The sequence below is a fragment of the Pseudoalteromonas sp. McH1-42 genome, assembly GCF_022347845.1.
Lineage (GTDB): Bacteria > Pseudomonadota > Gammaproteobacteria > Enterobacterales > Alteromonadaceae > Pseudoalteromonas > Pseudoalteromonas rubra_D.
Genome location: NZ_JAKRFU010000023.1, coordinates 1 through 57671, shown reverse-complemented (window position 1 = coordinate 57671; position 57671 = coordinate 1). Strand labels below are relative to the sequence as shown.

Annotated in this window: 51 protein-coding genes and 1 tRNA gene (1 of these 52 running past the window's edge); 41 read left to right on the top strand and 11 right to left on the bottom strand. The window is 47.3% G+C overall.

Annotation, left to right across the window (positions count from 1 at the left end; genetic code table 11):
• Window positions 1-2776, bottom strand: the 5' portion of a protein-coding gene (gene barA / locus MHN31_RS19295) for a two-component sensor histidine kinase BarA (RefSeq protein WP_010386741.1). The gene continues 2 nt to the left of window position 1, outside the view; only the first 2776 of its 2778 coding nucleotides appear in the window; it begins with the start codon at window positions 2774-2776; the stop codon is cut by the window's left edge — 1 of its three bases falls inside, at window position 1.
• 82 nt (window positions 2777-2858) lie between these two features.
• On the opposite strand from barA, the gene rlmD reads away from it, so the two are divergent.
• The 7 genes from rlmD to MHN31_RS19260 all read left to right on the top strand — a co-directional run bounded on the left by rlmD (window position 2859) and on the right by MHN31_RS19260 (window position 11481).
• On the top strand, window positions 2859-4184 hold the full coding sequence (gene rlmD, locus MHN31_RS19290) for a 23S rRNA (uracil(1939)-C(5))-methyltransferase RlmD (protein ID WP_239445086.1): 1326 nt from the start codon (window positions 2859-2861) through the stop codon (window positions 4182-4184).
• Between the two features lie 4 nt (window positions 4185-4188).
• On the top strand, window positions 4189-6345 hold the full coding sequence (gene relA, locus MHN31_RS19285) for a GTP diphosphokinase (RefSeq protein ID WP_125562161.1): 2157 nt from the start codon (window positions 4189-4191) through the stop codon (window positions 6343-6345).
• A gap of 2 nt (window positions 6346-6347) precedes the next feature.
• Window positions 6348-7148 carry a nucleoside triphosphate pyrophosphohydrolase gene (gene mazG, locus MHN31_RS19280; RefSeq protein WP_125562159.1) on the top strand — a complete coding sequence of 267 codons (801 nt, stop codon included), beginning with the start codon at window positions 6348-6350 and terminating at the stop codon, window positions 7146-7148.
• Between the two features lie 103 nt (window positions 7149-7251).
• Complete coding sequence (locus tag MHN31_RS19275; RefSeq protein ID WP_125562157.1) at window positions 7252-8886, top strand: CTP synthase; 1635 nt, start codon at window positions 7252-7254, stop codon at window positions 8884-8886.
• Between the two features lie 185 nt (window positions 8887-9071).
• Window positions 9072-10364 (top strand): phosphopyruvate hydratase, encoded by a 1293-nt coding sequence (eno, locus tag MHN31_RS19270; RefSeq protein WP_125562155.1) that lies wholly within the window; start codon window positions 9072-9074, stop codon window positions 10362-10364.
• Window positions 10365-10573: 209 nt separating this feature from the next.
• A complete protein-coding gene (locus MHN31_RS19265) occupies window positions 10574-10936 on the top strand; it encodes a hypothetical protein (protein WP_125562153.1) in 363 nt (120 codons plus the stop codon).
• Window positions 10937-11130: 194 nt separating this feature from the next.
• Entirely contained in the window at window positions 11131-11481 is a 351-nt protein-coding gene (locus MHN31_RS19260) for a hypothetical protein (protein WP_125562150.1), read from the top strand.
• 37 nt (window positions 11482-11518) lie between these two features.
• Here the strand turns inward: MHN31_RS19260 and mutH are convergent, their stop codons facing one another.
• The gene (gene mutH / locus MHN31_RS19255) at window positions 11519-12193 is read right to left on the bottom strand and encodes a DNA mismatch repair endonuclease MutH (protein ID WP_343224709.1); all 675 of its coding nucleotides are present in this window, start codon (window positions 12191-12193) and stop codon (window positions 11519-11521) included.
• A 431-nt stretch (window positions 12194-12624) separates the two neighbouring features.
• On the opposite strand from mutH, the gene rppH reads away from it, so the two are divergent.
• The 15 genes from rppH (at window position 12625) to MHN31_RS19180 (ending at window position 26930) form a co-directional block, all read left to right on the top strand.
• A complete protein-coding gene (rppH, locus tag MHN31_RS19250) occupies window positions 12625-13143 on the top strand; it encodes an RNA pyrophosphohydrolase (protein WP_010386751.1) in 519 nt (172 codons plus the stop codon).
• Between the two features lie 93 nt (window positions 13144-13236).
• Entirely contained in the window at window positions 13237-15516 is a 2280-nt protein-coding gene (gene ptsP, locus MHN31_RS19245; protein ID WP_239445085.1) for a phosphoenolpyruvate--protein phosphotransferase, read from the top strand.
• 66 nt (window positions 15517-15582) lie between these two features.
• A complete protein-coding gene (locus MHN31_RS19240) occupies window positions 15583-16395 on the top strand; it encodes a sulfite exporter TauE/SafE family protein (RefSeq protein ID WP_125562144.1) in 813 nt (270 codons plus the stop codon).
• A 9-nt stretch (window positions 16396-16404) separates the two neighbouring features.
• Window positions 16405-17199 carry a prolipoprotein diacylglyceryl transferase gene (lgt, locus tag MHN31_RS19235; RefSeq protein ID WP_239445084.1) on the top strand — a complete coding sequence of 265 codons (795 nt, stop codon included), beginning with the start codon at window positions 16405-16407 and terminating at the stop codon, window positions 17197-17199.
• 152 nt (window positions 17200-17351) lie between these two features.
• Window positions 17352-18185: a thymidylate synthase gene (locus MHN31_RS19230; RefSeq protein ID WP_125562140.1), complete on the top strand. Its 834-nt coding sequence runs from the start codon at window positions 17352-17354 to the stop codon at window positions 18183-18185.
• 69 nt (window positions 18186-18254) lie between these two features.
• On the top strand, window positions 18255-18869 hold the full coding sequence (locus tag MHN31_RS19225; protein WP_239445083.1) for a hypothetical protein: 615 nt from the start codon (window positions 18255-18257) through the stop codon (window positions 18867-18869).
• A 237-nt stretch (window positions 18870-19106) separates the two neighbouring features.
• Window positions 19107-19679, top strand: a complete 573-nt coding sequence (locus MHN31_RS19220) for a DUF4402 domain-containing protein (protein WP_228553458.1) — start codon at window positions 19107-19109, stop codon at window positions 19677-19679.
• 35 nt (window positions 19680-19714) lie between these two features.
• Window positions 19715-20170, top strand: a complete 456-nt coding sequence (locus tag MHN31_RS19215) for a DUF4402 domain-containing protein (protein ID WP_239445082.1) — start codon at window positions 19715-19717, stop codon at window positions 20168-20170.
• A gap of 63 nt (window positions 20171-20233) precedes the next feature.
• Complete coding sequence (locus MHN31_RS19210; protein ID WP_194868436.1) at window positions 20234-21046, top strand: fimbria/pilus periplasmic chaperone; 813 nt, start codon at window positions 20234-20236, stop codon at window positions 21044-21046.
• Window positions 21047-21060: 14 nt separating this feature from the next.
• Window positions 21061-24036: a carboxypeptidase regulatory-like domain-containing protein gene (locus MHN31_RS19205; RefSeq protein WP_239445081.1), complete on the top strand. Its 2976-nt coding sequence runs from the start codon at window positions 21061-21063 to the stop codon at window positions 24034-24036.
• A gap of 12 nt (window positions 24037-24048) precedes the next feature.
• Window positions 24049-24735, top strand: coding sequence for an SPOR domain-containing protein (locus MHN31_RS19200; RefSeq protein WP_239445080.1), 687 nt, complete (start codon window positions 24049-24051; stop codon window positions 24733-24735).
• Window positions 24736-24803: 68 nt separating this feature from the next.
• On the top strand, window positions 24804-25400 hold the full coding sequence (locus tag MHN31_RS19195) for a FlgO family outer membrane protein (RefSeq protein ID WP_125562125.1): 597 nt from the start codon (window positions 24804-24806) through the stop codon (window positions 25398-25400).
• A gap of 11 nt (window positions 25401-25411) precedes the next feature.
• On the top strand, window positions 25412-26065 hold the full coding sequence (locus MHN31_RS19190; RefSeq protein ID WP_125562123.1) for a FlgO family outer membrane protein: 654 nt from the start codon (window positions 25412-25414) through the stop codon (window positions 26063-26065).
• Between the two features lie 2 nt (window positions 26066-26067).
• Window positions 26068-26727: a FlgO family outer membrane protein gene (locus MHN31_RS19185; protein ID WP_125562121.1), complete on the top strand. Its 660-nt coding sequence runs from the start codon at window positions 26068-26070 to the stop codon at window positions 26725-26727.
• Window positions 26728-26855: 128 nt separating this feature from the next.
• A tRNA-Arg gene (locus MHN31_RS19180) sits at window positions 26856-26930 on the top strand.
• Window positions 26931-27061: 131 nt separating this feature from the next.
• Here the strand turns inward: MHN31_RS19180 and MHN31_RS19175 are convergent.
• A complete protein-coding gene (locus tag MHN31_RS19175) occupies window positions 27062-28252 on the bottom strand; it encodes a flagellar assembly protein T N-terminal domain-containing protein (RefSeq protein ID WP_239445079.1) in 1191 nt (396 codons plus the stop codon).
• Window positions 28253-28386: 134 nt separating this feature from the next.
• Between MHN31_RS19175 and MHN31_RS19170 the strand changes: the two genes are divergently transcribed.
• From MHN31_RS19170 to MHN31_RS19160, 3 genes are all read left to right on the top strand, one after another.
• Window positions 28387-28881 carry an LPP20 family lipoprotein gene (locus tag MHN31_RS19170; protein WP_239445078.1) on the top strand — a complete coding sequence of 165 codons (495 nt, stop codon included), beginning with the start codon at window positions 28387-28389 and terminating at the stop codon, window positions 28879-28881.
• Between the two features lie 131 nt (window positions 28882-29012).
• On the top strand, window positions 29013-29504 hold the full coding sequence (locus tag MHN31_RS19165) for an ImmA/IrrE family metallo-endopeptidase (protein WP_239445077.1): 492 nt from the start codon (window positions 29013-29015) through the stop codon (window positions 29502-29504).
• Window positions 29504-29845 (top strand): hypothetical protein, encoded by a 342-nt coding sequence (locus tag MHN31_RS19160; RefSeq protein ID WP_194868433.1) that lies wholly within the window; start codon window positions 29504-29506, stop codon window positions 29843-29845. Before MHN31_RS19165 ends, MHN31_RS19160 begins: the two co-directional genes overlap by 1 nt.
• A 23-nt stretch (window positions 29846-29868) precedes the next feature.
• Here MHN31_RS19160 and MHN31_RS19155 read toward each other — a convergent pair whose 3' ends face one another.
• The 3 genes from MHN31_RS19155 to flgA form a co-directional block, all read right to left on the bottom strand.
• Complete coding sequence (locus tag MHN31_RS19155) at window positions 29869-30297, bottom strand: flagellar protein FlgN (protein ID WP_125562110.1); 429 nt, start codon at window positions 30295-30297, stop codon at window positions 29869-29871.
• A 7-nt stretch (window positions 30298-30304) separates the two neighbouring features.
• Window positions 30305-30628 (bottom strand): flagellar biosynthesis anti-sigma factor FlgM, encoded by a 324-nt coding sequence (gene flgM, locus MHN31_RS19150; protein WP_049864732.1) that lies wholly within the window; start codon window positions 30626-30628, stop codon window positions 30305-30307.
• A gap of 71 nt (window positions 30629-30699) precedes the next feature.
• The gene (gene flgA, locus MHN31_RS19145; RefSeq protein WP_239445076.1) at window positions 30700-31413 is read right to left on the bottom strand and encodes a flagellar basal body P-ring formation chaperone FlgA; all 714 of its coding nucleotides are present in this window, start codon (window positions 31411-31413) and stop codon (window positions 30700-30702) included.
• Between the two features lie 139 nt (window positions 31414-31552).
• Between flgA and MHN31_RS19140 the strand changes: the two genes are divergently transcribed.
• The 5 genes from MHN31_RS19140 to MHN31_RS19120 all read left to right on the top strand — a co-directional run bounded on the left by MHN31_RS19140 (window position 31553) and on the right by MHN31_RS19120 (window position 36325).
• Window positions 31553-32485 carry a chemotaxis protein CheV gene (locus tag MHN31_RS19140; protein WP_010386777.1) on the top strand — a complete coding sequence of 311 codons (933 nt, stop codon included), beginning with the start codon at window positions 31553-31555 and terminating at the stop codon, window positions 32483-32485.
• Between the two features lie 17 nt (window positions 32486-32502).
• Window positions 32503-33336: a protein-glutamate O-methyltransferase CheR gene (locus tag MHN31_RS19135; RefSeq protein ID WP_049864740.1), complete on the top strand. Its 834-nt coding sequence runs from the start codon at window positions 32503-32505 to the stop codon at window positions 33334-33336.
• Window positions 33337-33530: 194 nt separating this feature from the next.
• Complete coding sequence (locus MHN31_RS19130; RefSeq protein WP_010386779.1) at window positions 33531-33782, top strand: hypothetical protein; 252 nt, start codon at window positions 33531-33533, stop codon at window positions 33780-33782.
• Between the two features lie 197 nt (window positions 33783-33979).
• Complete coding sequence (locus tag MHN31_RS24420; protein ID WP_343224708.1) at window positions 33980-34852, top strand: AraC family transcriptional regulator; 873 nt, start codon at window positions 33980-33982, stop codon at window positions 34850-34852.
• Window positions 34853-34930: 78 nt separating this feature from the next.
• Window positions 34931-36325, top strand: coding sequence for a S41 family peptidase (locus MHN31_RS19120; protein WP_239445074.1), 1395 nt, complete (start codon window positions 34931-34933; stop codon window positions 36323-36325).
• 69 nt (window positions 36326-36394) lie between these two features.
• On the opposite strand, the gene MHN31_RS19115 is transcribed toward MHN31_RS19120, so the two are convergent.
• Entirely contained in the window at window positions 36395-37390 is a 996-nt protein-coding gene (locus MHN31_RS19115; RefSeq protein WP_125562102.1) for an ABC transporter substrate-binding protein, read from the bottom strand.
• Between the two features lie 241 nt (window positions 37391-37631).
• Window positions 37632-38594 carry an aspartyl/asparaginyl beta-hydroxylase domain-containing protein gene (locus tag MHN31_RS19110; RefSeq protein ID WP_239445073.1) on the bottom strand — a complete coding sequence of 321 codons (963 nt, stop codon included), beginning with the start codon at window positions 38592-38594 and terminating at the stop codon, window positions 37632-37634.
• Between the two features lie 138 nt (window positions 38595-38732).
• On the opposite strand from MHN31_RS19110, the gene MHN31_RS19105 reads away from it, so the two are divergent.
• From MHN31_RS19105 to MHN31_RS19095, 3 genes are read left to right on the top strand one after another with little or no spacing between them, the layout of a single operon-like run.
• Window positions 38733-39569, top strand: a complete 837-nt coding sequence (locus tag MHN31_RS19105) for a MipA/OmpV family protein (protein ID WP_125562098.1) — start codon at window positions 38733-38735, stop codon at window positions 39567-39569.
• Between the two features lie 22 nt (window positions 39570-39591).
• Window positions 39592-40266 (top strand): response regulator transcription factor, encoded by a 675-nt coding sequence (locus tag MHN31_RS19100; RefSeq protein ID WP_138538928.1) that lies wholly within the window; start codon window positions 39592-39594, stop codon window positions 40264-40266.
• Window positions 40253-41542, top strand: coding sequence for a HAMP domain-containing sensor histidine kinase (locus MHN31_RS19095; protein WP_239445072.1), 1290 nt, complete (start codon window positions 40253-40255; stop codon window positions 41540-41542). The genes MHN31_RS19100 and MHN31_RS19095 overlap by 14 nt, the downstream gene beginning before the upstream one ends.
• A 35-nt stretch (window positions 41543-41577) precedes the next feature.
• Here MHN31_RS19095 and MHN31_RS19090 read toward each other — a convergent pair whose 3' ends face one another.
• Window positions 41578-41832, bottom strand: coding sequence for a hypothetical protein (locus tag MHN31_RS19090; RefSeq protein ID WP_125562092.1), 255 nt, complete (start codon window positions 41830-41832; stop codon window positions 41578-41580).
• A gap of 124 nt (window positions 41833-41956) precedes the next feature.
• A complete protein-coding gene (locus tag MHN31_RS19085) occupies window positions 41957-42412 on the bottom strand; it encodes a hypothetical protein (protein ID WP_138538926.1) in 456 nt (151 codons plus the stop codon).
• A gap of 705 nt (window positions 42413-43117) precedes the next feature.
• Here MHN31_RS19085 and MHN31_RS19080 point away from each other — a divergent pair.
• Both MHN31_RS19080 and MHN31_RS19075 read left to right on the top strand, forming a co-directional pair.
• Window positions 43118-44695 carry a S8 family serine peptidase gene (locus tag MHN31_RS19080; protein WP_194868425.1) on the top strand — a complete coding sequence of 526 codons (1578 nt, stop codon included), beginning with the start codon at window positions 43118-43120 and terminating at the stop codon, window positions 44693-44695.
• Between the two features lie 728 nt (window positions 44696-45423).
• A complete protein-coding gene (locus MHN31_RS19075) occupies window positions 45424-46236 on the top strand; it encodes an arylamine N-acetyltransferase (RefSeq protein ID WP_171045103.1) in 813 nt (270 codons plus the stop codon).
• Window positions 46237-46421: 185 nt separating this feature from the next.
• Here MHN31_RS19075 and MHN31_RS19070 read toward each other — a convergent pair whose 3' ends face one another.
• Entirely contained in the window at window positions 46422-46916 is a 495-nt protein-coding gene (locus MHN31_RS19070) for a MarR family transcriptional regulator (RefSeq protein ID WP_125562084.1), read from the bottom strand.
• Between the two features lie 251 nt (window positions 46917-47167).
• Here MHN31_RS19070 and MHN31_RS19065 point away from each other — a divergent pair, with 251 nt between their 5' ends.
• From MHN31_RS19065 to MHN31_RS19040, 6 genes are all read left to right on the top strand, one after another.
• Entirely contained in the window at window positions 47168-51043 is a 3876-nt protein-coding gene (locus tag MHN31_RS19065; RefSeq protein WP_194868424.1) for an amino acid adenylation domain-containing protein, read from the top strand.
• Window positions 51044-51063: 20 nt separating this feature from the next.
• Window positions 51064-51288: an indigoidine synthase IndC gene (locus tag MHN31_RS19060; protein WP_010386797.1), complete on the top strand. Its 225-nt coding sequence runs from the start codon at window positions 51064-51066 to the stop codon at window positions 51286-51288.
• A gap of 28 nt (window positions 51289-51316) precedes the next feature.
• Complete coding sequence (locus tag MHN31_RS19055; RefSeq protein WP_010386798.1) at window positions 51317-52264, top strand: pseudouridine-5'-phosphate glycosidase; 948 nt, start codon at window positions 51317-51319, stop codon at window positions 52262-52264.
• 144 nt (window positions 52265-52408) lie between these two features.
• On the top strand, window positions 52409-53530 hold the full coding sequence (locus tag MHN31_RS19050) for an efflux RND transporter periplasmic adaptor subunit (protein ID WP_049864447.1): 1122 nt from the start codon (window positions 52409-52411) through the stop codon (window positions 53528-53530).
• A complete protein-coding gene (locus MHN31_RS19045; RefSeq protein WP_239445071.1) occupies window positions 53527-56616 on the top strand; it encodes an efflux RND transporter permease subunit in 3090 nt (1029 codons plus the stop codon). The genes MHN31_RS19050 and MHN31_RS19045 overlap by 4 nt, the downstream gene beginning before the upstream one ends.
• Before the next feature lie 479 nt (window positions 56617-57095).
• Window positions 57096-57485 carry a hypothetical protein gene (locus MHN31_RS19040; RefSeq protein WP_239445070.1) on the top strand — a complete coding sequence of 130 codons (390 nt, stop codon included), beginning with the start codon at window positions 57096-57098 and terminating at the stop codon, window positions 57483-57485.
• Window positions 57486-57671: the final 186 nt, after the last annotated feature.

The window sequence follows — 57671 nt, the reverse complement described above, 5'->3', positions numbered from 1 at the left end:
AATGCGTGAGTGTCGGTCCCGATACTGTTTGTGAATCCCGCTCTAAATGTTCCAGTTCATCAATCAGCTCTAGTAGTTCTGGTTCAATGTAATCAAAATCGCGTGATTGTTTTAATGCCGTTTCCAGCGTTTCGGCCAGGTTCTTGAGCGTGGGGACGCCGGTATAACAGCAGGCACCATGAAATTTGTGGATCACGGTCAGCAAAGTTTGGGTGTCTTCCTGTTGTGCAGAGCCATTCAGCTGCTCTAAGGTTTCGGGAACACTCTGCAACAGCATATCCAGCATCTCCAGCGCCAGCTCAGGTTTATTGCCTGCACGTTGCAACGCCAGCTCCCAGTCCAGCAAATGGCTTTCAAACGGGGCAATACTGGCAACCTGAGGCTGTTGTGTTTTTTGTTTTTCCGGTGGCAGCGAGGGGCTGTGATCACAAATGATCTGACGTAACATGTCTTCGTCTATGGGCTTTGTCATATAGCCGTTGAAGCCGTCTTTGATCAATTGCTCTTTTTCACCGGTCAACGCATGGGCCGTTACTGCAATGATCGGGGTATCGTCATTGAGTGAGGATTCTTTGATTGTTCGGCATGCCGTGATGCCATCCATAATCGGCATCTGAATATCCATAAATATCAGGTCATACTTTTGTGATTTACATAAGCTGACGGCCTGTGCGCCGTTGTGGGCGGTGTCTATGGTGTCTACTTGTTCTTCCAGCAAAGTATAAAGCAGCTTTAAATTGGCATCATTGTCATCGGCTATCATGACTTTGAGCGGTAAGTGCGCCAAATCCGTATCGTCAATCGACACACTGGGGTGATCTAAGCGGTAAGGTGCAGCGAGCATATCGCACAGTTTACGGTGATGCATGGGTTTGCTAATACAGGCGTCTGCACCACTGCCAATTAACGACTCGCGCATGTTGTGAGAGATGGTATTCACCATCAAATACAGGTAATCCGCCATCTCTCTGGCCTGAGTGATATAGGCCTTTACGGTTTGCATGTCGTCTACCGTTGCCATATTGCCTATCAGGCAGATGTCATACCTAAACTCTTGCTCTAATGCGGCGAAGAAAGTGTCTTCATTTTTACAGCAGGTGACCTGCATTGCCCAGTCTTCCAGCTGAGCCTGAACGGCATTGCGGGTATGCTCTTGTGGTTCAAAATACAACACGCGCTTGTTCTCAAGCGGCTTAGTCGGCAGGTCATCGTCGAACAAGCGGCTTGGCAGGTTAAAAATGGCATTAAAGGTAAAGCAGGAGCCATTGCCCGGGGCAGAGTTCAGCGTGATTCGACCACTCATGGCTTCAACAATGTGTTTAGTGATGATTAAGCCAAGCCCCGTGCCGCCGAACTTGCGGGTAATGCTGGAGTCGGCTTGCGCAAACGGGGTAAAGAGTGTGTCTTGTTTCTCCTGAGCAATGCCTAAACCGGTATCACTAACAGAAATCAGGAGTGATGTCTGACTATCCCCTTTGAGGCGATGGCTGATGTCGACTTTGACTGAGCCTTTTTCGGTAAACTTCACGGCATTGCTGATCAGGTTGATCAGCACCTGTTTAAAGCGCGTAGGGTCGCCGACCAGGTTGTCCGGTACCTGGCGATTAATGGCAATCGACAGTTCCAGTTGCTTTTCATAGGCACTGGGTGCAAGCAGCGTCATGACCTCATTGACCGCATCCCTGAGCTGGAATTGGATACTTTCAAGCTCCATCGCGCCGGCTTCGAGTTTAGAGAAATCCAGAATGTCACTGATGATGGTCAACAGGCTATTGGCAGACAACTCTATGGTATCCAGATAGTCTTTTTGGTGTTTGTTGAGTGGGGTTTTATACAGTTGGCGGGTAAAGCCGATAACGCCGTTAAGCGGGGTTCTTAATTCATGACTCATTTTGGCCAGGAAGTCAGATTTAACCCGGTTGGCAACCTGTGCTTCTTTTTTGGCAATGTTCAGCTGAATGTTCTGAGTTTCATACTGTTCCAGTGTTTCCCGATAATCGCAGGTCGCCTGATCTATGTGCTTTTGCATCTCATCGCGTTGCAACACCATTTTTTCACTAATGGTGATCAGCCCTTCTCGGAGTAAGTCAAACTCGCCCTGCATCGGTTGTTCTACACCGATTTTGGTTTTGCCTTCAAGGAGTTTATCTGTGGCCAGGAGTAAATGGGACAGGGGCGTTGAGAACATCCGGCTCAGCCTGGTTGAGACAAAGGCACTGAGCAACAAGGCCACCATAATGATGGCACCACTGAACAGCAGGGCCTGTTGCTGGCCAATGATGGCTTGATCTTTACTGAGTTCTATCATCAGCACGGCGGTGGTGCGGGTATGGGCATTTTGCCAGTCGGAGGCGGGCTGTTGCTGTAACTTCACCGGCGCAAAAATAATGTACCTGTTGAGATACTGGACGATTTCGGTTGCATGTAACTCAGTCACATTGCCACGATAATGCAGCTGATTAAAATCATTGTGATAGTTACTGGTCAAAAGCAATTGATTGTCTTCATTGAACAGCGCGATGCTATTGACGAAATTGCCATGCTGATTGTGCGTAGTGGTGATCACCCGATGCAATCTGGCTTTATCTTTGTCGGCCAGCGGTTGCTCCACGGTCATTGCCAGTGTATTGGCCAGGCTGGTGCCTTGTTGCTTGAGGATTTGTTCAAGCTCAACGTAACGATTTATAGTAAAATAGCCGCCAAGTACCAGGCCGATTAACACCGTTGGGATCAGGGTCAACACTAATACGCTGTCGCGCAAACTCAATTTAGACATAAATTGGATGTAAAACAGTAAGTAGTCTGAGTCCTAGAGTATCGAGTTAACGGGTGTTTAGCAATCTTATAGGGGCGGCAATATGGCACAAATATTTCGTGCTGGAAAATCTTCTAAACAACGTAGTAAGCAAGTCGAGACAGTGGAACTGCAGATCGACTCATTAGATCACCAGGGACGAGGTGTATGTAGACACCAGGGCAAAGTTGGCTTTGTCGATGGCGCACTGAGTTCTGAGCGGGTTAAAGCGCGCATTCACACCCAGAAAAGTCGTGTTTTCGAAGCGCGCACCGTCAAAGTGCTTACGCCAAGTGAGCAGCGGGTTACGCCATTTTGTGAGTACTATCAACAGTGTGGTGGCTGCTCGTTGCAACACCTGGACGCCAGTGCGCAACTGGTACACAAACAGCAAGCGGTGAGTGCGTTGTTTGACAAATTTGCCGGTGCAACTGAGCTGCCCTGGATGTCACCTTTGACAGGTCAGACACGTCATTATCGTCGTGCAGCGCGCATCGCCTGTATTTATGATAAACAAAACGATCAGATTAAACTGGGTTTTCGGGCAGCAGGGTCGAAGAAGATCATCGAAATTAACCACTGTTCGGTGATGGTCGATGCCTTTGCTGGTGGCTTTGACGCGTTACGGCAAGTGTTAAATAGTCATCCGGAGCTACGCAGCGTCAGCCATATTCAGCTGTGTGCGGCTGACAACGGCGCATTTGTGCTGTTTCGTCATATTCGCGCAGTCAGTGATCAGGCTAAAATGCATGTCGCTGAGCGCCTTGCGGCGCATAACTGGCAGCTGATCTGGGATGATGGCAAGACGGAGCCGAGTTATGACAGATTGCCAGCTTATCAAAGTGCCGGTGTGACGTTTGAATTTAAACTGAGTAACTTTATTCAGGTTAATCGGGACATTAACGAGTTGATGCTAAAACAGGCGCTGGACTGGCTGGCTTTGACAGGCCAGGAGCGTCTGTTGGATCTGTTTTGTGGGATTGGTAACTTCTCGCTATTGCTGGCAAAACAAGCGAACGAAGTGGTTGCTGTCGAAGGGGTAGCTGAGTCGGTTGCAATGGCACGACAAAATGCGCACACTAACCACATCGACACAGTCAGTTTTCATCAGTTTGATCTGACTCAGCCACTGACAGAAGCAACTTGGTTTCATGAGTCGCTGGACGTACTGGTGTTAGACCCTTCACGCACAGGTGCGTATGAAGTACTACGCCAGTTGCCGTTGACGCAATTTAAACAGGTTTTGTATGTGTCCTGCGATCCGGTGACTATGGCCAGAGATGCGGCACTGTTACTGGAAGCTGGCTTTGTGGTTGATAAAATAGGCTTAATGAATATGTTCCCACACACAGGACATATAGAAACCATGGCGTTGTTCCAAAGGAGGTAGTTATATGGTTGCGACTCGCCAGTCTCATCAATCCGGTCTGCCAGCTGATTTTCATGCTCGGCTTGCGTTACTGAACTTAGCGCAGGAAAAACGAGACCGACTGGATCAGGTTTATGCTCTGTGTCCACAAGATGATTCAACCACCACCCTGGCCAAAGCCATTGAAATGGTTGAGATACTGGCAGAGCTGAATTTTGATTCAGAGTCGCTGGCTGGCGCATTTTTGACCCCTTACTTCCTATCCGGGCAAGTTGAGCTTGATGCCATTGAGCAGGCACAAGGTGAAAATGTTGCCTTGTTGCTCAAAGGCGTTGAACAAATGGCGTCGATCAGCACTTTGGCACACCAGGGGAAAGGCAGTCTGCAAATCGACAAAATTCGTCGCATGTTATTGGCCATGGTGGAAGATGTGCGTGCTGTGGTGATCAAGCTGGCCGAGCAGATCTGCTACCTGCGCGCCGTAAAAAATGCTTCTGAAGAAGAACGAGTGGTGGCCGCAAAGGCCACGGCTAATATCTTTGCGCCGTTGGCAAACCGGTTGGGAATAGGGCAACTCAAGTGGGAGCTCGAAGATCTCTCATTTCGCTATTTGCATCCAACAACTTATAAAAACATTGCCAAGCAGCTGTCAGACAAACGCCTTGATCGTGAAGCCTACATGGCCAGTATGGTGGAGTTAGTCCAGAATAAGCTTAAAGACGCCGGTATAGAGGCAGAAGTGTACGGCCGTCCTAAGCATATTTACAGCATCTACAAGAAAATGATGCAAAAGAATTATGAGTTTGATCAGCTGTTTGATATCCGCGCCATGCGGGTGGTGGTCAATGAAATTCAGGATTGTTATGGTGCGCTGGGCATAGTGCATACCAATTGGCGACATCTGCACAAAGAATTTGATGACTATGTTGCGACGCCTAAACAGAATGGTTATCAGTCAATTCACACGGTGGTTTTTGGCCCTGAAGGTAAAACCGTTGAGATCCAGATCCGTACCCAGGCCATGCATCAGGATGCAGAACTGGGCGTAGCGGCGCACTGGATGTACAAAGAAGGTGCTTTGCCGGGTCGTGGCTCGGGGTACGAGCAAAAAATCAGCTGGCTGAGAAAACTGCTGCAATGGCAAGAAGAAGTAGTTGATGGCAGTGAACTGGCGGAAGAGTTAAAAAATCAGGTTGTGGAAGACCGAGTGTATGTCTTTACACCCAAAGGCGATATTTTTGATCTGCCACTGGGCGCCACGCCATTGGATTTTGCCTACTATATTCACTCCAATGTTGGCCATCGCTGCATTGGTGCTAAGGTATTTGGCAAGATAGTGCCGTTTACCCATAAGTTATCGACTGGCGATCAGGTCGAGATACTGACTCAGAAAAACCCCTCGCCAAGTCGGGATTGGCTTAGTCCGTCTTTGGGATATGTTCATTCATCCAGAGCGCGCAGCAAGATACATCACTGGTTTAAGCAACAAGACAGAGATAAAAACCTTCAGGCTGGTAAAGAGATCCTCGATGGGCACCTGCAAAAGCTGGATTTGACTTACAAGGATCTAGACTCAGCCATTGAACGGTTTAATTTTAAAGAGCTCGACGATTTGATGGTGGCCATTGGGGCCGGTGATATTCGTATTAATCAGTTCCTGAACTACGTGCAGGACAAACCTGAGCCTATGCCTAAGCTCAAAATGAGCGCGCCGAAAAAACACAAGGGCGATAGTAATGGCATTGTGGTGGAGGGCGTTGGTAATCTGATGAGCCATGTTGCAAAGTGCTGTCAGCCCGTACCCGGTGATGAAATCGTGGGTTATATCACCCAGGGGCGGGGCATTGCGGTGCATCGCGCCGATTGTGATTCTTTTGCCCATATTTGTGAGCAGCACCCAGAACGGGAAATCGCTGTCAGCTGGGCGGACGAAGTCCGTTCCAGTTATGCCGTTACTCTACATATTGAAGCTAATGACCGCCATGGCCTGATCCGCGACATCAGTTCGGTGCTGGCCAACGAAAAACTCAATGTGATGAATATGAACGTCAATACCCTGGATGACAAAGATGTCGCGATTTTCACGATGAAACTGGAAGTGGGCGACCTAGGTGCAATGAATCGCCTACTTACTAAACTGATGCAGATTGAAGGCGTGTTTGAAGCCAGGAGACAACACTGAGTATGAGTGCCCCGTTACAGCAGTTGCTGGATATCATGGCGACCCTGCGCGATCCACAAAAGGGTTGCGCCTGGGATCAACAACAGACCTTCGAAAGCATAGTGCCACATACACTGGAAGAAGCGTACGAAGTGGCCGATAGCATAGAAAAGCAAGATTTTGCCGGGCTCAAAGATGAGTTGGGGGATTTACTGTTTCAGGTGATATTTTATGCCCAGTTGGGTAAAGAAGCCGGGTTGTTTGAGTTTGAAGACATAGTGAAGGGGCTAAACGATAAGCTGGTACGCCGTCACCCGCATGTTTTTGATACACCGGATGCGACATTGAGTGACGCCGAATTACAGGCGCAGTGGCAGGCAATCAAAGACACTGAGCGTGGTGCTCAGTCTACGGGCTTTGGTGACGATGTGCCACTAAACCTGCCCGCTCTTTCGCGGGCGGCGAAAATTCAAAGGCGCGCGGCTTCTTTGGGGTTCGACTGGCCTACTTATCAGGGCGCGCTGGATAAAGTGGCTGAAGAGGTCACTGAGGTGAATGAAGCACTGAGTCAGGACCCGCTGTCTGAGCACAGTGCTGAGGAGCTGGGAGATTTGTTGTTTGCCACCGTGAATGTAGTGCGACATGTAAAACGTGACCCGGAACAGCTACTACGTCGCGCGAGTGACAAATTTATTGGCCGTTTTAGCGCCATTGAAGGTATTCTGGCGGAACAACAGATAGCCTTATCTGACGCCAGTTTGGCGCAAATGGATGATGCCTGGGAAGAGGTCAAGCGACGTCAGCGTTCAGGTGAGAATAATTAAAGGGGGTGATTTTTCGCTGGATTGCCCCTAGCGTTTTTGCTATACTATTGCCCCGTCTTGATTCTTATTTAAATTCCATTTTTCCTGATATTCTAGGGTTCGCATGAGTACAAAATTTATCTTCGTAACGGGCGGAGTTGTTTCCTCCTTGGGTAAAGGTATTGCTGCTGCTTCATTAGCTGCAATATTAGAAGCGCGTGGTTTAAACGTCACTATCCTTAAGCTGGATCCTTATATCAATGTTGACCCTGGCACAATGAGCCCGATCCAACATGGTGAAGTCTTCGTGACAGAAGACGGCGCAGAAACTGACCTGGATTTAGGTCACTACGAGCGTTTCATTCGCACCAAAATGACCAGCCGTAACAACTTCACACAAGGTCGTGTTTTTGAAGATGTGCTGCGTCGCGAGCGTAAAGGTGAATACCTAGGCGCGACTATCCAGGTGATCCCACACATCACCAACGACATTAAACGTCGTGTACTTGAAGGGGCTGAAGGCCACGATATCGCCATTGTTGAAATTGGTGGTACTGTGGGTGACATCGAGTCACAACCTTTTCTTGAAGCGATCCGTCAGCTCGGTACTGAGCTGGGCCGTGAGCATGCTTTATTTATGCATTTGACCTTAGTGCCTTTCCTGGGCGCTGCGGGCGAAGTGAAAACTAAACCAACTCAGCATTCTGTTAAAGAACTACGTTCAATTGGTATTCAGCCGGATATTTTGGTTTGTCGTTCAAACTGCAAATTACCAGCCAATGAGCGCGCTAAGATCGCATTGTTCACGAACGTAGAAGAAAAAGCCGTTATTTCATTGCAGGACGTAGATAGCATCTACAAAATCCCTGCGCTGCTTAAATCTCAGGAATTGGATAACCTGGTATGTCGTCGTTTCTATCTGGATGTACCGGAAGCGGACCTGTCAGAGTGGGAACAAGTGTTATATCAGGAGTCAAACCCGACTGGTGAAGTGACCATTGGTATGGTCGGCAAATACATTGAATTGCCAGACGCATACAAGTCAGTCAATGAAGCACTTAAGCACGCGGGACTTAAGAATCGAGTGACCGTAAACATCGAGTATGTTGATTCACAGGACATCGAGAGCAAAGGCACTGAACTGCTCGAGCATCTGGATGCGATTTTGGTACCGGGTGGTTTCGGTAACCGTGGTGTTGAAGGTAAGATCCTGGCGGCCAAATATGCTCGTGAAAACAAGGTACCTTACCTGGGCATTTGTTTGGGAATGCAGGTTGCACTGATTGAATACGCACGCAATGTAGCGGGTTTGGAAGGTGCTAACTCGACTGAGTTCGATACCAAATCACCTCATCCGGTAGTTGGTCTGATCACTGAATGGTTAGATGCTGATGGTAAGGTTGAAACCCGTACCGAAGAGTCGGATCTGGGCGGCACAATGCGCTTGGGTGCTCAGCTGTGTCACCTGAAAGAAGGTTCAAAAGTACGCGACGTATATGGCAATGCGGAGATCACAGAGCGTCACCGCCACCGCTACGAGGTGAACAACCATTATGTTGAGCGCCTTGAGCAGGCTGGTCTGGCATTCACTGGCCTGTCGGAAGACAAAAAGCTGGTTGAGATCATCGAAAATAAAGATCATCCTTGGTTTATTGCCGCTCAGTTCCACCCTGAGTTTACTTCTACGCCACGCGACGGCCACCCGTTATTTGAGGGTTTCGTTGCAGCTGCGTTCAGCTACCAAAAAGCTGACTCTTAATAATAAAAAGCCGTGCCTCAGTGCACGGCTTTTTTAATTACCGAATGCGTTAAATAATCCAGCGCATTGCTATGTAACTGTCAGGCGCCGCTTTTCATGGGCCATCAATAAACCCAGCGCGGTTATATAGCAATGCGAAAGCAGACACACAACACACTCACCACTTTGGGAAAAGAGGAATCAAGATGTCAAAAATCGTAAAAGTGATTGGCCGTGAAGTTATGGACTCACGTGGTAACCCTACCGTTGAAGCCGATGTTCATTTAGAGTCGGGCGCATGGGGCCGCGCATGTGCACCATCAGGTGCATCAACAGGAACTCGCGAAGCACTTGAATTACGTGACGGAGATAAAGCTCGTTACCTGGGTAAAGGTGTACTGACTGCGGTAAACTATGTGAACAATGAAATTGCAGCAGCCCTGAACGGACACAATGCCCTGGAACAACGTGCAATCGATCAGCTGATGCTGGATTTAGACGGCACTGAAAACAAAGAAAAGCTGGGTGCAAACGCGATTCTGGCAGTGTCTTTGGCAACCGCTAAGGCTGCTGCTCAGGAAAAAGGTGTTGCACTGTACGAACACATTGCAGACATCAATGGCACTGCTGGTCAGTACTCTATGCCTGTACCTATGATGAACATTCTGAACGGCGGTGAGCACGCAGACAACAACGTTGATATTCAGGAGTTCATGGTTCAGCCGGTTGGTGCGAAAAGCTTCCGTGAAGCACTGCGCATGGGTGCAGAAATCTTCCATAGCCTGAAAAAAGTACTTAAGTCACGTGGCCTGAATACCGCTGTAGGTGATGAAGGTGGCTTTGCACCAGATCTTAAATCAAATGAAGAAGCTCTGGAAGTGATCGTTGAAGCGGTTGCCGCAGCAGGTTATGAAATGAACCAGGATGTGACGCTGGCGCTGGATTGTGCAGCTTCTGAGTTCTACAGAGACGGCAAATATGACCTGCAGGGTGAAGGCAAAGCATTCGATTCTGAAGGCTTCGCAGGCTTCCTGGCTGATCTGGCAGCACGTTACCCAATCGTTTCTATCGAAGATGGCCTGGACGAAAGTGATTGGGCTGGCTGGAAGATCCTGACAGATAAGATCGGTGATAAAGTACAGCTGGTCGGTGACGATTTGTTCGTTACCAACACGAAGATCCTTAAGCGTGGTATCGATGAGCAGATCGGTAACTCTATCCTGATTAAGTTCAACCAAATTGGTTCACTGTCTGAAACACTGGATGCAATCAAGATGGCGCAGGATGCAGGCTTCACAGCGGTTATTTCTCACCGTTCAGGCGAAACAGAAGACGCAACGATTGCAGACTTAGCTGTGGGTACAGCAGCTGGCCAGATCAAGACAGGTTCACTGTGTCGTTCTGACCGCGTTGCTAAGTACAACCAGCTATTACGTATCGAAGAAGCGCTTGGCGATAAGGCTGTCTACAAAGGTCGTAGCGAGATCAAAGGTCAGTAATTTCTGTTATCTGATCCGTCCTAAATTAGATAGAAAAGGCCAGCATTTTTTGCTGGCCTTTTCTATTATGCAGTTAGCTCATCCACAGCATTTGAACTTCATTCCGCTCTACAAAATCAATATAATGTCCCTCAATTTTATTGTGAAGCTTAGTAGTCTGAACTCGTCAACAGGCTTTCACTCGGAACTGATAGGAACCATCAAAAATTATGAAGTATTTAAGCTCTTGCCTTATGCTCGGCGCACTCGCATTTGGATATTCAGCTAACGTAAATGCGGCTGAAGCTGTGTGTACGGCAAAAGTAAGCAACGTTCAGCTGGACCCGGGTAGTCGATTACTGGTTACAATGACCAACTGGAATGGATCTAGTGGCAGAGCACACGATGCAGGTATTTGCCATTTGAATGGCAGCCAAAGTGAATACTGTCAGGGTATCTATAGCGCTTTATTGGTGGCTTTGACAACTCAGCAGGAGGTCACTTTTTGGTTTAAAGACACCACAACCTGTCCAACAGGAAGATGGATTTCGTTAGATAAACTGGGCATGAAAAAATTTGCTCTGAAGAAATAACCATTGAAGCGGCTGTGGGAATGATGCGTTCTGCCATTAACCCACAAGTTGTTTAGCTAATATGCCTTGGTTTAAAAGTCAGTAATCAATCTGACCAGATAAAAAGCCGCGTAATTTAACGCGGCTTTTTTGTGCAATTCACTTTATGTTCCTGTATCATACCCGGCCAGATAATAACTAATAAAGGACTAATTATGAAATTCAAAAAACTTATTGCGTCTATTTCTTTGGTTGCAGCCAGCATTAGTGCACCTGCATTTGCAAACTACTCATGCAAAGGTAAAGTGAGTTCAGTATCACTGGGAGCGAATAGTCGATTGTATGCTTCTATAGATGGTGTAGTAAGTAATGGTGGGATCTGTTTTTTAAACGATTCGGAAAAAGGCAAGTTCTGTAACGCGGTATACAGTAGCTTATTGGTTGCACTTGGTGCACAAAAAGAGGTGGTAGTATACTTCAGCAAAGGGACTGCAGCGGACTGTAACAAAGGAAGCTGGGTTACTTTTGAAGATCATGGCTTTTACCATATCAGTTTGAAAAAATAGTTATTTGATACAGGGAGCCTGACGTACTCAATCAGGCTCAACCAGCATACTGTTGCGACAAAATCCCCTGTGTAAACTGCATTTTCAGATAAAACCCGCGTGGCAGGGTTCTTATCAGTTTACCTTGTGGACCAATGGCGTCTGTCAGCGCTTTACTATTGGCGGCTTTTGGCCGGATCTGCATTACTTCACCAAGTTTGCCACTAATTTCATCTACACGCCCAAGTGCAATTAATTCAATTTGTTCTTCCCAGTCTCGTTGTAGCTGATGCTCCTGAATCGCAGTTGGTTGCCATAAAAAGCCAGTCCCTATGGTGCGATCAACCGGGGCGATGTCTCGTTCTGCTAAAATCGGCAGCCACAATACATGAGTGAGCTTTTTCTTTACGGTACTGTCTTGCCAGCGTAAACCGGTCAGATTGGTGAGGGGAACCACTGACACATAGGTGGTTTCGAGTGGTTTGCCGTTATAGCCTATGGGCAGGGTTTTTAGTTCGACACCGATAAACTCAAAGTCAGGCACTGGTTTAGAGCCTGCACTGGCTCCCAACACATATTCAATGAGCTGGCCAGGCCAGCCTTTTTCCCGGGTCAGATCTTGTGGGGTTTTAAAATGAAACTGGGCAGCCAGTTCCCCCAGGGTCTGCCCGGCAATGGCATCTACACGGGTCATGAGTTCAGCAATGGATTGGGGTGGGGTTGGCTTTTGCACAGTCTGGCTCGTCACTATCTGATTGGCCTGGTATGGTAACAAAAATAATTAGGAAATGTGGATTAATACAGATTTGTGTGTTTTTTGAACGCCTTCTCTGTGGGTTATTCTTTAAGCTGTGACTTTCTCACTATCTAGATTTAATTTTCTGATTTATATGGCTTTTTTAAATTTCATCCAACATCATTCAGAGTCAAAAATGGCCATCCATTGGATAAATACAAGTATATAAACATAATTATCCACAGATTCTGTGGAGAAAATGCAAATTTGACTAGGTTATTGTGGATTTGTTTGTAAAATCATCATGATTAGTCAAACTTATGCACAAGTTGTGGGTAAGTTGCGTAAAAGCAGGAATTAAATTTGCCCAGTGCTCTGAGTTGTGGAACAATCAAAATCATATCAAACAAATATACGAGGCACTTAAGGTGATTGATGCCGAAGGATTTCGTGCCAATGTAGGAATTGTTATTTGTAACAATCAGGGGCAGGTATTTTGGGCGCGGCGCTATGGCCAGCATTCATGGCAGTTTCCGCAAGGGGGTGTGGATGAAGGTGAAACGCCCGAGCAGACCATGTACCGTGAACTGCATGAAGAGGTTGGGCTACGACCGGAAGATGTGGAAATCGTTGCCAGCTCAAAACATTGGTTACGTTATAAATTACCAAAGCGACTGATCCGTAAAGACTCAAGTCCAGTGTGTATTGGCCAGAAGCAAAAATGGTTTTTGCTGAAACTCAAGTGCAAAGATGAAGATGTAGACTTAATGCGCACACATCACCCTGAATTTGATGATTGGCGTTGGGTCAGTTATTGGTATCCTGTGCGCCAGGTTGTGTCGTTTAAACGCGATGTATACCGCAGGGTGATGAAAGAGTTTGCCCCCTTTGCGATGCCTTTTAATCGTAAAGAACATGCACATAAAGACCACTGGCGACGTCGTTAGATAGCATAGCGTATCGTCACCAGTCTTGGTTATGCTTAACAGAAAGAGTAAATGAGCAGTACAGAGCGATTTCTACCAATTTAGGAGTCAGGTGTGTTAGCAACATTACGAACCATCGCGGAGGTAGTCTCACAGCAGGATAACCTCGAAACGGCCTTATCTCGCTTTGTGATGATGGTTAAGGAAGCAATGCACACTGAGTGTTGTTCCGTTTACTTTGCCGATTATAGTCAGGACAACTTTGTACTGATGGCCAGTGACGGCCTCAATCCGGACGCCGTTGGCCAATTTCGGGTCGGCTTCACAGAGGGTCTGGTTGGGTTGGTTGCCCAGCGTGAAGAGCCCATCAATATCGCCCATGCCCAGAGTCACCCCAGATTCAAATTACACGCCGAGGTGCACGAAGAGGGCTACAATGCCTTTTTGTCTGTACCTGTTGTGCATCAACGAAAAGTGCTGGGCGTGATTGTGGTTCAGCAACGAGAAGAGCGCGTCTTCAGCCATGATGAGGAGTCCTTCTTAATTACACTGTCTGCCCAGCTGGCCTCACAACTTGCGCAGGTGGAATTACAATCTGTCCTGAAGCAGGATGCATCCAGTCATAAAACATCGGTGCTTAAAGGGGTTGCAAGTGCGCCTGGTATTGCCCTGGGTGAAGCCTTTGTCGTTATCCCTAAACTCGACTTTGCCAGTATTGAATCTCAGCAGTGTGAGCAGATACATCAGCAGCGACAATTATTCCAGCAGGCGGTTGCTGCGACCCGACAAGAGTTTCATGTGCTGAAAAATACTCTCAGCGATTCGTTACCCAAAGAAGCTCTTGCTGTGTTTGAAGTGTATCAGCAACTGCTGGATGCCCGCAGTCTGGGGCAGCGTGTTGAACAGCAACTGGAGCAGGGGTGGAATGCTAAATCTGCGCTAAAGCATGTGATTATTGAGCTGGTGACGCAGTTTGAAGCCATGTCTGATCCATACATACGAGAGCGGGCGGTCGATGTTCGAGATCTGGGGCTCAGAGTTCTGCATCACCTGGTCAGCACCGAGAGCATGGTTAAGAGCTACCCGGATAACACCATTTTAATTGCCAACGAACTGACACCCGCGATGCTGGCCGAGGTCCCTAAAAACAAACTCAAAGGGGTCATCAGTGTGCACGGTTCGGCAAACTCACATGCCTCCATTTTGACTCGGGCAATGGGGATCCCTGCTATTTGGGGGATTGAAGACATACCCTTGTTGCAGTTCGATGGCAAAGATATGATCCTCGATGCTTACGCAGGGCGTGTTTACATTTCGCCTTCCGACGTGTTACGTAATGAGTACTCCGCACTCAAGCTCAAAGAGGGCCAGCTACACGACAAATTTGAAGCTGAACACCATTTATCCTCTGTCACTGCGGATGGTGAACGGATCAGCCTGTTGCTCAATGCCGGCCTGGACTTATCGACCGAGCATCTCAGTGCTAAGTACTGTGATGGTGTGGGCTTGTATCGTACCGAAGCCTGGTTTATGCAGCGTGGACAATTCCCTTCTCAGGCTGAGCAGGAGAGCTGGTATCGCGATGTGCTGGCTCGTTATCATCCTGAGCCTGTCATTATGCGTACGCTGGATATAGGGGGCGATAAGGTACTGGACTACTTTAATATCAGTGAAGATAACCCCTTTCTTGGCTGGCGAGGGATCCGGGTTACGCTTGATCATCCAGAGCTGTTTTTAGATCAACTCAAGGCCATGCTTAAAGCCAATGCGGGCCTGGGCAATTTACGTATTATGCTGCCTATGGTTAGCCATACCGAGGAAGTTGATGAAGCTCTGGGTCTGCTGGAACAGGCCTACTTTGAACTACAAGAAGAATGGGCCGACCAATTTTATACCATAGATAAACCCGACATCGGCGTGATGCTTGAAGTGCCATCGAGTATCTTTTTATTGCCTGAATGGGCTGAAAAAGTCGATTTTTGCTCGGTGGGTAGCAATGATTTAACGCAATACCTGCTGGCGGTAGACAGGGCCAATGCACAGGTGGCTGAGTTGTTTGAGCCTTATCATCCCAGTGTGCTGCGGGTACTGAAAAAAATTGCCGATGACTGTCAGCAGCTAGAGCTACCATTTAGTTTGTGTGGTGAGCTGGGTGGTGAGCCGGAAGGTGCCATCTTACTTGTGGCAATGGGATTTCGTCGTCTTAGTATGAATATTTCCTCCCTGAATAAGATAAAGTGGACACTGCGCCGGCTTGCGGTAAAAGATATGGAAGCCTTGCTCACTCAGTGCCTTATGGCATCCAGTGCCAAACAGGTTCACCGTCTATTACGTGAATTTCTGATAGCGCATGGGCTAAGTGAGTTACTTTATACCAAAAGTGATACTGTCTGAACCGCGACTGGAGGCGTTCGCTCAGATACGTTACTATAACGCGCCCATAATAATAAGAGCGTCTTTATGACAATCAGTGTGTTACTCATTTTGAGCTGCGCCTTGCTTGGCTGTGTGGTTGGTTTCCTTGCAGGGTTATTAGGCATTGGCGGCGGTTTGATCATCGTCCCGGTACTGTCGGCAATTTTATTGTATTTCGAGGTGCTGGCTAATGAACATGTGATTGTTGTGGCCATTGCGACGTCTTTGGCGTCAATATTATTTACGTCAACCTCCTCCGCGTTGGCGCACCACCGAAATCACAATGTGCCCTGGGAGATTGCGCCCTGGGTGATGACGGGCGTGGCTCTGGGCGCTTTAGTCAGTGGCTTTATGGTTTCACTGATCCCGGTGCACTGGGTAAAGTGGACGTTTGTCATTTCAGTGTTGCTTATTGCCGTTAAAATGGTCTTCAGTTCTCAATCATCAGCCCCTGAAAAGCCGCGCGACTTGCCGCCTGGCCCGGTTTTAACCGCTATCACCACCCTGATGGGCGCTTTGTCCGCGATGATAGGGATTGGCGGTGGCGTATTGATTGTGCCACTGTTGAGCTACTTTTCTGTGGATATGCGCAGAGCGATAGGCTGCGGGGCAGTCAGTGGGATTGTGATTGCCTTATTTGGCTCTGTTGGCTATGTCGTGTCGGGTGGACAGGCATTGAAATTAACAGACGGGTTTGCCGGTTTTGTGTATTTGCCGGCATTATTTGGTATTGTGCTGACATCCTGGTTTGTCGCGCCAATGGGCGCCAAAGCAACGCACTATCTGCCGGTGCCAGTGATTAAGAAAGTGTTCGCGTTACTGCTCGTGGTGATTGCGGGAAAAATGTTATTTTATTGAGGGAAAGCGATGGCTTTGCAGTTTCCAGAAATCGATCCAATTATCTTTTCGATTGGACCCCTGAGTGTGCGCTGGTATGGCGTGATGTATTTAATCGGTTTTGCGTTTGCCATGTGGTGGGCGAATAAAGAAGCCGATAAGCCCAATTCGGGTTGGACTAAAGATGAAGTTAGTGACTTGCTATTTTATGGCATGTTGGGGGTTATCCTGGGTGGACGAATTGGCTACGTATTTTTCTACCAGTTCAACCTCTTCCTTGAAAACCCGATGTACCTGCTGCGCATCGATCAGGGTGGCATGTCCTTCCATGGCGGCGCATTGGGTGTCATTGCAGGTATATTTATCTTTGCATGGCGATTTAAGAAGTCACCGTTGGCCGTGGGCGACTTTGTAGTACCTATGGTCCCTGTGGGCCTGTTGGCGGGGCGTATTGGTAACTTCATCAATGGTGAGTTGTGGGGTCGCCCCACAGATGTGCCCTGGGCGGTGGTTTTCCCGACAGGCGGCCCGCTTGCTCGTCACCCGTCGCAACTCTACGAAGCCTTTTTGGAAGGCTTCGTGTTATTCATCATGCTGATCTGGTATCGCAAGCAGCCGCGTCCGGCTGGCAGTATTGCTGGTTTGTTCCTGGTTGGCTACGGTACATTCCGCTTTATCGTTGAGTACTTCCGTGAACCGGATGCGCATATTGGCTTGTATGCTGGCATGATTTCTCAAGGTCAAATTTTATCCTTACCTATGATGATTGGTGGCCTTGGCTTGATGCTTTGGAGCCACAAGCGCACCTCGACAGCGAGCGCTTAAGCTACTTCGGGACCCCGAGCCCGGGGTCCCTGTCTGCCTTGCAATAAATCCCATCGTGAATTAGTTACCCCGGCGTGCGAACGTAGTATACTTTTGTACCAGACAAATCCCTTGTGTAGGGTCAATAGAGAGATCATTTTGAGGAGTAAAGCATGAAAGTGTATTTGGAGTTGTTGCGAGATGTATTAGAAAACGGCACCCAGAAAGGGGACCGAACTGGTACAGGTACGCGCTCCGTATTTGGCCGTCAGATCCGTCATAACCTCCAGGATGGTTTTCCGTTGCTGACCACCAAAAAGTTGCACTTTAAGAGTATTGCCAATGAGTTGATCTGGTTCTTAAAAGGGGATACCAATAAAACCTGGTTGAATGAAAACGGCGTTAAAATCTGGGATGAATGGGCGCTGGAAAACGGAGATCTGGGCCCGATTTATGGTAAGCAGTGGACGGCGTGGCCGACCAAAGAAGGTGGTGAGATTAACCAGATTGACTATGTTGTTGATACATTGAAAAACAACCCGAATAGCCGCCGTATTTTATTTCATGGCTGGAATGTTGAGTATCTGCCTGATGAGTCTATGAGTCCACAGGAAAACGTAGAGGCTGGTCGTATGGCGTTGCCACCTTGCCACTTGCTTTATCAGTTCTATGTGGCAGATGGCAAATTATCCGGCCAACTTTACATCCGCAGCTCAGATATCTTCCTGGGACTGCCGTATAACATCGCCAGTTTGTCTCTGCTGGTGCATATGCTGGCGCAGCAATGCGACCTAGAGCCTGGAGAAGTGATTGTGAGCTTTGGTGATTTGCATGCCTACTCAAACCATATGGCGCAGATTGAGCAACAGTTACAGCGAGAGCCGAAAGGCCTGCCGACGCTAAATATCCTGCGTAAGCCAGACTCTATCTATGATTACCGTTTCGAAGATTTTGCAATAGAGGGGTATGATGCTGACCCTAACATTAAAGCGCCTGTTGCAATTTAAGGTACTCAAGACGTAATATGTTGTAGGCGGCCAGTGAAGGCCGCTTGTTTTAAAAGGAGCACGACATCGATGTTGATCCATTCCGGCATGTGTCATCGACGCACCACAACGCGTGCGATAATGTATGCGATATTACTTGCAGTCACTGTGCTCTTATCTGCTTGCAGTTCAAACCCATCACCGGATGAAGAGGCCGAGGCGCTAGCCCGGGCTGAATTAATCAAAACCTACAATCAGCACAAAGCTAGTATTGAACGAGTGGCTAAGATGGAGCAGGACCTGACTCAGCTGCTGACTTTGTTATCTGATTCCAGTGGGATTAAGCCAATTGAAGAAAAGCTGACTCAGTCAGAAAAGTCTGTTACTACCCACCGGGCGGAGCCGACAGCGGTCACGAATACCTTTGCTACATCGGGACATAGTCAGTATGTGGTGCAATTTGGTCGTCATCTGCTAGATACGCGTGCACAGGCACAGAATCAACGGATTAAGATATCTCTTTCACTCATACAAAGTTATTATCCTGAGATATTTAATGCTGTTACAGTTTATTCACAAACACCTGCGCAAAATGGCTCCCAGTTCTTCCTTACACAGGCTTCGGGGTTTGGGTCAGAGCAGGAAAGTATCTTGTTTTGTCGTTTAATTAAGGCCAGTGGTCAACCCTGTAAATTAGTTAACTAACTAAAAACACTTGAAATAAAGTTGGAAGTTTTATATTTAGTCACGATATATTAGACATCTGAGTAGTGTTTTTATTCAAATTGAGCGCCTTTCTACCCAAGGGCGTTCGATTAATGATAAATAATCACTATAAAGTTGTAGTTTTACGTGTTTGGTGACCATGCACTGTGCACGAAATTTGTTGGCCGATTACGGATACGGCTATTTGATAAAAAGGACCTACTGATGGAAAAGTTAATGAAAAAGTACTCTCTACTCTCAATCCTGGCTGCAATGCCGGTACTGACTACTGCACAGCCTGCGGAGTTTAAAGCGTCAGTAACAGTAAAAAATGTTTTCACTTTTGAAAATACTGAGCCGCTGAGCTTTGGTACGATCCGTGCCAGTGGTGATGTGGGTGGTGTAGAAACGGCTACTTTGATTATTTCTGCCAATCCCAATACGGCACCACGAGCCGCTTCAACTGATGTGTCAAAAGCCGAAATTGCGATTCTGGAGCCAGGTACTCCTGCTAAGTTTACTGTTGATGGTGTCGCACCCTATGCCTCTTTGACCATTACCAACCCGACTGAGACGGATGTGTTGCCACAAAGTTTGCCACCAGGTACACCAAGCTTCAAGTTGAGCGCTTTTACTTATTATGTAACTTCTGGCACCACCCCCGCTGCTGCAACGACTACGCTTCAGGCTGATGCCGATGGTAAAATCGCCTTTAATGTGGGCGCGACGCTTACGACAGAAAGCGCGGATAAGGGCAATTACCTTGATGGTCAATATGAAGGCACTTTTAACGTAGAGCTAAGCTACTAGTGTGTATAGGCGGACAAGGTGTCCGCTGGTCTCCCATGAAAATGCTGGCTGTGCTTTTGGGCTTGTTCTGCAGCTGGAGCAGTCAGGCCAATATTGTACGTAATGCGGATCTGAGTTTTGGCACTATAATCGTGGCAGACCCCAGTGTTGCGAGCAGTGTTGTGGTGTCACCAGGCGGTGGCACAAGCTCATCGGGCAGCATTCATGTGATCAAAAAAGGACACCCGGCTGAACTTCTGCTGGAATCGTTTCCTGCGGGTGTTTATCTGAATATATCGACTGATTTGCTCAATGATCAGTTAGCGCATAGTAACCTCATCACCGAGGGAAAACTGAGTGTGACTAAATTACATCATCCTGCCAGGGTATTCACTGACCGGGATGGCCGCGCCCGCCTGTTAATTGGCGGTACGTTACAAAGTCAGGGGTCAGCAGCGCTTTATGTCGATGGTCAATATGCAACTACAGTCAGTATCGAAGTAAGCTATTGACTTAGCTAATAGCCGGGAAACACCGATACTCGCCTCTATGAGCAGTAAAATAGGCAAAATTCAATGAAGTATATTACCCACGTCGTGTTGTTCGCAATACTGTCTTGGACAGCACAAGTTTACGCGAATTTATTGATTTCACCCACTCGGGTTGTCTTTGATGAGCGTCAGCGCAGTGCTAAGGTGTTTCTGATCAACAGTAGTCAGGAATATAAAACCTATCGTTTGAGTTTTAAAGAAAAAATGGCGTTGCCACAAGGTGGCTACACAGATGTGTCTGAGCAGGAAAATCCCATGCGCCTGAGTGGGTTGCTCAGAATGACACCGAAACAAGTTCGTCTTGCGCCAGGTGAGCGTCAGGTCGTTAAGCTGGCGTTGCGCCGCCAAAGAGACATGGCTGTGGGAGAGTATCGCTCGCACCTGTTCTTTCAGGCATTACCAGAGAAAAAAGATCTGGATCAGGAAGGGGTAGGGATCAGGCTTAATATGATCATGAGTTACAGCATTCCGCTGCTTTACCGTCAGTCCGCATCCACACCTCAAGTGTCTATTGATGAAGCCACTCTGAGCCGTGGCCAGACGGGCCAATTAGAAACGGTCAATCTGACTTTGTCACGCAAGGGAGATGCGAGTCCCTTTGGCGGAGTGCGCGTTTTCTGGCGTGCCCAAAGTGGAGCAAACTGGGAGGAGGCTGCACTGGTTAACAGCTTCAGTATTTACCCGGAACTTAGTCAGGCACAATTGCAGCTGAAACTGCTGGAACCGAGCATGTTCCAGGGAGTGCGCTCCGGGCAGTTAAAAGTGGTTTATACAGGCAGTGATGAATATCAAGGACAGTCATTTGCTGAGCGCATTTTCTCTATTACTGTGCCCTGAATACAGGCTGGTTAATGGCTAGAATCGTACCATGCGTGGTATTCGCTTTGATTTGCGCAAGTACAATGCCAGCACATGGGACCTCACAACAGGATTTCTCTGAGGTTCTCAATACGCTGCAACGCATACAGGCAAAACTGTCGCAGTCACAGGCCAGTCTGACGGTGAGTAATCAGCCTGAGCAGGCCGGGATCCCGGAAGGGGAAGACCTGTTCTTGTCTGTTTATGCTGACGGGGTGTATCTGGGTGAGGTGTTTGCGGTCAAAAGTAAGCGCGATGCGCAAGTCGAATTACGCAGCTTGTTTGCCGTGCTGGACTTTGCCATCAGCGATGACAATCAGCCTGACTATTTTACCGGCTGGTACCTTAGCCCTGAGCGTACTTTTTTACTTGATAGTGCGCAAAAACGAGCCAGGGTCAACGAGCAGGAATATCGGCTTTCGGAGCAGGATATTTCCCATGTACAGGGCGAAGTCTTCGTTGAGCCTGCGCTGATTGCAGACTGGTTTGGGTTGCACCTTCAGTTCAACTATAGCGACCAAAGATTGTTGGTACAGTCTCCTTTGCCGTTGCCTGCTTTGGAGCGTCAGGCACGAGCTAATCGCAAGGTTGCACAGTATAACGTCGACTCAGCTTCTAGACTCGCCTGGAAACCTAACCCTTACCAAATATTATCTTCTCCCCTAATGGACACGCAGTTCGGGTATCGTCGCGACAATGATGAAGATGCTTTTTATTATTCGGTGTTGGGCGCACATGACCTGGCATTCTGGAATGTAGAGTACTTTATTGCAGGCACAGAGGGAGATGCGCTGGATCAGGGTCGCTTTAAGGGGAAGAGGGAGGATGCCCAGGGGCGGTTGTTAGGTCAGGTGCAGGCCACACAGTTAGAGGTTGGTGATATTCAGGCAACCCATATTGGTACCGGGCAGTCCACCGGACAAGGTATTGGGGTGCGAGTGTCCGACAAGCCGCTGAATTCTGAAATACAGGAGCAAAGTGTCCAGATCAGTGGCTCGGTGCAGGCTGGCTGGGACGTCGAGTTGTATCACAATGATTTGTTGGTTGCGCAGCAACTCCAGATCCAAACAGGTCGTTATGATTTTGACCGTATCCCGTTGTACTTTGGTAGTAATCAATTTGAACTGGTTAAATATGGGCCACAAGGACAGGTAGAGCGTGAGCAGCGCAGCTATTTTGTTGAAGGCACCGGACTGAAAAGTGGTCAGGGCTACTTTGATGTGTCCGTCACTGACAACGGCAGTTCAATATTAAATAATGATTTTGCCCTGACTACGCAATCAGGTCTGCATTTTCACGGTCGTTACGACCTGGGTCTGTCTGACTCCATGTCGGTCTATGCCGGTATTGCTCAGGCGCTGTCGAATGAAGCGCTTATTGAGCGCACAGCCACGACGGGTGGTACGCTAAGTCTGTGGAAAAAAATGCTCCTCAATCTGGACTTATCCCACGACAGCGAGTCGCAGCACCGTGCCAGACTCAGTGCCAGAACTGAATGGGCCGGGCAGGCCATTAGTGCGGGCTGGCAGACACAGCGTCGATTGCTCAACACGTCAAAAGTGAATAATGACCATCGTGAAACTCGAGGGCTGTATATGCGTATGTCGGGCATGTTAAATGTCCTGAATAAGCAGCTATCTTATCAAAATCAGGTGCAATGGAATCGCTCCGATCAGGATACTGAATATACTTTGCTGACCAATCGAGTAAGTCTCTCTTTAGGTCGGGTGAATGTCAGCAATCAGTTGCAATGGCAATCTAGTAATGCAGCTGGCGACCACGCAACGTCGGGTCAGTTGAGATTTCAGACCCGCTTGGGGCGTATATTTGGTCGCCTGATTTTTGATTATGATTTGCACCCACACACTGAGTTGATAGCCTATGAAACGCGTTTTTATCGCAGTTTAAATGAGCAATTTAACGTTGAGTTGAGTTTCAGAGAGACGCTTGAAACTGATTATCAAAAAGGCGAACTGGGTTTGAACTGGCTGGGCGACAAAATTCGTTTGAACAGCCAGCTCAGTTATGACAGTTACGATGAATGGGAAGTGGGGATAAATGGGCAGTTTAGCTTTGGTTATCACCCTCAAAGCGAACGGCTGTTGTTCAGTCAGCGACGATTGGCCAGCAATGGCGCGGTGTTGGTCAAGGTTTATCTGGACCACAATGCCAATGGGGTGTTTGACGAGTTAGATGAAGTGGTACCCGAAGTCAGAGTGCGGGCATTACAAAACTATATGCAGGGCACCACCGACGAGCAGGGGCTGGTGTTACTCAGTGGTATGCCTGTTAATCAAAAAACCGATATGGTGATTGATACTGACAGCCTTGCGATGCCTTTTGTTACCCCTGCGATTGAAGGGATGGCGATAACACCACGGCGAGGTTATGTTGAGTATTTGGAGCTCCCTTTGGTCAACACCAGTGAAATAGAGGGGGTCGTGTATCAACAAACCGATACTGAAAACGCCCCTGTGCCCTACGCCGATGTAACTTTGCTTGATGAACAAGGAGCTCAGATTGCACGCACCCAGGCGGCGTATGACGGATATTATGTATTCACAGACATTAAGCCGGGTCGCTATCGGGCACAGGTTGCCAATGCGACCAAGCGCGGGCTGACGCACAGCGAGCAAGTAGAAGTGGCGTTATCACAACAGGGGGATGTGCTGGTGGAAGTTGACTTGCAGCTGGCACCTCTGTCAACTCAGGCTATCACGGTGCTCTCTGTCGGGCGCTTTGCCTCTCTGCCGGTATTAAAAACCTACGCCATGTTACTGCGTCAGCGACACCGTCAATTGATCACTGCTCCCCCATTTTATCTCTTTGACGACAAGACAGAGACTTACATGCTGGGGATTGCATTCACGCAAAATGATGTTGATACAGCGCAACTGCAACTACGTTGTAATGCATTGCAAACAGCTGGTGTGCCTTGTCAGCTTGAACAAACAGAAATAAAACAATAAAGGGAGCGAGCTATGAAGTTATTACCTTATCTGGTATGGCCTTTGCTGGGCTTGGTCAGTGGGTGCGCCAGTAATGGTCAGGATGACCAGCGACTGGCCGAATTAGAGCTGCAAATCACGCAACTGAATGCAGAAGTGCAGCAGATGAAGCACAGTATTGCGCTGTGGCAACAGGTGGCGCCGCAAGTGAATGAGTTACTGGCCATTGAGCAGGATCTTGACTTGTTAAGCACACAGTTGCAGTTAGCGCTAAATCCACAACGGACAAAATCTGAGGTGATGGTCGCCCAAGAGAGTAAGTCGCCAGGCATCGTCGAGCAGCGCTTGACTGCGCCGACGCCACTTGTTGAAGTACCTGAAGTCTCTGTACCCGAACAAGCACCTGTCAAGGAAGCGTTCGTTGAAAAGAGGCCTACAGTGGCTGGTAAAAAAAAGGCTGAGTTTGCAGTACAACTGGCTTCTACCAGAAAGCAAAGCCAGCTAAAAACCGTGCACCAACGTCTGGTAAAAGACTATCCACCACTGCGGCAGCATCCGGTTAATGTCGAGCAAGTGGAGGTCCGTGGTCAACGGTATTTCCGGCTAAAACTTGGCGCGTTTGAAAATAAGGCGCAGGGGCAGGCATTGTGCGCTGAGCTCAGACCGTTTCACCCACAGTGTTTGTTAAGTCACTACACGGACAATCCGACCACGTTATAACATGCCCGTAAACCGCATAATGGATCGCTTCTTGCATTTGTCTCGTCAAATAGAAAGAGGTGATCATTATGCAACTTCCTGCCGTGATAGTCGCACTGGCCCTGTCGGTGCTGCTCAGTGGCTGCGCTGGAATAATGAAAGCGCAGGAACAAGACAAGGTGGAGCAAGCGCCCCCCTTGCCGACATTACATCAGTATATGGGGCAACTTGCTGCCGCTTTGGGGGAGCACAGTCGCCCGCTTAAGCCCGGCGCCACTGTCGCAGTGACGAGCTTTTACCTTGCTGACCAGCTGGGTAATGCTGTCGCGAGCAACCAGGGCAGTGGCTTAAGCACTCAGGTTCAGGAAAGTCTGATCAGCTATGTAACGCAAATGGGGCTGGAAGTGGTAGAGTTTCGGTTACAACGCACTTTAACTTTGTCGGAAAGTGCCGATAACCTATTAAACCGTGATATAACGCTGTTGCGTGAACGTCATAAATTTGACCTCGCGCTAACGGGCACCATCAGTGAAAGCCATGACCATTACACGATCAATGCGCGATTGATCACTATGCTTGACAGCCGCACTGCATCCGCTGCGACCATATCTGTGCCCAAAGCGGTATTGTGGGGAAATGAAAAAGCCCAAATGCGAGACGGTAAGTTACATCGCGGCCAGTATTAGTGGAGACAAAGATGAAAAAATCTGTGATAGCGCTTGTGTTACCTGCCCTTGCCTTGGTTGGGTGTGCACAACTGGGCATGACAAAGCACCAGGAAACAACAGCGGCGCCTGGCAAGTTTAGTGCTGCGGAGCAGTTTCAGGCGCACCCCAGAGGGGTGCAACAAATGACAGTATCACAACGTATGGCGGCCAAAAACGTGACGCATTACGTACAAAAGCTGATGCAAGACATGGTCAGTAATGTGAAATACATTAATGATCAGACACCAGTAGCGGTATCGAGCTTTGTCTTTTTAGATGAAGACTTTAATCATGCTACTTTGCTGGGTAATCAGATTGCTGAAAGTTTCATACACGAGCTGCATAATTTTGGCGTGCCGGTCATCGACTTTAAAACAACGGATTTTATGCGAGTCACCAAACATGGTGATTTCATTTTCAGCCGTGACTTTTTAGAGCTGTCTGACGAGTTACCGTTTAAATACGTGCTGGCAGGCACATTGTCGCATCACCAGGGCGGGATCTTAGTCAACGCTCGGATAGTGGGCATGCAAAGCAAAATGGTGGTCGGTACAGCACAAGGGTTTTTACCTCAATCGGTGGTGAATGCACTGAGAGACGGTGCGATCCACGACGGGATCCGGTTACAAAGAGCGGGTGAGTGATCATGAAAACACGCATTTTGAGTGGCTTAACGCTGTCGGTCGTGATGTTGAGCGGCTGTCAGATGATGGGCAATCAACCTGCTTCGTCAACAGTGACGACTACTGCTATGACGCCTAAAGTGGCTAAATTTCGTGAAATAGAAGTGTTGTACGAGGCTTTGGAAGAACAGGCGCCTGAGGCCGAGTATCCCGTTGACCCTGGGTTTGTAAGCGAGCGACATCGTAAACAGGTCGCCAACTATGCATCTCAGATAGCGCTGGAGTTATCCGACTCTTTGCTGGGCGTACATCCACATTCGGTGGCGGTGACGAGCTTTGTGAGCTTTGACGATACGCTGCGAAGCAGCAACCAGTTGGGTAATCAGCTGTCTGAGAACCTGATCCATGCTTTTCAGAAGCTCGGCTATGCGGCCCTGGATTTTAAGTCGCAGCAACAGATCCAGGTCACACGTAGCGGTGATTTTGTTTTTTCTCGGGATAGCAGAGCCTTGCCGGGTAAACCCGACCCCAGTCATGTGCTCTCTGGCACGATGATTTATCGTGATAGGGGTGTTGAGGTCAATGCGCGCTTGCTAGACTTTGAGAGCCGTCTCGTAGTTGCCAGTTGCATGGTGACGATCCCTTATTTTGTGTTGGATTCAGGCGCAACCGCGGCCAGATAGCTATTTAGCGGCAAAGCGCTGATTTTGCCTTTGCCGCGGCCCACCCATCGTAAAAAATCATTTATTGTATTAATAATCAAATGGTTGACCAATTAAGCGAAAACGCTTAGTATTTTTCGCAGCGACACGGCCCCTTAGTTAAATGGATATAACAGTCCCCTCCTAAGGGATAGTTGCAGGTTCGATTCCTGCAGGGGCCGCCAGCGTTTTTCTTTTATAAATCAACTCTGATATAGCAATCACACTTCAGTAGAAACGGCTTTAAATGGGATAGGTAATCCAAATTATCGGTGGGTTATTAACCCTCACTGTGTGTTCTATCTGAGTATCGCGCTTACAGCGCAAAGTCTTCCTGTTTTTGTACCATGACTTCCACCAAATCATTGATCTGAATATTATTCAGCGGGCGCTTTGAAATGTTTTCGGCGATCGCATTTTGAGCATTCACCTGAGTGACACGGACTTGATTGAGTGTTTTGATACTTTGTGCAAAAAACTGGTTGGTTGCGCTTTGCATATCCCGACGATGAGAGATCGTCAGCAATTGGCCGATCTCAATACCATGGTTGCTGCCCAGATTGATGACCAGCTTGCCCTGCTCGCGATGTAAAATTTTGCCTCTGCTGGGCAAACAGGACAGGGCTGAGTCCAGATCCTGTGCCACGCTGTTAAAAACGCTCTGGATCTGTTTGGCATAATTGGTACGCCAAAAGGTGTCGCTATAGACGTCAACAATCTTGGTCTTTTCGTAAGGCCAGACGCCACTGACGGCATAGTGCTTTTGCCACACTTTATCCCGGGTAAGGGCATCGAATGCGACAAAATCGATTTTAAAGCTGCGCACGTATTCCTCATCCTGCCAGAATGCGTAATCATCATTCATTTGTTCCCCGGCAGCGACGTCTGTGATCTGACTCATCAACACATACTGACTATTGCTTAACGTGGTCAAAGAGTCGATCAGTTGTTCATCATATTCAAACCGTTGAGTGAAAAAGGGCCGGGCGTTGATCGCATGATCCAGATAAGGAATGGGCTTCACCGTCAGTTTGCGTTGTGCCAGGGTATGATACAGTCGTTCACTGGTGGCCTTGGCAATGTCAAAAATTTGACCCAGGCGTGCCTGATGTGGCTGAATGAGCTGGCTTTGCGTGATGGTTATTTGCTTTGCAACAGCGGCCTGAGTGCATTGTTCCAGCTTGGGGAAAATATCTAAGTGCAACGTTACACTGACGATACCATCTTGTTTTTGCTCAGATACCAGGTTGATCTGCTGGATCTCGCCATGACTTTTAATCTTGATCTGATCTTGTGTTAACACTCCGTCAGCCAGTGTCTGGACACTGGATACGGTCGCACCGGAGAAGATCAGCGCCTGCGTAATGGCGTCCTGCACGGCTTCTTGTCGTGCTTCGGCCATATCTTCGGTGTGGGCATTGGCATAACCTGTGACTTCAAACCACTCTGCGCTGGCCCCAAAACTGGCGGTAGCCAGTAACACACTCATAATACGCGACAATTTCATGACTTATTACCGAACTGATTGCAAATCTCTGTTCTATCTGAGCAAGTCCCGTGCCAATGGTGTTGGCAAGGTTTGTGCATACAGATTGCTTACTTGATGATATGGCCGATGGGCCACACAGAGGAGTTACCCCTATGAATCAGTTTAGAGCGCTTTGGCATCAACGGGTAGTCGGCCTGCTCAAGTCCTGTGCTGTTGCAACGGTACTGGGGCTGGCAGGATGTAGCTCTATCATAGATAAACATGTTGAATACAGCTATGTGAAACCCAACTCTTACCCGGTTCTCAAGGCCGTTGGCTATGCTCCTTTGAGTTCACAGCCAGGTAGTAGTGAGAGCGAAAAAATGCTGATGGCTATTAAGGTATCCAAACTGGAAGCTTACCGTGAGTTGGCTGAACAGGTATATGGCCACAGATTAAGTGCCAGTACAACGGTACAGGGGGCTGTGGCGCAAAATGATGGTCTACGCAGCCAGGTGCAGGGTCTTATTCGTGGTGCTAAGGTCATGAAGAGCTATGCGGTCGGGGATATTTACACCACTGAGCTGGAGCTGGATATGAAGCGTGTTTACGATTTGTATATTGGTGAGGTTAAGCCACGCAAGGTGGAACGGGTAACGTATTACTAAGCGCAGCTTAGTCAATAAAACCGGCAAATTATGTCCTTTGCTTTCAGTGTGCCTTCAATTTATACTGCTTAAATATACACACTACCTCAGCGTGACTGGGGTGAATGGTCAGGTCAATAGGAGGTTTGTCGGTGCTGGACCCGAGAAATGAAGCTCAAAAAGTGCTTAGTCGTTTATGGTGTGACAGCCAGTTTCCGGTTGATCCTGTTACTATCTGTAAGTCACTAGGGCTGGAAGTTGTTGAGATGGCGTTGCCGGATAAAGTGTCCGGGGCGTTGATCAAAGAAGCCGGCGTCGATCCTGTTATCGTGCTGCATCAGGACGACCATTTAAATCGTAAGCGGTTTAGCTGTGCCCATGAGCTGGGTCATTATATTTCTCGCATCGAATCTGACAACATAGATAAAGAATACGAATACATCGACCTCAGAGGACCGAGTGCGTCAACTGGCGAAGACGAAGAAGAAGTGTTTGCTAATCAGTTTGCGGCAAATTTGTTGATGCCCAATGAAGAAGTGAAAAGACTGCATCGTAAGAAAGTCGCCCATTTTGAGATGGCCATTCACTTTGGTGTTTCTGTTGAGGCACTCAAATATAAGCTCAATGCGCTGGAGCTGTTGTAATGACACAAAGCAGGGAAGCGCAAAAGGCAGAGCACTCATCACTTGCTGCACAAATTAAGCATAACTTTAAAGAAAATAAGTTTACCAATGTGGACCCCATGCAGGTTCAAAAGGTCAAAGATGCAGAGTCAGACCGTGGCCTGAAGCAGAAATACGCCTGGTGGTTTATCGGTATTCTAGTTGTTCAGTTATTCATTATGAATTTGGTACTGGTGCTGGTTGGTATGGATAAATTGCACTTTGAGGAGTGGACGCTTAACTTATATATGGCAGGGACTCTGGCCGAAGTATTTGGCGTGATCCTGGTGATCACCAAAAATTTGTTTCCCACAAAAGCATAACCTGATCAACCTGACCTAACGGATCAGGCTTTGAGGTTTTTAACCAGCTCACCCATGTTAGAGACAACACTGCCATCCTGACCATAGGTCATTGAGGTGGGCGCGCCAATCAAAATATCTTTAAGTTCACGCACGGTGAGTTGTGCCTGATGTGCCGCTTGTGCGTTTACGTCATTCTGTTTCTTACAGTGATATAATAACTCTTTAACCTGATCGGTTAAGGGGACTATTTCGTCATGGCTAAACGTGCTTTGCGGATATTTGGACAGATCTTTGTCTAGCTTTTGAAGCTGGTTTAAGGTCGTGAGCTTAGTGCGTGCGATTTCCTTCAGGTTGTCACCGTTGCGAGAAGCTAGCGCCTCCAACTCATCATCCAGAAGCTGGGTCAGAGCTTCCAGAAGATTAATTTGCGCTGTTAGCTGGTGGGCACACAGTGCCGTTTGATCGTCCACTTATACTCTATCCAAATAAATCGAACTCAAAGGCAGCAATATTTTTAGCCAACTTTTCACCATCTACCTGATATTTGCCTTCGGCAATGGCTTTTTTCAGCTCATCGACTTTTTTGCTGTCGAAAGAAGGTGCTTGTTGCGCTTTTTCTTGCAGCCCCTTGAGTTGTTGTGCTTGTGGCGTCAGACTCACTGAGTCGGCAGCCGCTTTTACCTGTGCTTGCGGTTTAGCAGCGGTATTACTTGCTTCATTTCTTTGTAATTCAGCACGTTGTTGCTTTGCATTTGTTGCAACATTGTTCGGCTGATTTTGACCGTTAATGTTGTTTACCATGATGATGACCCGTTAGTTAAATTGCTTCAGCCTTTATATCGGCAAGCCGTACGCTTACTTTAGCAAAAAAATCAGATTTTGACTGCTACTGAATCAACATCTTTCACCCGTGCAAGCACCGTTTTTCCTGACCTTGCATTTTTGACTCGGATTTGTTCTCCTAAGTTCCCATCCTGCAAGGCAATACCACTGGTTTTAATCATAAGTGTGCCATCACTGGCGAGGATTGTCACGTTATCTCCCTTGCAAATCATGCAAATCTGAAACATGCTAATCGGTTTGCCCTGTTGGATGCGGCGTTTGGTTTTACTGCCAATAAGCAAAGCTATATCGTCAATATTGGCAGCCCGAACAAAGTGCTTGGGTCGCATCTCGATTGTTACATCCTCTGCAGTTAATAGCACCCCTTTGTCTAGCATTCGGGTACTCACTAGGACAGGTAACAGTGTTTCGATTTTTACATGAACAAACTGAACCCAGGACTCGAGGTCGTCACAGCGCACCATGACCGTGACCTGGCGGTTAAATGGCGGGCTAGACTTACTGCCGACTTGCAGTGGACGCAGGCATTGACGTTCAGGGATGCGTGTATCCAGTGGCAGTGCCGACACATGTTGTTGCTCTTCTGCCTGAGTTGGCGTTGGGAGCTGCGCCGAGATAAAGTCTATTGCCAATTTTTCAATGTCTTTTGACTCATAGGTTTGACCATAAGCAAATGACGTGGCTAAAAAATATGCCACTATGGGAAAGAAATAAGCGGATAATGTAATTTTTAACAAACTCATGATGTTTCGACTATGCTTATGGGGTGAAACAAGGTATAAAGATTTTGCGTGATTTGCCTCACCGCTTCAAGGGCGACTTTGAATGGTAGAGTACAAGCAAACATTGTTCCGATAAGCAGTTTTATAGCAGGAGAATGACATGGCAGGTATTTTGGACTCAGTAAACCAACGAACGCAGTTGGTGGGTCAAAACCGACTTGAACTTTTACTATTTCGCCTCAGAGGGCGTCAACGCTTTGGGATCAATGTATTCAAAGTAAGAGAAGTACTACAATGTCCACCCCTAACGGCAATGCCTAAGTCCAATGCTTTTATTCGCGGCGTTGCGCACATCCGGGGGCAAACCATTTCCGTGATTGACATGTCGTTGGCTGTCGGCGGACCACCTATTGAGAATATCAAAGACTGCTTCATTATCATCGCTGAATACAACCGTTCGGTGCAGGGCTTTTTGGTCGGTGCGGTTGAACGAATCGTGAATATGAACTGGGAAAAAATAATGCCACCGCCTTCCGGTGCGGGTCGTTACTCCTATCTGACGGCAGTGACTGAAATCGAAAATGAATTGGTAGAGATACTGGATGTAGAGAAGATCCTGAATGAGATCTGTCCGATCAATACCGAGGTCAGTCAGGAAATTGTCGCTGATGGGGAAATGCAACGTGACCTTGGTGAGCGTATCGTCTTTATTGCCGATGATTCTGCGGTTGCACGTAATCAGGTTAAACGGGCATTAGAACCTTTGGGGGTTCAGACTGAGCTGGCCAAAAATGGTAAAGAAGCCCTGATCCGGTTAAAAGAGATTGCGGAGATGGACTGTCAGAATGACGTCACTGAGCGTGTAGGCTTGCTGATATCAGACGTTGAAATGCCTGAAATGGATGGTTATACCCTCACCGCCGAGATAAAAGCGGATCCTAAGCTGGCGCCTTTGCATGTTATTTTACATACTTCATTGAGTGGCGTATTTAACCACGCAATGATCGAAAAGGTCGGTGCTGACGACTTTATTGCTAAATTTAACCCCGATGAATTGGCAACAGCCGTGAAAAAATGGGTTCATTGCGATTAATTAGTGGCGGTAATACTTTGGAAAATAAACACTTAGAACAAAGCGAGTATGATCAGTTTCGCACTTTTTTAGAACAACAGTGTGGGATTGTACTGGGCGACAATAAACTGTATTTAGTGAAAAGCAGACTGGCGCCTCTGATGTCTCGTTTTAGCGTTGACTCTCTGTCAGCTTTGGTAAGCAAAACGCTCAGCCCGCATGAGCGGCAATTGCGTGCCGCCGTCGTGGATGCGATGACGACCAACGAAACTTTGTGGTTCCGCGATCAATACCCTTTTGAACTGCTCAAGACCAAGATCTTTCCTGAATTTAAGGACCTGCGTCGTCCTGTTAAAATTTGGTCTGCGGCGAGTTCGTCCGGGCAGGAGCCTTATTCAATAGCCATGTCTGCCAATGAATATCAGACCTCCAATCCCGGCGCGCTCAAAATGGGTGTGCAGATTGTTGGTACTGATATCTCAAACACCATGCTGGATATGTGTAAGAATGCAGAATATGACGCATTGGCACTGGCACGTGGCCTGTCACCGGAACGCAAGAAAAAGTTTTTTGCAGACAGTGGCAATGGTATGGCCAAAGTCAATGAGCCAATTCGCCGCATGGTTAACTTCAGGCATTTAAATTTGCTTGATTCCTATGCCTTACTGGGTAAGTTTGACGTAATTTTTTGTCGTAATGTACTCATCTATTTTTCGCCAGATGTAAAAGCGAAGATCATCAGCCAGTTTGCTCAGGCACTTAACCCGAATGGGTATTTGTTCCTGGGTGCATCTGAATCTATGGCCGGTCTTAATAACGACTTTGATATGCTGCGTTGCAATCCCGGCATCATCTATCAGAAAAAATCGTAGCACTTTCGGCAGGTCGCTCAGAGCGGCCTGCTTATTTCTGTCACCTTCCTCTGAATCTGCCCAAACCCAAACGATCCTACGACAGCCAATAGACTACTAAAGTTGACATCATCGGCACGCTTGCCAGCTGTCTTGCTGAGATTAAAGCAGATATACTTTAGTACATGATGTATTGCCTCTATGAACTCTGAACTATGGCTAAGCCAAACAAGAAAGGCCCTACTAAAACAGTCGATATTTTCTGTGCCAAATGTAAAGCACCGCTGTATAAATACCGAAAAGGTGGAAAAGGCGCGCTGGTTAAGTGTTTTAAAGAGCGGATTGTGACGGATTATACCGAGCAAGGAGGGCAGTGCCCAGGTTGCGGCACTGAGTTTGCCCGGGACACATTGGTCCGTGGCACCCCTGCATTTAAAATGATTGGTGGTAAAGTGTGGTTTAAGTAGTGACCAGACAACCCGTAAAATATTTTGTGGTTTCTTTGAGAATATTCACTTCACATTGACCTGCTATTGATAACTAAATGGGCGCGTGTCTGAGGGTATGCTGCCGCCTTAAGTGCCATCTATAAAAAAACAGGCTGGTATGCAGGCGCTTTCGTCTATTAAGATAGCAGACAACAAGAATGTATTGATGCAGTAAAATGATGGACCAGTCAGATTATAAAGAATGCTTGCCACCCGGTTGGTTATCTCCTTTTTTGGAGCCTTTTTGGGTTCGTCGTGTGTCTGGTTCCGTCTCATTTTTTCCTCAAGGTGTGTTTGAACTCTTGTTTCATAGTATGCCATTGACCTACTCATCCGCTTTTCATGAACCAAAAACAGTCCCCGCAGGGGTGAGTCTTGTCGGGCAACAGCTATCAGTTTATGAGATTTCGAGCGTGCAGCCACAATGGGTGCTAGGCGTGAGACTAAAACCTTTTGCGTACTTTCAGCCACATCAGTTGGCAGCCTCAGAGGTTAAAAACACCCTTGAAAGTATGCAATATATATTTGCTGCCAATCGGGAGCTCGAATCATTACTTTTGAGCTTAAATACCTGGCCAGCGCAGTTACTGGAAGGTCAGTTTCAGAGCGCCTTGACCAAGTTAATGCCCTGGCTCAAAAGGCTGTTCTATAACCATGATTTTGTTCTTCCGGAGCTGTTGAGAGCGAAAACAAATACCATTCTCGATGCGCGTGGCAATATACAAGTTGCAGATATTTGCCAGCAGTTTGAGATTAGCAAAGTCACTTTACGTAATCACTTTGTGTCAAAAATTGGTATGTCACCGAAAGAGTTATGCAAAGTGTGGCGGATGAACAGCTTTTTACTTAATGCATCGCACTATCCGGGTGACCTCACGAGTTCTGCGCTGCTATCCGGATATTTTGATCAAGCTCATTTAAACCGAGAGTTTAAGGCAGTAATTGGTCAGACTCCGAAAGCTTATTTAACGGCCCAAAGCGGCTACGACAAACATCAGTCATCTCAGGTGGTTTACAGTCGCTTTATTGGCGACTATGACCCTTTTTAAGCCCTTTACTTTTTTACAATTCTTTTTCGTCAATAAAGTTAAAAATAGGGAAAACAAACAGCACAGTGAGTTTAACCTATGAGTCTAAAACACCTATCAACAGCTGCACTCGCATTATTTTTGGGGCTGGTCGTTATACCATCACAGGCAAGTGCGATATCACAAAACGAAAAACAAGCCGCGATAGAAAAAATCACCCAGTTGATGACCGAGCATTATGTTTTTCCAGAGGTCGCAACCCAAACCAATGATAAACTATACAAGGCATTTCAAGCGGGCCACTTCGCGTCTGCACAAGACCATACATCATTTTCCAAAGCCCTGACCGAGTGGTTAAGAGCAACGGCAAAAGACCGTCATTTAAGAGTGCGAGCTAACCCCGTGGGTGAAGAGGTGAGCGGAATTGAGTCTTCAATACGTGACAACTTACTCAAACCAACACGACATAAGTTTTTAAATTACGGCGTCCTCTCCGCGAGAGTATTAGAGAACAATATTGGCTATATAGATTTACGTGCTTTTTATCGACTGGCCGACAGTAAACCTTATATTGATGCGGCAATGAAGCTGATGGCAAAAACCGATGCGGTGATCATTGATTTGCGAAAAAATGGTGGGGGCTCACCGCGAACTGTCCAGTATATATGCAGCTATTTTTTTGATGAAAAGCTGCTGCTGAACAGTCTTTATTTCCGAGACGGCGACGAGACAACCGATTTCTACGTGTTGGATGAAGTGGGTGGCAAGAAAATGCCTGATGTTCCTTTGTATGTGTTGACCAGTAGTAAGACCTACTCAGGTGCAGAAGAGTTTAGTTATAACATGCTGACCAGAAAGCGGGCGACGCTCGTCGGTGAAACAACAGGAGGCGCTGCCAACCCAGGGGGGATGTTCACAATAAATGATGAGCTGCGTATGTTCATTGCTACAGGCACAGCCATCAATCCGGTCACTCAAACAAATTGGGAAACCTCAGGCGTAAAACCTGATGTGGCGATTGGTGCTAATGAAGCACTGGATAAAGCGGTTGAAATGGCAAACAAAGTAGTTGAGACCAACTGGCTAACTGAAAAGGCCAGGCGAGAAGTTGAGATAGACAGGTTGTTTGCTTTACTACAAAAAGTAAGACTGAGCGATAAACCCCTGTCAGACATCAAGTCTATTTATGCCACTAAGGTTTCAGAATTGGTAAAGCAATTACCTGAACCAGATCGGGTGATTGCCGAAATGGCTTACGAATATTGGGATAAAGAGCCTAAGTACGCTGTGTTTCTATTTGATGTAGCTGTGCAACTGAATAATCAAAATATGTACTTTTTTGCCTACTGGGCCAGAGCGCTCGCTGAGCTGAATGAGATGCAGCAGGCAACAAGTGTTATCAAGCGGGGATTAAAGTTGGCGTCTGATAAGGAAGACAAAGACATGTTGCAAGATACTTTAGCTGAGCTGGAACAATCTACAGTCGGACTTTAGCTGTCACCTCCTTCGGCAAATAACTTCGTCATTAAGCAATTTATTGCGCGGTCATTGCCGCGCAGATTGCTAGTTTAAACAAGCAGGATCCAGCCAGTGTGCTATTTCAGGGGCGTATTTGGTTTGCCATAGTTGGGCAGCCTGCAATTCCGTATGCCCCTCGATAATAGACAGAGCCGACGCATCAGCAATCATGTTTTGTGAAAAGTTGACTTTCTTTAGCAGGTTATAAATACAAGGGTAAGTCTGCTCCAGACCTGGCCAGCCTGCTTTTCTTAACCAGCCTTGTTGCGGATTACCGCAGTCATTGATCAGGTTGCGATTGATACCCCAGCCAGCTTCGGTCTCACAGGCTTTTTCATACGCAGGAAACTCGACAAATTGTCCGGGTCGGTAAAAGTCCGTCCAGTTAGGAGTCCAGTTTATGAGTACAATTGGCTGATTGCGCTCACTGGCTTGTTCCAGTTTCTGCCAAAGTTCTGCTTCATTACTGAGGCGTTCTATTGTGAAGTTAAGTCCTAATGCGCGTATTAAGTCCGCGTCCTGATAATCCCAGTCAATTGTATAGAAGGTGCCTTTAGCCTCTTCAGGTTTGGCTGAAAACAAGGAAGCACAGGCATTGAGTGCTTTCCAGTCGGGCAGCCCGGGGCAAAGCGCTGCGACATAGTCGGGGTACCACCATTCCTCGCGGACCATCGCGTCGTGCATGCCTAAATCAACAATATACTGGTTATCCAGCATTCTGTTGAATGACCCCGCCATGGATTGCTGCCAGATCTCAATCTGAAAGTGAATTAACCCTTTTTGCAAAGCTCCCCATTGGTCGCGCGCAGACATATCGCGGTAGCTAACGGCAAATCCATAGCGTTTGACCATGTCACCTACGGCATGTGACAGTACTCGTTGGCTCGCCCAATTGTTCAGTGGAATAACAATCTCGGCTGATTTGCTCATTGCTGATATAGGGCCGGGTAGTACACAAATGAGGAAACCAAGCACCCAATGGATAAATGCCCTACTCAGATCAACCAGTGCAGGCTCCTCAGCGGGTTTTTCAGTGTGCATTATTGATATACAACTTTTCTAACATCAAATAAGTATAGAAGTGATTAACTTAATGACCAAAGTCACGCCCCCTTTGGGAGCTGCCTCCTCACATTAAGGTGCCAGGCTGTTTATCACTTGCATTGCACTCAGTAGTGACCCATGACATGAATGTCATTATTCGGACCCCTAAAGCAAGCTATATTCCAGAGGCACTTGCGAACACCTGCATAAATCAGGTATCCGCATCTGGTAAAGGCATCTAATTAACCACCGCAACGATCAACCTAAATATCAAGGCAAGTATCAGTAACAGGGTACCGAGCAGGCTGAAGTTGACTAGCCACTTCAGCGGGTAATAGAGCCTGGGATTGGTTCTTTTTAGTTTTTTTGCCCGGCTCAGCGTGGGCATTAGGCGAGCAAATAGTCGGTTAAATGGTCCGGATTGATCGCCCGGTAAATTTGGCACGAGTAACAAGCGTACAAACTTTTTATAGAGCCAGTTGACCGGGCGGCCCAGTATATTCACTGGCCGATCGATATCACACATCAGTATCAGTCGGTACTGCCTGGTGTCGTTTTTCACGTAATGCAGGTAGGTTTCATCAAACATAAATGCGTGACCATTGCGCCAGAACGCCCTTTTTCCGTCGACAGAAATAAAACAATCGGGATCGTTCGGCGTGTCCAGCCCCAGGTGATAGCGTAAAGAGCAGGCAACCGGGTCAAGGTGACGGGTAAGCTGGGCATTTGGGGGCAACAGGGTAAACATGGCGCCGTTTACACTGGGGATCGATTTTAAGAGTGCAACGGTATTGGGGCACAACGCTTTAGCTGAGTGGAGTGTTTCTCCGTACCAGGTGCAATAGAACTTACTCCAGCCATATTTATAAAAAGTACGAAACCCGACATCATAATAGCTGGCGTTCTCCTGCGCAGTCGTTTGAATAAACTGGCCGCTGGCCATTAACTGTGACGCCTCGGCAGCAATGATTTGCCAGTTATCCTGTAGCAGCTTCAGTTCCGGGTAATCATCCACACTGGTAAAAGGTGCCCGCGCACGTCGGTGAGATGTCACATAGAGAAAAACATTTAACGGCGCAAAAATAGGCCAGCCTTTACGCAGATATTCATGCACAGTGGTAAATCGCGCACAGCCCCGGAAACGGTAGACGTAAATCATGGCACAGACACTCAGAAACAGCAGAAATAAAATAGGCATCATAGGTTTTAGCCCGAACAGTTAAAGGAAGTCTCAGCGTACCCATTTAATTGTCGATGAAGTGTCAATGCCTGGTTCGACATTTCATTGACATTCTCTCTGTCACAGTGCCCAGTAACCGTATCAGAGGATGACTGACCAATGAAACACCACGCTATTTTATTATTATCTGCTTTGTACGCTTTACCTGTGTTGGCAAACTCAGAGCCCGAAATGATGTCTATGCCAATCGACATCGCCGGACCTGTCGCTGTATTTGAGCCACCAGCGGGTTGGCGATATGCCCTTGGGCTTGGCATTGAATCCGAACCTGAATATCACGGCTCGGGCGAGACGGTGACAGAGGCTGACCCCTATATTGAAGTTGCTTATCGATCCCAACGTTGGGCGTTTCAATCCAACCTGATGAGCAACGCGGTATTCTATCAACTTCAGCCTGATCTTGTGTTGCGTGGTTGGCTCAACTTTGAAGAGGGAAGGGAGCAAAACGAGGCCAGTGACACGAGTTTAGATGGACTGGGTGACATAGATGAAATGATGGAGTGGGGCGCTGGGGCTGCATGGCAAATTCATGGGTCACTGACATTGGGCGTGTTTGCGCAAACTTATACAGGGGGAGATCCCAAAAAGGGCAGTGTGGGGTTTGTGACAGTCCACTATCGAATAGTGAATGAGTCAGATTTAAAACTCGAGCTGGGGGCTGATATCAGTTTTGCAAACGGTGACCACATGCAAACTGAGTTTGGTATTACGGCTGCACAAGCCAGGGAGAGTATTTACTCATCTTATCAGCTCGGTGGTGGATTAAAGTCTTACGGGATAAGTGCAAACGGGGTATACGCGTTTAACAAAAGCTGGTTATTATCGTTTGCAGTGGATTATGAGGTGTATGCCTCAAAAGTGGCAGACAGTCCATTAGTGAGAGCGGGCAGTGACAATGAAGTCGAGGCCAGCCTTGGTCTGATCTATCGCTTTTAATTGAGAACTGAGGTGTAACGCGGTGTTGCGAATATTAATAGCAGAAGATCATCTGGATATTGCAGAGAATATCGGAGATTACTTAACGGCCAAAGGCCATCAGGTTGACTTTGCTTATGACGGGGCAATGGCTGTGAGTCTGGCACAATCGCAAACGTTTGACGCGATTGTGATGGACATCATGATGCCCAAACTGGACGGGTTAAAAGCCACGGCTCAGATACGCCAGGGGCAGCAGCCTCAGGTGCCCATTTTAATGCTGACAGCAAAAGATCGGCTGGATGATAAGCTGAACGGATTTGATTCCGGGGCGGATGATTATATTCTTAAGCCCTTCGCCATTGCTGAATTATATGCCAGGTTGCTTGCCCACACCCGTAAGGCACAAAATGATTACCACTCTGTTTTGGCCGTGAATGGTCTGGCGTTAGATCAGAAGAACAAAACGGCATGTTTCAATGGCCAGGCCCTGAAGTTAAACCCAACCACCTTTAAAATTTTGACTTTACTATGTAAAAGTCACCCAAACCTAGTGGATAAAGCAGAGCTGGAGTTTCAACTCTGGGGCGACCTGCTGCCAGAGAATGATGTATTGAGAAGTCATGTTTATAATCTGAGAAAGTCGTTGGCGGGGTGTGCGGAACACTTAAAGATCCAGTCAAAACATGGTCAGGGGTACCAGCTTGTTTTTATCTGATTGTCAGTCAAAGTTAGCTCGCTTTGCCCGTACTTTGAGCCTGAGTCAGCGTGTTAAGGCCACGTTTATCGCCAGCTTTAGTGTGTTTTGCATATTGAGTTTGCTGGTGGTATTTGCCGCAACCAAAGGCACAGAGGATTATATTTTTGAAAAGCAACTGAGCCGGGCTGTGACTCAGTTTAGTCAAAACTATGCTCAGAGACACACGTTTTTATTCCCTGAAGGGATAGTGGCCTATGCCCGGTTTGCTGATATTCCGCCATTGCTTGCTGAGTACATCGACAGCACCACACCTGGCGTGTTTGAGCTGGAACATCCCGACGAACAAGACTTTCATTATGCCGTTGCCAGAATGCCGGATAATTCTTTGTATTACTTCATTTATGATGTCAATGAGGTGGAAATTTCCGAAAACCTCGAGCGCATGATGATGCAGATTATTTTTTCCAGTTTTACGTTGTTTATTTTGCTGTTTTTTGTGATTTTTCATCTTGTGTTGAAACGCTCGCTTGCGCCGATGTTTACTTTGATTGAGCAGGTTAAAAAAAGTGACGGGTCGTCAGATGCGCGATTTATCAATGAATACAAATATGAAGATGATGAAATCGGCCTACTGAATAAAACACTGGCTGACTATGCGCAGCGTATTGAAGCGTTCGTTCAGCGAGAGCGCGAGTTTACCAGTTTTGCCAGTCATGAATTACGCACCCCAGTGACGGTGATCAAAGGCGCCAATGAGCTGTTAAAACTGCACAGTGAAAGGGAGCCGGCGCTGGCAAAACCGCTGGCACGACTGGAGCGTGCAGTTAATAGTATGGAAGACATGATCACCGTACTACTTGAATTGGCAAGAGAGGATAAAACAGGACAAACGGCGCAGGCTGAGTTGGCCTCAGTGGTTGAGGAAGTCTTGTTAGCGTTTCAGTGTCAGGCGGATAAAAATGGCAAAACGCTGTCTTTGATCGCATCGTCGCAAAATAGCCCAAGCATCACACGCGTGAATGGACTGATTGTGATTAGCAACCTGGTCAGAAATGCCATTCAGCACTCGACAGATGCGGACATAGAGCTGCGTGTGACAGACAGTACTTTTAGCGTGAGCAATACATTACAACCCGGGCAATCGGCGCATGTCCGCGAGTTTTTTTCTGGCACAGAGCAAGGGTATGGGCTCGGAAAAATCATTGTTGAACGTGTTTGTCGCCAACAAAACTGGCAATACACGCAACGCATAGAGGGGAGTCAGATCTGTGTCACAATCGATTTTTCCGGGTGAGTCTAAGGTGAAACAGGGTATAAGCTTGTGCCTGTTTATTTATCCCATTTCTCCAAGATTTTAATAAAAAGGTAAAGGACAACAAATACAAACAGCGCAATTTCCAGTGCCAGTATGCCCGTGTTGCCGCCTGAGATTGCGCGAAGAAAGTCGCCACACTCGCCACTGCACTGACCGACTCGCCAGGCCCAGGCGTTGTTTGATATCAGTGCAAGGATTAAGAAGAAAAATGGATATTTCATTGAGTCAACGCCTGTATCGACAATCAGTCCTTCATTATGCCAGGTCATCGCGGGCTGCTACACCAGTTTTGAACCTGTCTGCATAGATGAAAGCTAAGAGCAGGTGATGTCAGGCTGGCAAGATATAAGCCGAGCTCGTTCATAGATTAGAAGCAGAACTTGCTGGCAGCCATCACTGCATTAGCCTGTCTGCTAAAAACTTAAGATGTTGAATTTTGACGCCGCCCTCTTCAGTGTGCAGTAGAATAAGTCTGGCATGTGCGGGACCCGTGCTGAACTGTAATGAGAGCAGATAAACCGCGGTCGTTGTCGTATTGCCTGTAAAGGAAGTTCTTGTATTCATGTTTTCAAGTTGTATACCTTCAATATGCTCAAGCTTACCCAGTGTTGAGATTTTCTCTATGTACATTTGCCATTGTTCTGGTGTTGCGGATGATACGGCTTGTTCAATCATAAGGCTCTGAATAAAATCAAGATCCCAGTTCGTGACTTGTGGCATTTGCTGTTCTAAGAAGGGAATAAAGGTCTCGTCCGGATCTGCTTTGTTTAAACCCGTAATAATCGCTATCCCAATAAAGAAGACAAAAATGCTACTAATCCCAATACCCAAAACCTTTAGTACTTTCATATGGTGACTGCCTATAAACCAAAATGATTGATTGCAAAGTGAGGGAAAAATACAGACCCTGCTTATGCTATTTATGTGAAGTTCCCAGTTTATCACTAGGTACAATTTGAGTGTACTGTGATAAACAAAAAGCCATGGGTAAGGTATCGGTAAACGCGGTGTGGGTTTTGGAGCCAGTGAGTTCGTGGTTAAGGTGGCCATGGGTGGCTGAGTTTTATGCCGATGATAGTTGTATCCACTCCAAATGCAGCACAGCGCCAAGAGTGCTAAGTGTCGTGTCGGTTTCTGGGGGGAGTTGCGTTATTACTGTCATTTTTCTCGCTGAATAATATTCATCATGAGCGTTACATTTTTAATTTTCGTGCGATCAGTATTGTTATGTTCCTTCAGTTTCCCTCAAGTGCAGATACATAAATTTCAATAACTTTACATTAAATATCAATCTTTATGTCATTTTTAACAGTCTGCTGGATGAAATATTATAACAGTTTTTTTGAATGTATGTTGCAATTGGATCGTTCCATTTGCTACCTTTGTTAACAGTTTCACAACACAGTACTGACATGTTTATCGCAGTAAGTGACCTTGTTGTATAGGTACAAGTAGTTAAACCACTTGTTTGCCCGGTGGCTATGGGCGGTTGTTTAAGTGCATTGTCAGTTAGAAAAAGAGTAACAATACAACAAGGTACAACAAGGAGAAGACATGAGTATCACACGTTTTAAACTATCAACCCTATCCACCCTAATGTTTACTGCATTGAGCTTGCCTGCGTTCGCACAAGAGCCTGTTTTTCAGGGGCATACCGAAGAAGCAAAACTACAAAGCAAATCTAAAAAGAGTGCCAGCAATCGTTACATAGTGCGCTTTAAAGAGACATTGTCGGGGGGCAAAAACAGCTTTAATAATTATATTGCACTCAACTATCTGTTTACTGCAGGTGCGGAGCCATTGTTTGCACTCAATGGTCAGCAAGCGATGGTGGCAGAGCTGGATGAGTACAGCCTGGAGACACTGCGAGGCTTTTCGTCCGTTGACTCAATCGAAATAGACCCCAAGCGTTATGTGTTACCCTTAGCTAAGTCTGCGAATCAAATCGTACCTTTTGCACAGAGTACACCGTATGGGATTACTATGGTGCAGGGTCACTTATTGCCTCAGTCCAATACCTCTGCAAGAAAAGTCTGCGTGATTGATACAGGCTACAACCTTGGCCACCCCGATTTACCTTATGGTAATGTAACCGGGGTTGCGAACAACAATGCGGTGGGTCGTTGGAACAATGATGGCAATGGCCATGGTACACACGTTGCGGGAACCATCGCGGCAGAGGATAACAATCAGGGCGTGGTCGGTGTGTATCCCGGTGTGGATCTGCACATTGTCAAAATTTTCGATGACAACGGGCAATGGACTTATGCCTCGAACCTGGTGAATGCAATTCAGCAATGTAAAGATGGCGGAGCTCAGGTTGTGAATATGAGTCTGGGTGGTGGTAATTACTCCAACAGTGAAAATACTGCGATGCAGAATTTCGTTGATGGGGGCATGATATTAGTGGCTGCTGCTGGTAACGATGGTAACAGCTCTAAGTCTTATCCGGCTTCCTACAACTCAGTTATTTCTGTGGCATCTGTTACTTCAAGCGAAAGTCGTTCATCGTTTTCTCAGTACAACGATCAGGTTGAGCTTGCGGGTCCCGGTTCCAGCGTTAACTCAACCTACCCGACTAATACTTATCGGAGTCTGAGCGGTACATCCATGGCCTCACCTCATGTTGCTGGTGTCGCAGCATTGGTGTGGAGCCACAACGGTCAGTGTAATAACCAGCAGATCCGGGCCGCCCTGAACGCAACTGCCAAAGACAAAGGTGCGGCGGGTCGTGACAATTATTATGGCCATGGTATCGTTCAAGCCAAAGCTGCATCAGATTACATTGCAGCCAATGGCTGTCAGGGAGGCGGCGATCCGGGTGGTGTAACGCCTGTGAATGGTTCATTGCCAAATTTACAGGGCAACCAGAATGGCTGGACGCACTACACCTGGGATATTCCACAGGGGGTTAAAGAGATGGCGCTGACCATCACCGGTGGTACTGGAGATGCTGATCTGTATGTAAGGTACAACGCTCAGCCAGATGCAAACAATTACACCTGTCGTCCCTGGAAGAATGGCAATGAAGAGCAATGCTTATTTACTAACCCAAGCTCGGGTGTATGGCACATAAGCCTTTATGGCTACAACAATTACAGCGGTGTGACGTTGAATTATTCTTATAAATAAACGCCTGTTAGGCCAGGTTTACCCATAAAAATCCAAGGCGCTCATTGAGCGCCTTTTTACAAGCTCAGATTATCGAATCTAAAGAAATCCCGATAAGTTGACGTTGCCTATGGTAGTGCCACTATATCGAGGCAAGTTTGCTAAGGTTTGGCTTTATTCGTCATGTACTTTTTACCAAAGGCTGGGGTGTTCCAGTGATTGTGAGTCAGAGGTGGCATGTCTAACATGAGTTGCTGGTGGCAAATGTAACACCTAAATGTATGCCTTTAACGTGCCCACATAATGTAGTGGGTGTGAAATAAAAAGAAGGGCAGATAAGAGGTCGTGTCTTTAATTTAGTCATGAACAAGCACTATCCTTATTTTGGTTATAATGATCCGTTTCGGCACAATCGGCATTAGGTGCAATAATCAGTACTTTTACAGTGACTGAGGTGTGAGTGGAGTGTGATTTATATCAAGTGATTGGCTGGTTCATCAAAAAAAACGTCGCAATGAGCAGACAGTTACCGTGAAAGCGTTCAAAATTCTGTGTTAGCAGGAAGTGACAGGCCACCTGGGGAGTTGACGTTGTCCAGGATAACCATGTGTAGGGTGAGATAACTCAGGTAAAATCCAGGCAGAGTCACTTTTTCGCGACTGCTGGCAAAAAATTTAGTTTGTTTTCTTGACCTTAACTTAAGTTGAGGTTCTAGCCTTAAGTTAATCTCAAAGAAAAGGAAAATGATCATGATGATTCAAGATTATATTAAATCGCTTCAGTTGACTCAGCAGCATGCCTGTTTGGCACAGCTCAGGGAAATCCAGGAAAAGCATCTTGAAATGTATAGCTTTTCAAGCATTAGTGCACTGGGCGCAGAGATAATATCGCTTCAGGAGGAAGCCTTGCTGGATCGTCTGGTACTCAGGAAAAAAGGAGGCTACTGTTTTGAGCAAAATAAGCTGGCTTACCTGGCACTGGAACACTTGGGTTATGAGGTTCAGCCATTGCTGGCCAAGGTACTGTTAAACGGCAATGAAGACAATGCCAGAACTCACCGGGTTACTTTGGTGAAGATCGGGGATGACAGTTACTTATTTGATGTAGGTTTTGGCTCAAAATCACCGAAAGAGCCATTGTGTATTTCTCAGTCCGGCACCATCGAGGTCGGAAACTACCATTATAAAATAACCCGCACAGCGTCAGACGTGCGTATTGAGCTGTTACAACCTGAGCAGGTTAGCCTTTACAGTGTCTCGCTGGTTCCCGTTACGGAGAAGGACTTTGATGTGGTGCACTTTTACAGCCACCAGCACCCTGAGTCTAATTTTGTGAATAACCTGGTACTTTCCCGAGTGACGGGCGGGCAACGCTTTACCTTGCGCAACTTGCTCTACAGGGAGCTGCACGAAGTAAGTCAATTCAGTACAGTCATCGAAGTCACGTCAGCACAGCAGCTATTGTCTCTAATACGGCAAAAGTTTCTGCTTAATGTTTGTACCTCTGAAGCGGAGCGTTTATTTGCCCGTGCACAGAAAAGCATGAGAATGCAAAGCGCATAACCTATTGAATGGTCATCGCAGCGTAGTGTTTAGTTTTAACTACGCTGCGATGGCAGACTTTTTTTGAGAGATTAGGCACAGGTAATGCGTCCACTAAGCCATTACCACAGCCAAAAAAAAGAGGTAACGTTAAACGTTACCTCTTTTTTATTTATTTCCTGGTAGCGCCATCATGGGCAACCTGATTAGTGATGCAAATTGACAAGTAGTTTCTTTAACAGATTTGCCAGCTGCTGTTTTTCTTCCTCTTCCAGTGGTGATAACAAGTAATGGCCTTTGGCCACGTGCTCGGTGACCACTTCGTTGATCAGCGCCAGCCCTTGTTCTGTCAAACTGACCATGACTCCGCGGCGATCATTGGGGTCCGGATTACGTTTAACTAAATCCTTTGCTTCAAGCTTATCAATGCGGTTGGTCATGGAACCAGAGGTCAGCATTAATGTCTGCAATAACTGGTTAGGCGTTAATGTGTATGGTTCACCTGAACGACGTAATGTCGCCAGTACATCGAATTCTCCCCCATTTAGGCCAAACCGGCTGAATACACCATGCAGCTCTTTGCTGAATATAGCATCCGTTCTGACCAGGCGGCCCATTATGGCCATAGGTGAGGGATCGATATCGGGCCTTTCTTTCTCCCATTGAGCAATTACGGTGTCGACTAAATCATGTTTCTGCATAAAAACTACTTCTCTGTTTTCTTTGATGCGTTAAAGATACTGCAAAACAAACTTGGTGGCAAGAGTTATCACATCAAATATCTTCACAAAAAGTATGTTGACATTAAGATATATTTATTTATCTTAGTATGGAACTTGTTGCATAGAATTTAGCTACTAGGCTTTAAAAGCTAAAGATGGGAAGTGGCATCAAGTGGATTTGTGAAGACTTAGAAACTTAGATGAACGAAATTTAATTAAGGGATTTAAAAATGAACTTACTAAACTCACCAAACACGCATCAATCAGCCAGTGGTGTTGCGCTTGCTGAAGCGGAAATAAAAGCAATAAATCTAATTGAATTAATGCGCCATCAGGTTGCAACACAACCTGATGCGACCGCAGTTGTTGGTCATCATGAGAGCATGACTTTTGCGCAGCTGGATCTGCGAGCACAGCAGATTGCTGCGACATTACAGCAACTTGACGCTAAACCAGACGACTATATAGGCCTATTTGTTGAGCCTTCCGACGACTTGGTAGTCGGCGTGTGGGGCAGCTTATATGCCGGATGTGGTTATTTACCGCTGTCACCTGAATACCCGGACAAACGGGTATTACACATGATCACTGACTCAAAAACCCAGTTGATACTGACGCAATCACACCTGAAAGAAAAAATCATCTCGCTTGTTGGACCTTCTGTTACGGTCATTTGCCTGGAAGAGCTGAGTAATGAGCAGACATACTGCGCAGAGGTTGCCCCGGAAAATCTGGCATACATGATTTATACCTCGGGCAGTACTGGGACACCAAAAGGCGTCATGATTGAGCACGGTAATATCGTTAATCAGATGCGCTGGCTGCGTCAGCAGTTTGGGTTTAATAATAGCACACGCATCATTCAAAAAACGCCATTTAGCTTCGATGCGGCACAATGGGAAATCCTGGCGTGTGCCATGGGCGCCTGTGTGGTGGCGAGTGAGCCTGGCATGTATCGCGATCCTATGGCATTGATTGATGCCATGATTGAAAACGAAGTCACCGTTTTACAGTGTGTACCCACCTTGTTGCAGGCTCTGCTGGACACCCCGGGGATCCAACTTTGTAGCTCGCTACAACACGTCTTTAGTGGTGGTGAAACACTGACAAAACAGCTTGCCGCACAGTTTTTTGAAGAGCTTCCGGGCCTTAAGTTAACCAACCTTTATGGCCCCACTGAGTGCACCATTAACTCATCCAGCTATACAGTAACCCAAAGCACACTGGAGCAGGACTTCGAGGCCATTTCAATTGGTCAGGCCGTTGCAAATACGCACTATTATGTGCTGGATGATGAGCTACAACCGGTTGCAGCCGGTGAATCAGGCGAGCTGTACATCAGTGGTGCGCAGATCGCGCGTGGTTACTTTGACAGAGCTGATATCACCAAGGAGCGTTTTATCTCTAATCCGCACTCTGATGAGCCGCAGCACAGCGTACTTTATCGAAGTGGGGATGTCGTTAAGCTCGATGATCAGGGCAATGCGCACTTCCTGGGTCGCGTTGACAATCAGGTCAAACTACGTGGTTATCGGGTTGAGCTGGATGAGATCCGCCTGGCGATAGAAAAGCACGATTGGGTTAAAAACGCGGCTATGGTGATCAAAAATGATGAGCGAACTGGATTTCAGAATCTGATTGCCTGTATTGAGCTGAACAAACGTGAAGCGGCGGTGATGGATCAGGGCAATCATGGTGAGCACCACCAGTCGAAGAAAAACAAACTTCAGGTAAAAGCGCAGCTCTCTAATGCGGGTTTTCGCTCAGAGGCGGTACTCAAAAATGAGCCATCTTTTGAATTACCAAATAAACAACCAACACAAGGTCAGTCAGAAACGGTGTTTGCACGCAAAACCTATCGTTTCTTTGAAGGGGGAGAGCTGACACAGCAGGACATCGTTGAGTTACTCGCAACACCAGAGCGTGCGGGAAAGAGTATCGATGTAGCCCAGTTAAGCTATGGTCAGTTCGGTCAGATCATGCGCTATTTTGGTCAATTCAAAAGTGAGGAGCGTTTGTTACCTAAATATGGCTATGCTTCGCCAGGTGCGCTATACGCAACTCAGTTATTTGTTGAAATTCATCAGCTTTTCGACCTGGATGCCGGTATTTACTACTACCAGCCAGAGCAACACACACTGCATTTAGTACGCCCGGTTGCTGAGCGCAGTGAAGCTCAGCTGAAAGTTCATTTCCTGGGTAAGCAGCAGGCAATCGAGCCGGTTTATAAAAACAACATTCTGGAAGTGTTGGAAATGGAAACTGGACACATGCTGGGGCTGTTTGATCAGGTATTGCCTTTATTCGGGCTGGCTGTTGGCAAAGGGGAATTCACTGAGTCACTGCAAGAGTGCCTCGCGGTTGAGCACGATGATCAATACCTGGGCAGTTATGAAATTACCCCGGCGGCGCAAGGCGTGCCGCTGCAAGAAGTCGAGTCAATAGTGCAGATCCAAGGTGTTGAGGGTCTGGAGAATGGTCAGTATTCGCTGCAAGGTGGTGAATTTGTGCCACTGTCTGAAAAACTCATAGAGAAGAAAAGCGTCATCGCGATTAATCAGCAGGTCTATGAGCGTTCCAGCTTTGGTGTATCTATGCTCAGTCACACGACTGAAGCATGGCGACACTATGTCGACCTGGGCAGACGCTTACAACAGCTGCAAATGAACAAGCTGAATATTGGTCTGATGTCATCCGGTTACAGCTCGAAAAGTGGGAATAACCTGCCATCAGCGGATCGCTTTGGCGCTATCCTGGCTGAGCAAGGTAAAGAGATGAAGCCGTTCTATTTCTGTATCGGCGGCAAAGTTTCTGATGAACAGATGCGCAGCGAAGGGATGAAAGAAGACGCCATCCACATGCGTGGTCCGGTAGAAATCCTGAAGGATGACCTGCAAAGCCGCTTACCGACTTACATGGTTCCGAATCAAATCGTGGCGTTTGATGCCTTCCCGCAAACTGCCAACGGCAAAGTGGATTATATCGCTTTACGTGACAACGAGAAGCTGTCTCAGCTAGGTAATGACGTGCCTTATATCGAGCCACGTAACCCGCTTGAAGAGCACATTGCAGAAATCTGGAAGCAAACACTGAAATGGGATAAAGCGTCTGTTAAAGACAACTTCTTCGAAAGCGGCGGTAACTCACTGACAGCGGTGACCTTACTTAACCGCATTAACAAGGAACTCAGCCTGAACCTGCCTATGCAGACGTTGTTCCAGGCCCCCAGTATTGAGGATTTGGCCCAGCATATTCAGGAAAGTGATCACGACACAGACAATCGACTGATCTCATTAAATAATTCATCAAAAGACAGCAAAGTATTCTGCTGGCCGGGTCTGGGTGGTTACCCCATGAGCCTGAAGCCTCTGGCAGAGAAAGTGGCTGATCAGGCTGAATTTATTGGTGTTCAGGCTCATGGTATCAATGAGCAGGAAGTGCCGTACCAGACTATCAGTGAGATGGCGCGTGCAGACATTAAATTGCTAAAAGAAGCACAACCAGAAGGTCCTTACACATTATGGGGATATTCATTTGGTGCCAGAGTGGCGTTTGAAGTAGCACACCAGCTGGAGCAGGCAGGGGATGAGGTGAAGGATCTATACCTGATTGCACCTGGATCGCCGGAGCTGCCGCAGTTTGCCAGCCGGGCACGCGTACCGTGTTTCAGTTCAGGGGCATTTGTCACCATCTTATACTCAGTGTTCTTCCAGAAGATCAGCGGTCCGGTGCTTGAAAAGTGCCTGGAAGTCGTGACCGACAAAGCCAGCTTTATCGACTTTGTGTGCACCAACCACAGAGCACTCAATCAGGACATGGTGAAACGCATTGTCGATATCGTGGTGCAAACCTACGAGTTTAAATACACCTTTAACGAATTGCTGGAGCGTAATGTGAAGGCACCTAAGGTGATATTCAAAGCGCAAGGAGATGATTATTCATTCCTGGAGAACATTCCGGGATATGCAGAAGACGAAACTCGCACAATTCACCTGGAGGCAGACCACTATGCCTTGCTTAAACACCCGGGTGTTGAAGAGTTGTTTGACTGTATTGTTGATTACCAGAGTGAAGCAGAAGCCTTTAACCGCTTGCTGACCGCCTAACGCATTTAAGGAGAAAAACCATGCCACATGTAGATATTCATTATTTTGCGTGCCCGGTTTCTGATATAGCGAAAGAAGCCATTGCACAAACCATTACGGCAATTTTGAGTAAAGAGCTCAATTGCGGTGAAGAAGTGATTTCAGTTGCCTTGTGCCCTCAAGTACCTGAGGACTGGCAGCAAAACGTATACCAGCCGTTAATTACGGCGCAAAAAGATAAACTGATTAAATTTCCGAATTACTAAATTTACGAATTATGACAAGGACAAAATTATGAACAACTTATCAATCCCATTAGTTATTAAACCAGAAGTTCAAGCAGCACTGAGACAAGGCAAACCTGTTGTCGCACTTGAGTCTAATGTTATTACCCATGGACTGGATTACCCGGATAATCGCCTCACTGCATTGAAGGTTGAAGCCGCGGTGCGTGAATCAGGTGCTGTGCCTGCTACCATTGGTATTGCAGACGGTAAATTCCTGATAGGCATGAACGAGGAAGAAATTGAGCTGTTCGCAACAACGGCCAATATTCCTAAAGTAAGTACTCGTGATTTGCCTGTGGTACTGGCCAAGAAACAGCTGGGTGCAACCACCGTAGCCTCATCGCTAATCGCGGCAGAGATTGCGGGCATTGATTTCTTCTCTTCGGCAGGGATTGGCGGGGTACACCGTGGTGCACAGGAAACCATGGATATTTCATCGGATTTAATTCAGTTCACCCAGTCGCGCGTTGCTGTCGTGTGTGCTGGTGCGAAGAATATCCTGGATTTGGGCCTGACGCTGGAGTTCCTGGAAACCCATAACGTACCCGTGATCTCTTATCAGTTTGATGATTTCCCCGCTTTTTACTGTCGCTCAAGTGGCTTTAAAGCACCACAACGTATCGACGATGCCGATTTGCTGGCCGAAATCATTGAAACGCAGTGGCGCCTAGATGAAGGACGCAGTGTAGTTATCACAACGCCTACCCGTGAGGAAGATGCGATTGACAGTGAAGAAGTCAATGAAGCGATTAATGATGCTGTGCGTGCCGCTGAGGCCGAAGGTGTGAGTGGTAATGCGGTCACTAAATACATCATGAAAGCCATTGATAAAGTTACCAATGGTCGTTCAGCACAAGCCAATTCCGCGGTTTTGATTAACACGGCACGTGTGGCTGGCTATCTGGCTGTAGCACATGCAAATCAAAAGCAGCGCGAGCACGATAGCGCAGCATAAGGAAATACGCACAAAAGACATTGACAAATTTTTTTGGTCATATATCTTTATATAAAGATTCTTTGCTTGATGTATCTTTTTGCAAAGTTTTATTCAGGAGCAGCCTTCGGGCTGTTCCCCAAGGTAAAGGAAAAGGAGAAAGTCATGAATATTAAACCCTGGATTTCAACAGCAAGTGTTGTTGCCACTTTGGTAGTAGGAAGTATTGCCCTTAAAGGGCGCATGATCGAAGCACGTAATACCGAGTTTTCAGAGCAAGCCGCGACGGTAGAAGCAATGCGTGTAGAGACAGTACCGTATCAGTCATACATAGATATCAGTGGCGTGATTAAAGCACCACAAACCATCAATTTGGTGAATGAGGTATCGGGTAAAATCACTCAGTTGCACTTTAAGTCGGGCGACTTAGTCAAAGCGGGTGAGCCCTTGCTAGAGATTGATCATGCAGAAGAGCTGGCACAACTGGCCGCGGCCAGGGCGCGCGTCACGCAGCAGGAAAGTACGCTGGTCCGTTATCGCAACCTGCACGAGCGCAAAAAATTCAGCGACCAGCAACTGGAAGAAGCCATCACGCAGCTGGCTGAGTTCCGCGCACAGGTTGACTTACTTACAGCGCGTATTGATAAGAAAGTCATTAAGGCACCGTTTACCGCATATGTTGGGATACACGACCTGCAAGTCGGCCAATACCTGGCACCTAACACTGTACTGACCAACATGGTTGGATTGCAGGAGCACATGTGGGTTGATTTCTCGGTACCACAAACGTATCAGGCACTGGCAATCAATACTCCGATTCGCGTGTCTCTGGTTGGTGACAACGCAGCCCCACAAGTGGCTTACGTTGAGTCGGTAGAGCCTGGTATGACAGCAGCATCCAGACAACTGAAATACCGTGCGCGCATAGAGCGTACCGAGCAGCTGAACACGAATCAGCTGGTTAAGATCAGCTTGCCGATAGGCACTAACCAGGAAGTCATTGCCGTGCCTTACCTGGCCATCGTTAAGGACCAACTGGGTGACTATGTTTATCTGCTGGAGAAAGACGAGCAGGGCACACTCAGAGCAACACGTCAGCAGGTCGAGCTGGGTGAGCGTCTGGGCGACATGGTCATGATCACGGATGGCCTTGAAGAAGACCGCCTGATCGCTAGCGCGGGGGCATTCAAGCTACGCAGCGGCCTGAAAACGTTTGTCTCAGAGCCTCAGCAACCCGAACAGTCTGTTGCAATGGAAGACACTCAGAAAGAAGGAGTTTCGCTATGAAAAATAAAGCCCACTTTATGGATAGATTTGTAACTATGCCGGTGCTGGCCGTGGTGTTATCTGCCATGATTTGCATCGGTGGGCTATGGTCTGTGTTGAAGATCACCGTCCTGCAATTTCCTAAAATTGAAAGCTCGTCCTTGGTGGTCTCGACCACTTATATCGGCGCATCGGCAGATACAGTAAAAGGGTTTGTGACCGAACCCATAGAGCGTGTAACAGCCACGGTCCCCGGTATTGACTATGTGGAATCGACCACAACGGCTGGGGTCAGCACTGTGACTGCGTACCTTAACCTGAATGAAGACAGTTCCAAGGCACTGGCTGAGCTGACTGCCCGGCTGGGTCAGGTCAGCTACATGTTGCCGTCAGAATCCGAAGATCCGGTTGTGACTGTACAACGCGCTGACAGACCTCATGCTTTGTTCTATCTGAATATTGAAAATGAAGGCGTGTCGCTTATTCAGCTAACGGATTACTTATCACGTCAGGTTACACCAGTGCTTAATGGCATTGAGGGTGTGCAACGGGTCGCGATAGAAGGTAGCCGTACCCCGGCGCTGCGAGTTGACCTGGACTCAGCGAAACTGGATGCATTTGGCCTGAGCGCTGACGAAGTGTACAGCGCACTGGCTGCAAACAACACGATTGCCACCCTGGGCTTTACCGAGACCAGTAAGCAACGCATTGACCTGGTGGCCAACACCCAGCTGAAAGATTTAAATGAATTCAAGCGTATGGTTATCAGACAGTCGAACAACGAAACCATTTATCTGCGCGATGTCGCCACTGTCAGACTGGGTTCTGAACAGCCAACTATCAGTGCACGTTTAAGCCAGCAAGATACCGTGTATATCTCGGTCTGGCCGCTGCCAGGTGCGAACGAAATTGCCATTGGTGACGCCTTATATGCGATGACCGACGAAATCAATGAAACCCTGCCTGATGGCATCCGCATTAACTATGCCTACGACGGCACCTTATATATGCGTGATGCACTGAACGAAATCTTTAAGACGCTGGTTGAAACGGTTGTGTTGGTGGGGGCTGTGGTCTTGTTCATGATGGGCTCATTCAGAAGTGCCGCCGTGCCCCTGGTGACCATTCCTATTTCAATTCTGGGCGCGGTTGCAGCCATGTATGTGGTCGGTTTCTCAATGAACCTGCTGACGGTACTGGCCATCGTGCTCTCAGTTGGCCTGGTGGTGGATGATGCCATCGTCGTAGTCGAAAACGTTTCGCGTTACATTCGTGAAGGTAAGCCTAAGTTACAGGCTGCACTGGAAAGCTCCAGACAACTGTTTGTGCCCATTGTTTCGATGACGCTGACACTGGCGATGGTATACCTGCCAATCGGCTTCCTTTCAGGGCTGACCGGGATCTTATTTAAAGAGTTTGCCTTTACACTGGCCATTGCCGTCGTGATTTCCGGATTTGTTGCTGTGACCTTGTCGCCTATCATGAGTGCTTATGTAACGCCTCCGGGTGGTAAAGAAACTAAACTGACACGCAAAGTAAATGGTGGATTTGACTGGTTACGTAAAAAGTATAAAACCGTACTGAGTGCTTCTTTGAACTGGCGCAATCAAATTCTGTTAGGCGCCATGGTATTAAGCCTGCTGGTCGTGCCGTTTTTCACCGGCTCGAAAAAAGAGTTGGCCCCGGTTGAAGATCAAAGCCAGATTTATGTACTGGTACAGTCTCCGCCTGAGTCATCACTGACTTACAATGAAGACAACATGCATGGTGTGGTTGATACTTTACTGGAAATGCCGGGCACAACGCAGATGTGGCAAAACATCTTCACTAACAGTGCATTTGGTGGGGTAGAGTTCATCAGCGCATCGGAGCGTGACTTCACAACGATGTCACTCATCCCTCAGGTGTATGGTCGTCTGGCACAATTACCGGGTATTAATCCGCTGCCAATTTTGCCATCACCTTTGCCTACTGCGGGTCAGTTTGATGTGGAAATGGTGGTTAAATCGTCAGCCAGTTATGAAGAAATGAAACAGTATGCGGACCAGTTGATAGGCAGAGCGTTTGGCAGTGGTCACTTTCTGTATGCAGACACAGACCTGAAAATTGACTTGCCACAAATTGAAGTAACCCTGAAGCGTGAACAAATCGCAGATTTGGGTATGGACCTGGCCCATGTCAGTCGTCAGCTGGGTATCCTGCTTTCGAACAACTATGTGAACCGCTTTGACGCCAGGGGTAAGGCGTACCAGGTCATCCCTGTGGTAGACAGCCAGATTAAAACGGATCCGTCGAAATTACTGAGCCTGCAAATTAAGGCGCACAACGGCACTATGGTTCCTTTGTCTGCCATTGCTGAAATCAACTGGACCACAGTACCGCGTCAGCTGAGCAGCTTTGGTCAACAAAATGCGTTTCGTATCTTCGGTGGTGTGCTGCCAAGCTCAACCAAAGAAGCGGCACTAACGGCGCTGGAAGAAGCGGCTAAAGAAGTTCTGCCTCCTTCTTACATGATTGATTACGCAGGTGAATCAAGACAGATCAGACAGCAAGGCAACAGCCTGCTGGGTGTCATGGCGGTGTCTTTGGTGATTGTTTATCTGCTACTGAGCATTCAGTTCAACAGCTTCAGAGATCCGCTGGTGGTCTTGCTGGGCAGCGTACCGCTGGCAATGATGGGCGCACTGGCACTGTCTTACTTTGAACTGACAACGATGAATATTTACTCTCAGATTGGTTTAATTACTTTGATAGGCTTGATTGCGAAAAACGGTATCTTGATTGTGGAGTTCGCGAATCATTTACAAGAGGAAGGGCGCAGTAAACTGGATGCTGTGGTTGAATCAGCAGCAACCCGGTTACGTCCTATCCTGATGACTACTGCAGCAACGGTGTTGGGTCATTTCCCATTGATGCTGGTAACCGGAGCAGGTGCTGAGGCACGTAACAGCATAGGTATTATTCTGGTTGCAGGCATGATGGTAGGCACTTTATTTACCTTGTTTGTATTACCGGCCTTCTACGTAAAACTTGCGACACGTCGCGAGGCACGTAAGGTCAAAGCCCGCGCAACTGCGAAAGCAACTCCCGCACTTGCCATGAGCTAATCAGTACACCCAGTAACATGCCGCAGAATTCGGGCTTCTAAGGCCCTAAGTCGCAGCAAAGCGCCAGCTTCACCTGGCGCTTTTTTGCGTTAGCGGATAACACAGAAATTTGTTCAGGGTGCAACCAAAGCTGACAAACAACTCAGTCATCCCGGATGCATGCGAGCCGGTATCTACTAAAGCATCACGTTGAAGCAAATTGATGAGAAGATGAGATAGAGCTAAAGTTGGTGTCTATACAAAGCCCCCGCAACTTTCACGAACCACAATTCTCGCTTTCTCCGAACTTTTAAGTCTCGCTAATACCTGGCCTCGTTTCCTACAGACAGCTATAGACTTGAAGATAAGGGTTTTAGGTGGTAGGTTACTGTTCTTATTAAGAATAAACTGTTTTAGCAGTGGGCTGTAAAGGCCTTGGAAACAGGCTTAAACCGGCATTCTCACTAATACACTGTTATAAGCCTAGGAGAGTTTGGCATATGAATCGACTTTCGGTGACACTAGTTGCATTACTATTAGTTGGCTGTGAGTGCGATTCAATCTGTGAAGCAAATAGAGCTACTATTGCATTTTTAGATAAAAACCCTTCTAGTGATCAAATTATTGATTATTTGAATGAGTATAAAGGTGAGGCTCCGGGGGCTGCTACCTATGGGGCAATCGTAAATTGGGGCTTGAAAAATTCTACTAAATTTATTGACACTCTTAATCACCCTAAAATCACAAATAAAAATTTAGATTTAATAGTCTATAAAATTGCAGACTACGGAAACCACGAAGAGTGGTGCAAAATATATAGTGATTTGACAGTGCGCAAGAATGACAAATATATTCGCTCACGGTTGCTTGGCTGTAATTACGGCTTATGACAAGTTACTCAAAAGGACGCAAAATGCTTGGCTTGTGCTCCTTCGTCGCCAATTTTAGCCAAGCATTTATGCGCCCATTAGTAAGGTGCTGGGGGATCCCCTCATAATTGAGGCCTCCCAAGCTGATGTATCAAGCGCACGTATTCGCGTATAGCCCAGAGTAGTTGCTTCCCCGTCATAACATAA

Excerpts from the sequence above, each read along its gene's own strand:
- MHN31_RS19050 (WP_049864447.1), top strand. The coding sequence starts at position 52,409 with ATGAATATTAAACCCTGGATTTCAACAGCAAGTGTTGTTGCCACTTTG.
- MHN31_RS19040 (WP_239445070.1), top strand. The coding sequence starts at position 57,096 with ATGAATCGACTTTCGGTGACACTAGTTGCATTACTATTAGTTGGCTGT.
- MHN31_RS19065 (WP_194868424.1), top strand. The coding sequence starts at position 47,168 with ATGAACTTACTAAACTCACCAAACACGCATCAATCAGCCAGTGGTGTT.
- MHN31_RS19220 (WP_228553458.1), top strand. The coding sequence starts at position 19,107 with ATGAAAAAGTACTCTCTACTCTCAATCCTGGCTGCAATGCCGGTACTG.
- MHN31_RS19225 (WP_239445083.1), top strand. The coding sequence starts at position 18,255 with ATGTTGATCCATTCCGGCATGTGTCATCGACGCACCACAACGCGTGCG.
- MHN31_RS19170 (WP_239445078.1), top strand. The coding sequence starts at position 28,387 with ATGAATCAGTTTAGAGCGCTTTGGCATCAACGGGTAGTCGGCCTGCTC.
- MHN31_RS19085 (WP_138538926.1), bottom strand. The coding sequence starts at position 42,412 with ATGAAAGTACTAAAGGTTTTGGGTATTGGGATTAGTAGCATTTTTGTC.
- MHN31_RS19120 (WP_239445074.1), top strand. The coding sequence starts at position 34,931 with ATGAGTCTAAAACACCTATCAACAGCTGCACTCGCATTATTTTTGGGG.
- rlmD (WP_239445086.1), top strand. The coding sequence starts at position 2,859 with ATGGCACAAATATTTCGTGCTGGAAAATCTTCTAAACAACGTAGTAAG.
- MHN31_RS19260 (WP_125562150.1), top strand. The coding sequence starts at position 11,131 with ATGAAATTCAAAAAACTTATTGCGTCTATTTCTTTGGTTGCAGCCAGC.
- MHN31_RS19070 (WP_125562084.1), bottom strand. The coding sequence starts at position 46,916 with ATGCAGAAACATGATTTAGTCGACACCGTAATTGCTCAATGGGAGAAA.
- MHN31_RS19275 (WP_125562157.1), top strand. The coding sequence starts at position 7,252 with ATGAGTACAAAATTTATCTTCGTAACGGGCGGAGTTGTTTCCTCCTTG.
- MHN31_RS24420 (WP_343224708.1), top strand. The coding sequence starts at position 33,980 with ATGATGGACCAGTCAGATTATAAAGAATGCTTGCCACCCGGTTGGTTA.
- lgt (WP_239445084.1), top strand. The coding sequence starts at position 16,405 with ATGGCTTTGCAGTTTCCAGAAATCGATCCAATTATCTTTTCGATTGGA.
- MHN31_RS19060 (WP_010386797.1), top strand. The coding sequence starts at position 51,064 with ATGCCACATGTAGATATTCATTATTTTGCGTGCCCGGTTTCTGATATA.
- MHN31_RS19140 (WP_010386777.1), top strand. The coding sequence starts at position 31,553 with ATGGCAGGTATTTTGGACTCAGTAAACCAACGAACGCAGTTGGTGGGT.
- MHN31_RS19265 (WP_125562153.1), top strand. The coding sequence starts at position 10,574 with ATGAAGTATTTAAGCTCTTGCCTTATGCTCGGCGCACTCGCATTTGGA.
- MHN31_RS19200 (WP_239445080.1), top strand. The coding sequence starts at position 24,049 with ATGAAGTTATTACCTTATCTGGTATGGCCTTTGCTGGGCTTGGTCAGT.
- flgM (WP_049864732.1), bottom strand. The coding sequence starts at position 30,628 with ATGGTAAACAACATTAACGGTCAAAATCAGCCGAACAATGTTGCAACA.
- MHN31_RS19195 (WP_125562125.1), top strand. The coding sequence starts at position 24,804 with ATGCAACTTCCTGCCGTGATAGTCGCACTGGCCCTGTCGGTGCTGCTC.
- MHN31_RS19190 (WP_125562123.1), top strand. The coding sequence starts at position 25,412 with ATGAAAAAATCTGTGATAGCGCTTGTGTTACCTGCCCTTGCCTTGGTT.
- MHN31_RS19205 (WP_239445081.1), top strand. The coding sequence starts at position 21,061 with ATGGCTAGAATCGTACCATGCGTGGTATTCGCTTTGATTTGCGCAAGT.
- MHN31_RS19090 (WP_125562092.1), bottom strand. The coding sequence starts at position 41,832 with ATGACCTGGCATAATGAAGGACTGATTGTCGATACAGGCGTTGACTCA.
- eno (WP_125562155.1), top strand. The coding sequence starts at position 9,072 with ATGTCAAAAATCGTAAAAGTGATTGGCCGTGAAGTTATGGACTCACGT.
- MHN31_RS19075 (WP_171045103.1), top strand. The coding sequence starts at position 45,424 with ATGATGATTCAAGATTATATTAAATCGCTTCAGTTGACTCAGCAGCAT.
- mazG (WP_125562159.1), top strand. The coding sequence starts at position 6,348 with ATGAGTGCCCCGTTACAGCAGTTGCTGGATATCATGGCGACCCTGCGC.
- MHN31_RS19110 (WP_239445073.1), bottom strand. The coding sequence starts at position 38,594 with ATGATGCCTATTTTATTTCTGCTGTTTCTGAGTGTCTGTGCCATGATT.
- MHN31_RS19105 (WP_125562098.1), top strand. The coding sequence starts at position 38,733 with ATGAAACACCACGCTATTTTATTATTATCTGCTTTGTACGCTTTACCT.
- MHN31_RS19130 (WP_010386779.1), top strand. The coding sequence starts at position 33,531 with ATGGCTAAGCCAAACAAGAAAGGCCCTACTAAAACAGTCGATATTTTC.
- MHN31_RS19080 (WP_194868425.1), top strand. The coding sequence starts at position 43,118 with ATGAGTATCACACGTTTTAAACTATCAACCCTATCCACCCTAATGTTT.
- MHN31_RS19115 (WP_125562102.1), bottom strand. The coding sequence starts at position 37,390 with ATGCACACTGAAAAACCCGCTGAGGAGCCTGCACTGGTTGATCTGAGT.
- MHN31_RS19160 (WP_194868433.1), top strand. The coding sequence starts at position 29,504 with ATGACACAAAGCAGGGAAGCGCAAAAGGCAGAGCACTCATCACTTGCT.
- MHN31_RS19055 (WP_010386798.1), top strand. The coding sequence starts at position 51,317 with ATGAACAACTTATCAATCCCATTAGTTATTAAACCAGAAGTTCAAGCA.
- MHN31_RS19215 (WP_239445082.1), top strand. The coding sequence starts at position 19,715 with ATGAAAATGCTGGCTGTGCTTTTGGGCTTGTTCTGCAGCTGGAGCAGT.
- flgA (WP_239445076.1), bottom strand. The coding sequence starts at position 31,413 with ATGAGTTTGTTAAAAATTACATTATCCGCTTATTTCTTTCCCATAGTG.
- relA (WP_125562161.1), top strand. The coding sequence starts at position 4,189 with ATGGTTGCGACTCGCCAGTCTCATCAATCCGGTCTGCCAGCTGATTTT.
- MHN31_RS19185 (WP_125562121.1), top strand. The coding sequence starts at position 26,068 with ATGAAAACACGCATTTTGAGTGGCTTAACGCTGTCGGTCGTGATGTTG.
- MHN31_RS19240 (WP_125562144.1), top strand. The coding sequence starts at position 15,583 with ATGACAATCAGTGTGTTACTCATTTTGAGCTGCGCCTTGCTTGGCTGT.
- MHN31_RS19230 (WP_125562140.1), top strand. The coding sequence starts at position 17,352 with ATGAAAGTGTATTTGGAGTTGTTGCGAGATGTATTAGAAAACGGCACC.
- MHN31_RS19210 (WP_194868436.1), top strand. The coding sequence starts at position 20,234 with ATGAAGTATATTACCCACGTCGTGTTGTTCGCAATACTGTCTTGGACA.
- MHN31_RS19045 (WP_239445071.1), top strand. The coding sequence starts at position 53,527 with ATGAAAAATAAAGCCCACTTTATGGATAGATTTGTAACTATGCCGGTG.
- MHN31_RS19175 (WP_239445079.1), bottom strand. The coding sequence starts at position 28,252 with ATGAAATTGTCGCGTATTATGAGTGTGTTACTGGCTACCGCCAGTTTT.